Annotated in this window: 63 protein-coding genes and 1 riboswitch (1 of these 64 cut by a window edge); of the genes, 19 read left to right on the forward strand and 44 right to left on the reverse strand. The window is 44.9% G+C overall.

Features of this window, described 5'->3' with window-relative positions:
• Positions 1-221 precede the first annotated feature (221 nt).
• Entirely contained in the window at positions 222-1049 is an 828-nt protein-coding gene (locus NCCP2222_RS12225; protein WP_248512635.1) for an STAS domain-containing protein, read from the forward strand.
• A gap of 55 nt (positions 1050-1104) precedes the next feature.
• On the opposite strand, the gene NCCP2222_RS12230 is transcribed toward NCCP2222_RS12225, so the two are convergent.
• The 7 genes from NCCP2222_RS12230 to NCCP2222_RS12260 form a co-directional block, all read right to left on the reverse strand.
• The gene (locus NCCP2222_RS12230; protein WP_248512636.1) at positions 1105-1476 is read right to left on the reverse strand and encodes a nuclear transport factor 2 family protein; all 372 of its coding nucleotides are present in this window, start codon (positions 1474-1476) and stop codon (positions 1105-1107) included.
• 19 nt (positions 1477-1495) lie between these two features.
• A complete protein-coding gene (locus NCCP2222_RS12235) occupies positions 1496-2017 on the reverse strand; it encodes a nucleoside deaminase (RefSeq protein ID WP_248512637.1) in 522 nt (173 codons plus the stop codon).
• Entirely contained in the window at positions 2010-2516 is a 507-nt protein-coding gene (locus NCCP2222_RS12240; protein WP_248512638.1) for a hypothetical protein, read from the reverse strand. Before NCCP2222_RS12240 ends, NCCP2222_RS12235 begins: the two co-directional genes overlap by 8 nt.
• A gap of 18 nt (positions 2517-2534) precedes the next feature.
• Positions 2535-3317 carry an aspartate dehydrogenase gene (gene nadX, locus NCCP2222_RS12245; RefSeq protein ID WP_248512639.1) on the reverse strand — a complete coding sequence of 261 codons (783 nt, stop codon included), beginning with the start codon at positions 3315-3317 and terminating at the stop codon, positions 2535-2537.
• A gap of 39 nt (positions 3318-3356) precedes the next feature.
• Positions 3357-3551: a hypothetical protein gene (locus tag NCCP2222_RS12250; protein WP_248512640.1), complete on the reverse strand. Its 195-nt coding sequence runs from the start codon at positions 3549-3551 to the stop codon at positions 3357-3359.
• Positions 3552-3633: 82 nt separating this feature from the next.
• A complete protein-coding gene (locus tag NCCP2222_RS12255) occupies positions 3634-3858 on the reverse strand; it encodes a hypothetical protein (protein WP_248512641.1) in 225 nt (74 codons plus the stop codon).
• A gap of 85 nt (positions 3859-3943) precedes the next feature.
• Entirely contained in the window at positions 3944-4318 is a 375-nt protein-coding gene (locus NCCP2222_RS12260; protein WP_248512642.1) for a YhfM domain-containing protein, read from the reverse strand.
• Positions 4319-4482: 164 nt separating this feature from the next.
• Here NCCP2222_RS12260 and NCCP2222_RS12265 point away from each other — a divergent pair, with 164 nt between their 5' ends.
• A complete protein-coding gene (locus NCCP2222_RS12265) occupies positions 4483-5301 on the forward strand; it encodes an MBL fold metallo-hydrolase (RefSeq protein ID WP_248512643.1) in 819 nt (272 codons plus the stop codon).
• A 43-nt stretch (positions 5302-5344) separates the two neighbouring features.
• Here the strand turns inward: NCCP2222_RS12265 and NCCP2222_RS12270 are convergent, their stop codons facing one another.
• Together NCCP2222_RS12270 and NCCP2222_RS12275 are read right to left on the reverse strand one after the other, a co-directional pair.
• The gene (locus NCCP2222_RS12270) at positions 5345-5836 is read right to left on the reverse strand and encodes an antibiotic biosynthesis monooxygenase family protein (RefSeq protein WP_282570702.1); all 492 of its coding nucleotides are present in this window, start codon (positions 5834-5836) and stop codon (positions 5345-5347) included.
• A 71-nt stretch (positions 5837-5907) separates the two neighbouring features.
• Entirely contained in the window at positions 5908-6447 is a 540-nt protein-coding gene (locus NCCP2222_RS12275) for a GNAT family N-acetyltransferase (RefSeq protein ID WP_248512644.1), read from the reverse strand.
• 145 nt (positions 6448-6592) lie between these two features.
• Between NCCP2222_RS12275 and NCCP2222_RS12280 the strand changes: the two genes are divergently transcribed.
• Together NCCP2222_RS12280 and opuFB are read left to right on the forward strand one after the other, a co-directional pair.
• Entirely contained in the window at positions 6593-7543 is a 951-nt protein-coding gene (locus NCCP2222_RS12280; RefSeq protein WP_248512645.1) for an ABC transporter ATP-binding protein, read from the forward strand.
• Positions 7536-9056, forward strand: coding sequence for an ABC transporter permease/substrate-binding protein (gene opuFB / locus NCCP2222_RS12285; RefSeq protein ID WP_248512646.1), 1521 nt, complete (start codon positions 7536-7538; stop codon positions 9054-9056). The genes NCCP2222_RS12280 and opuFB overlap by 8 nt, the downstream gene beginning before the upstream one ends.
• A gap of 58 nt (positions 9057-9114) precedes the next feature.
• On the opposite strand, the gene NCCP2222_RS12290 is transcribed toward opuFB, so the two are convergent.
• A complete protein-coding gene (locus tag NCCP2222_RS12290) occupies positions 9115-9414 on the reverse strand; it encodes a hypothetical protein (protein WP_248512647.1) in 300 nt (99 codons plus the stop codon).
• Between the two features lie 116 nt (positions 9415-9530).
• Positions 9531-10148 carry a nitroreductase family protein gene (locus NCCP2222_RS12295; protein WP_248512648.1) on the reverse strand — a complete coding sequence of 206 codons (618 nt, stop codon included), beginning with the start codon at positions 10146-10148 and terminating at the stop codon, positions 9531-9533.
• 126 nt (positions 10149-10274) lie between these two features.
• On the opposite strand from NCCP2222_RS12295, the gene NCCP2222_RS12300 reads away from it, so the two are divergent.
• The 4 genes from NCCP2222_RS12300 to dapA all read left to right on the forward strand — a co-directional run bounded on the left by NCCP2222_RS12300 (position 10275) and on the right by dapA (position 12889).
• The gene (locus NCCP2222_RS12300) at positions 10275-10628 is read left to right on the forward strand and encodes a winged helix-turn-helix transcriptional regulator (protein WP_248512649.1); all 354 of its coding nucleotides are present in this window, start codon (positions 10275-10277) and stop codon (positions 10626-10628) included.
• A 29-nt stretch (positions 10629-10657) separates the two neighbouring features.
• On the forward strand, positions 10658-10807 hold the full coding sequence (locus NCCP2222_RS12305; RefSeq protein WP_248512650.1) for a hypothetical protein: 150 nt from the start codon (positions 10658-10660) through the stop codon (positions 10805-10807).
• A 154-nt stretch (positions 10808-10961) separates the two neighbouring features.
• Complete coding sequence (gene yiaA, locus NCCP2222_RS12310; protein ID WP_248512651.1) at positions 10962-11432, forward strand: inner membrane protein YiaA; 471 nt, start codon at positions 10962-10964, stop codon at positions 11430-11432.
• A 127-nt stretch (positions 11433-11559) separates the two neighbouring features.
• A riboswitch (Lysine riboswitch) is annotated at positions 11560-11737 on the forward strand.
• 258 nt (positions 11738-11995) lie between these two features.
• The gene (gene dapA / locus NCCP2222_RS12315; RefSeq protein WP_248512652.1) at positions 11996-12889 is read left to right on the forward strand and encodes a 4-hydroxy-tetrahydrodipicolinate synthase; all 894 of its coding nucleotides are present in this window, start codon (positions 11996-11998) and stop codon (positions 12887-12889) included.
• A gap of 63 nt (positions 12890-12952) precedes the next feature.
• Here dapA and NCCP2222_RS12320 read toward each other — a convergent pair whose 3' ends face one another.
• Positions 12953-13564: a Type 1 glutamine amidotransferase-like domain-containing protein gene (locus NCCP2222_RS12320; RefSeq protein ID WP_248512653.1), complete on the reverse strand. Its 612-nt coding sequence runs from the start codon at positions 13562-13564 to the stop codon at positions 12953-12955.
• A gap of 41 nt (positions 13565-13605) precedes the next feature.
• Positions 13606-14580, reverse strand: a complete 975-nt coding sequence (locus NCCP2222_RS12325; RefSeq protein ID WP_309295966.1) for a quinone oxidoreductase family protein — start codon at positions 14578-14580, stop codon at positions 13606-13608.
• A 433-nt stretch (positions 14581-15013) separates the two neighbouring features.
• Between NCCP2222_RS12325 and NCCP2222_RS12330 the strand changes: the two genes are divergently transcribed.
• On the forward strand, positions 15014-16591 hold the full coding sequence (locus NCCP2222_RS12330; RefSeq protein ID WP_248512655.1) for an MFS transporter: 1578 nt from the start codon (positions 15014-15016) through the stop codon (positions 16589-16591).
• 51 nt (positions 16592-16642) lie between these two features.
• Here the strand turns inward: NCCP2222_RS12330 and NCCP2222_RS12335 are convergent, their stop codons facing one another.
• The 10 genes from NCCP2222_RS12335 to NCCP2222_RS12380 all read right to left on the reverse strand — a co-directional run bounded on the left by NCCP2222_RS12335 (position 16643) and on the right by NCCP2222_RS12380 (position 26136).
• Positions 16643-17320: an ABC transporter ATP-binding protein gene (locus NCCP2222_RS12335; RefSeq protein WP_248512656.1), complete on the reverse strand. Its 678-nt coding sequence runs from the start codon at positions 17318-17320 to the stop codon at positions 16643-16645.
• Position 17321: 1 nt separating this feature from the next.
• The gene (locus tag NCCP2222_RS12340) at positions 17322-18353 is read right to left on the reverse strand and encodes an ABC transporter permease (protein WP_248512657.1); all 1032 of its coding nucleotides are present in this window, start codon (positions 18351-18353) and stop codon (positions 17322-17324) included.
• Positions 18354-18473: 120 nt separating this feature from the next.
• Positions 18474-19040 (reverse strand): hypothetical protein, encoded by a 567-nt coding sequence (locus NCCP2222_RS12345; RefSeq protein ID WP_248512658.1) that lies wholly within the window; start codon positions 19038-19040, stop codon positions 18474-18476.
• On the reverse strand, positions 19030-19812 hold the full coding sequence (locus NCCP2222_RS12350; protein WP_375709187.1) for a YqhG family protein: 783 nt from the start codon (positions 19810-19812) through the stop codon (positions 19030-19032). The genes NCCP2222_RS12345 and NCCP2222_RS12350 overlap by 11 nt, the downstream gene beginning before the upstream one ends.
• 14 nt (positions 19813-19826) lie before the next feature.
• A complete protein-coding gene (locus NCCP2222_RS12355; RefSeq protein WP_375709184.1) occupies positions 19827-21365 on the reverse strand; it encodes a DEAD/DEAH box helicase in 1539 nt (512 codons plus the stop codon).
• Positions 21366-21669: 304 nt separating this feature from the next.
• Positions 21670-22575 carry a M23 family metallopeptidase gene (locus NCCP2222_RS12360; protein ID WP_248512661.1) on the reverse strand — a complete coding sequence of 302 codons (906 nt, stop codon included), beginning with the start codon at positions 22573-22575 and terminating at the stop codon, positions 21670-21672.
• A gap of 63 nt (positions 22576-22638) precedes the next feature.
• Entirely contained in the window at positions 22639-23109 is a 471-nt protein-coding gene (locus NCCP2222_RS12365) for a DinB family protein (protein WP_248512662.1), read from the reverse strand.
• Positions 23106-23666: a GNAT family N-acetyltransferase gene (locus NCCP2222_RS12370; protein ID WP_248512663.1), complete on the reverse strand. Its 561-nt coding sequence runs from the start codon at positions 23664-23666 to the stop codon at positions 23106-23108. Before NCCP2222_RS12370 ends, NCCP2222_RS12365 begins: the two co-directional genes overlap by 4 nt.
• A gap of 123 nt (positions 23667-23789) precedes the next feature.
• On the reverse strand, positions 23790-24644 hold the full coding sequence (locus NCCP2222_RS12375) for a pentapeptide repeat-containing protein (RefSeq protein WP_248512664.1): 855 nt from the start codon (positions 24642-24644) through the stop codon (positions 23790-23792).
• A gap of 76 nt (positions 24645-24720) precedes the next feature.
• Complete coding sequence (locus tag NCCP2222_RS12380) at positions 24721-26136, reverse strand: DHA2 family efflux MFS transporter permease subunit (protein ID WP_375709188.1); 1416 nt, start codon at positions 26134-26136, stop codon at positions 24721-24723.
• Between the two features lie 275 nt (positions 26137-26411).
• Here NCCP2222_RS12380 and NCCP2222_RS12385 point away from each other — a divergent pair, with 275 nt between their 5' ends.
• Complete coding sequence (locus tag NCCP2222_RS12385; RefSeq protein ID WP_248512665.1) at positions 26412-28013, forward strand: catalase; 1602 nt, start codon at positions 26412-26414, stop codon at positions 28011-28013.
• A 125-nt stretch (positions 28014-28138) separates the two neighbouring features.
• Here NCCP2222_RS12385 and NCCP2222_RS12390 read toward each other — a convergent pair whose 3' ends face one another.
• From NCCP2222_RS12390 to NCCP2222_RS12400, 3 genes are all read right to left on the reverse strand, one after another.
• Positions 28139-28699: a YdhK family protein gene (locus NCCP2222_RS12390; protein ID WP_248512666.1), complete on the reverse strand. Its 561-nt coding sequence runs from the start codon at positions 28697-28699 to the stop codon at positions 28139-28141.
• 128 nt (positions 28700-28827) lie between these two features.
• Positions 28828-31293, reverse strand: a complete 2466-nt coding sequence (locus NCCP2222_RS12395; protein ID WP_248512667.1) for an FtsX-like permease family protein — start codon at positions 31291-31293, stop codon at positions 28828-28830.
• Positions 31277-32041 (reverse strand): ABC transporter ATP-binding protein, encoded by a 765-nt coding sequence (locus NCCP2222_RS12400; RefSeq protein ID WP_248512668.1) that lies wholly within the window; start codon positions 32039-32041, stop codon positions 31277-31279. Before NCCP2222_RS12400 ends, NCCP2222_RS12395 begins: the two co-directional genes overlap by 17 nt.
• 238 nt (positions 32042-32279) lie before the next feature.
• On the opposite strand from NCCP2222_RS12400, the gene NCCP2222_RS12405 reads away from it, so the two are divergent.
• The gene (locus tag NCCP2222_RS12405; RefSeq protein WP_248512669.1) at positions 32280-33776 is read left to right on the forward strand and encodes an FAD-dependent oxidoreductase; all 1497 of its coding nucleotides are present in this window, start codon (positions 32280-32282) and stop codon (positions 33774-33776) included.
• 99 nt (positions 33777-33875) lie between these two features.
• Here NCCP2222_RS12405 and NCCP2222_RS12410 read toward each other — a convergent pair whose 3' ends face one another.
• From NCCP2222_RS12410 to NCCP2222_RS12430, 5 genes are all read right to left on the reverse strand, one after another.
• A complete protein-coding gene (locus NCCP2222_RS12410; protein ID WP_248512670.1) occupies positions 33876-35048 on the reverse strand; it encodes an oxalate decarboxylase family bicupin in 1173 nt (390 codons plus the stop codon).
• A gap of 44 nt (positions 35049-35092) precedes the next feature.
• Complete coding sequence (gene ggt, locus NCCP2222_RS12415; protein WP_248512671.1) at positions 35093-36724, reverse strand: gamma-glutamyltransferase; 1632 nt, start codon at positions 36722-36724, stop codon at positions 35093-35095.
• A gap of 84 nt (positions 36725-36808) precedes the next feature.
• The gene (locus NCCP2222_RS12420) at positions 36809-38161 is read right to left on the reverse strand and encodes a uracil/xanthine transporter (RefSeq protein WP_248512672.1); all 1353 of its coding nucleotides are present in this window, start codon (positions 38159-38161) and stop codon (positions 36809-36811) included.
• Positions 38162-38323: 162 nt separating this feature from the next.
• Positions 38324-39052 (reverse strand): YqcI/YcgG family protein, encoded by a 729-nt coding sequence (locus tag NCCP2222_RS12425; RefSeq protein WP_248512673.1) that lies wholly within the window; start codon positions 39050-39052, stop codon positions 38324-38326.
• A gap of 197 nt (positions 39053-39249) precedes the next feature.
• Positions 39250-39603 (reverse strand): VOC family protein, encoded by a 354-nt coding sequence (locus NCCP2222_RS12430; protein ID WP_248512674.1) that lies wholly within the window; start codon positions 39601-39603, stop codon positions 39250-39252.
• A 170-nt stretch (positions 39604-39773) separates the two neighbouring features.
• Between NCCP2222_RS12430 and NCCP2222_RS12435 the strand changes: the two genes are divergently transcribed.
• Together NCCP2222_RS12435 and NCCP2222_RS12440 are read left to right on the forward strand one after the other, a co-directional pair.
• Positions 39774-40247, forward strand: coding sequence for an 8-oxo-dGTP diphosphatase (locus NCCP2222_RS12435; RefSeq protein WP_248512675.1), 474 nt, complete (start codon positions 39774-39776; stop codon positions 40245-40247).
• 37 nt (positions 40248-40284) lie between these two features.
• The gene (locus tag NCCP2222_RS12440; protein WP_375709185.1) at positions 40285-40611 is read left to right on the forward strand and encodes a winged helix-turn-helix transcriptional regulator; all 327 of its coding nucleotides are present in this window, start codon (positions 40285-40287) and stop codon (positions 40609-40611) included.
• Positions 40612-40650: 39 nt separating this feature from the next.
• On the opposite strand, the gene NCCP2222_RS12445 is transcribed toward NCCP2222_RS12440, so the two are convergent.
• The 5 genes from NCCP2222_RS12445 to NCCP2222_RS12465 form a co-directional block, all read right to left on the reverse strand.
• Positions 40651-41943, reverse strand: a complete 1293-nt coding sequence (locus NCCP2222_RS12445; RefSeq protein ID WP_282570703.1) for an arsenic transporter — start codon at positions 41941-41943, stop codon at positions 40651-40653.
• The gene (locus NCCP2222_RS12450) at positions 41937-42242 is read right to left on the reverse strand and encodes an ArsR/SmtB family transcription factor (protein WP_248512677.1); all 306 of its coding nucleotides are present in this window, start codon (positions 42240-42242) and stop codon (positions 41937-41939) included. Before NCCP2222_RS12450 ends, NCCP2222_RS12445 begins: the two co-directional genes overlap by 7 nt.
• Positions 42243-42322: 80 nt before the next feature.
• Positions 42323-42796: a DinB family protein gene (locus NCCP2222_RS12455; protein ID WP_248512678.1), complete on the reverse strand. Its 474-nt coding sequence runs from the start codon at positions 42794-42796 to the stop codon at positions 42323-42325.
• Between the two features lie 16 nt (positions 42797-42812).
• Complete coding sequence (locus NCCP2222_RS12460) at positions 42813-43586, reverse strand: Cof-type HAD-IIB family hydrolase (protein ID WP_248512679.1); 774 nt, start codon at positions 43584-43586, stop codon at positions 42813-42815.
• 148 nt (positions 43587-43734) lie between these two features.
• On the reverse strand, positions 43735-43965 hold the full coding sequence (locus NCCP2222_RS12465) for a hypothetical protein (protein WP_248512680.1): 231 nt from the start codon (positions 43963-43965) through the stop codon (positions 43735-43737).
• 187 nt (positions 43966-44152) lie between these two features.
• Between NCCP2222_RS12465 and NCCP2222_RS12470 the strand changes: the two genes are divergently transcribed.
• Positions 44153-44800: an HAD family hydrolase gene (locus NCCP2222_RS12470; RefSeq protein WP_248512681.1), complete on the forward strand. Its 648-nt coding sequence runs from the start codon at positions 44153-44155 to the stop codon at positions 44798-44800.
• Between the two features lie 50 nt (positions 44801-44850).
• On the opposite strand, the gene NCCP2222_RS12475 is transcribed toward NCCP2222_RS12470, so the two are convergent.
• On the reverse strand, positions 44851-45408 hold the full coding sequence (locus tag NCCP2222_RS12475; RefSeq protein ID WP_248512682.1) for an NADPH-dependent FMN reductase: 558 nt from the start codon (positions 45406-45408) through the stop codon (positions 44851-44853).
• A gap of 223 nt (positions 45409-45631) precedes the next feature.
• Here NCCP2222_RS12475 and NCCP2222_RS12480 point away from each other — a divergent pair, with 223 nt between their 5' ends.
• The gene (locus NCCP2222_RS12480) at positions 45632-48667 is read left to right on the forward strand and encodes a hybrid sensor histidine kinase/response regulator (protein WP_248512860.1); all 3036 of its coding nucleotides are present in this window, start codon (positions 45632-45634) and stop codon (positions 48665-48667) included.
• A 58-nt stretch (positions 48668-48725) separates the two neighbouring features.
• Here NCCP2222_RS12480 and NCCP2222_RS12485 read toward each other — a convergent pair whose 3' ends face one another.
• The 6 genes from NCCP2222_RS12485 to NCCP2222_RS12510 form a co-directional block, all read right to left on the reverse strand.
• Positions 48726-49166 (reverse strand): DinB family protein, encoded by a 441-nt coding sequence (locus NCCP2222_RS12485; protein ID WP_248512683.1) that lies wholly within the window; start codon positions 49164-49166, stop codon positions 48726-48728.
• Between the two features lie 4 nt (positions 49167-49170).
• On the reverse strand, positions 49171-49680 hold the full coding sequence (locus NCCP2222_RS12490; RefSeq protein ID WP_248512684.1) for a HugZ family pyridoxamine 5'-phosphate oxidase: 510 nt from the start codon (positions 49678-49680) through the stop codon (positions 49171-49173).
• Positions 49681-49692: 12 nt separating this feature from the next.
• On the reverse strand, positions 49693-50475 hold the full coding sequence (locus NCCP2222_RS12495) for an ABC transporter ATP-binding protein (protein WP_248512685.1): 783 nt from the start codon (positions 50473-50475) through the stop codon (positions 49693-49695).
• A 1-nt stretch (position 50476) separates the two neighbouring features.
• Positions 50477-51466: a FecCD family ABC transporter permease gene (locus NCCP2222_RS12500; RefSeq protein ID WP_248512686.1), complete on the reverse strand. Its 990-nt coding sequence runs from the start codon at positions 51464-51466 to the stop codon at positions 50477-50479.
• A gap of 19 nt (positions 51467-51485) precedes the next feature.
• Positions 51486-52493 (reverse strand): ABC transporter substrate-binding protein, encoded by a 1008-nt coding sequence (locus NCCP2222_RS12505; RefSeq protein WP_248512687.1) that lies wholly within the window; start codon positions 52491-52493, stop codon positions 51486-51488.
• A gap of 243 nt (positions 52494-52736) precedes the next feature.
• A complete protein-coding gene (locus NCCP2222_RS12510; RefSeq protein ID WP_248512688.1) occupies positions 52737-53420 on the reverse strand; it encodes a hypothetical protein in 684 nt (227 codons plus the stop codon).
• A gap of 164 nt (positions 53421-53584) precedes the next feature.
• Here NCCP2222_RS12510 and NCCP2222_RS12515 point away from each other — a divergent pair, with 164 nt between their 5' ends.
• Genes NCCP2222_RS12515 through NCCP2222_RS12530 form a run of 4 tightly spaced genes read left to right on the forward strand, consistent with a single transcriptional unit; the run spans position 53585 to position 55763 of the window.
• A complete protein-coding gene (locus NCCP2222_RS12515; RefSeq protein ID WP_207963805.1) occupies positions 53585-53956 on the forward strand; it encodes a GntR family transcriptional regulator in 372 nt (123 codons plus the stop codon).
• 6 nt (positions 53957-53962) lie between these two features.
• Positions 53963-54838 (forward strand): ABC transporter ATP-binding protein, encoded by an 876-nt coding sequence (locus NCCP2222_RS12520; protein ID WP_248512689.1) that lies wholly within the window; start codon positions 53963-53965, stop codon positions 54836-54838.
• The gene (locus tag NCCP2222_RS12525) at positions 54822-55454 is read left to right on the forward strand and encodes an ABC-2 transporter permease (protein WP_248512690.1); all 633 of its coding nucleotides are present in this window, start codon (positions 54822-54824) and stop codon (positions 55452-55454) included. Before NCCP2222_RS12520 ends, NCCP2222_RS12525 begins: the two co-directional genes overlap by 17 nt.
• Positions 55455-55475: 21 nt before the next feature.
• On the forward strand, positions 55476-55763 hold the full coding sequence (locus NCCP2222_RS12530; RefSeq protein ID WP_248512691.1) for a YfzA family protein: 288 nt from the start codon (positions 55476-55478) through the stop codon (positions 55761-55763).
• Between the two features lie 58 nt (positions 55764-55821).
• On the opposite strand, the gene NCCP2222_RS12535 is transcribed toward NCCP2222_RS12530, so the two are convergent.
• Positions 55822-56546: the 3' portion of a DUF817 domain-containing protein gene (locus NCCP2222_RS12535; protein WP_248512692.1), read on the reverse strand. Its footprint extends 88 nt past the window's final position; only the last 725 of its 813 coding nucleotides appear in the window; its start codon lies beyond the right edge, outside the window; the stop codon is at positions 55822-55824.

The following is a 56546-nucleotide window of genomic DNA, read 5'->3' on the forward strand; positions in this document are numbered from 1 at the left end:
TTCATACAAATGAGCTGCTAGAATCGATAGCCGATGTCCTTCGGGTGCAACAAGCCCAGTACAACCCATAGCCTATATACAAGCCCTTTTGCCTCTTGGCCATAGGCTTCTTTTCTCTCAACCTACCGAACCGTAAATTATTAGCAATAGCCATCCATTTATATTAAAGTAATAGAAAGGTATAGAGATTCAATACGCAATCCACCAGGGGAGGCAAAGCAGTGACAAGATGTGAGGAACTATACGAATTTTTGGTCAACAAAGCAACAGCGTTGACAGAAAGATGGTATGAAGAATCTGACAAGACTTCAGGCGTTTATGCTTCTACAAACCCTGAGGAAATACGTTTTTTGAAAGAACAAAACAAGTTATTTCATCTAAAGTTTTTTCAAGTACTTAAAGAGGATGAGGACATATTCCTTAAAAACCTAGAGGAGTGGATTTTGGCAGTCGCGAAAGATGAAAGCCATCAGGTTACGCCAATCAATTCCATTATGAAAGAGTTTTATCGTGTCCGAAACCATTACTTGGAGCTCGTTCAACAATTCATCGTTGAACAGAATGGCACCGAAGAAGAATCGAATAAGTGGAGTCAAGTCATTATAGATACGATGGACCATGTGACCATTTGGTTCCTCGAAGAGTATGACAGATATTCGATGGAGCGTCTTAATAGTCACCGGGAACTGATCAACGAGCTTAGTGTACCGGTCATATCACTTACATCAAATACCGGACTCTTGCCGCTTATCGGGGATATCGACACATTACGCGCAAAATACATTTTGGATGAGGCATTGGCTCAATGTGCAGGCAAGGGACTGGATCGCCTATTCATCGATTTATCAGGCGTGCTTATTGTCGATACCATGGTTGCTCAGCAACTATTTCAATTACACGAATCGCTGCGTCTGCTAGGCATTGAGACGACCCTTTGCGGCATTCGTCCGGAAATCGCTCAAACTGCTACGCAGCTTGGTCTGTCATTCGAAAATATAACGATTAGTTCTACATTGCAGCGGGCCTTGCAGTCCACTGTCTTGCAATAAAAAAAGTCCTTGGCGAATTTTGCCGAGGACTTTTTTATTTATGGGCAATACCGTGTTAAAACATCCCGTTCTCATTCGGCGAGTCGGCATTCAATGGTTGCCCCACATCCCACATCTCCACGATCTTTCCTTCGTAAAAGCGGAACAGATGCACAACCGCCGCTCCGATATCGCTAGCATTTTGTTGAATATGCGAATAGACCATCACTCTCCCGGCTTCCTCCATAGTCTGCTTCACTGTAATAATTTTTTCCGGGCTCCTGTCCCCATTCTGTTTCATTGCTGTCCGCAATGATTCTGCATCTCCAGGGAAATATGGATTATGGTGAATTAAATCAGGGCTCACATAAGTTTCAAATGCTTTGTCAATCTGTCCGGCAACGATACGTTGAAGAAACGCCACTGCCTTGTCTTTATTCGACTCCATCCAATTACTCCTCCTATGCTCAATCTCGAACTTTACTTTTCGTAGCTTCCCTCAAATGGGCCACATGGTTTGGATTATCCTCCCACGCGCGCATGAGCTTTCGCTGCTTGTCTTTCAAGTCCGCCTCAGGCTCTTCAATAAGTTCCATGCGGTCCATCTTCTCCTGAAAAATGCCCGCTTCTTTCATTTTGCGCAAGCCTCCAAAGCCCTTTTCGTCATTCAACAGCCAAACTACCCTTTTAATTTTGGAAAACAGAATTCCTCCTGTGCACATCGGACAAGGCTCCAATGTGCTGTATAGTGTAAATGTCTTCTGCCGAATTTTGGCATCAAATATAGATTCTCCGGCATTTCTTATGACATCAATTTCCGCGTGTGCCGTAGTATCTTGGGCAGAATGGACACGATTCCGGCCAATGGCAATTACGTTAGACTGCTCGTCCACAAGAACGGCACCGACCGGGTATGTATTTTCTTGTAATGCCAGTTCAGCCTGCTCCAGTGCCAGCTCCAAGTATTTTCGGTCTTGATTACTACTCAATGGACTTTCCCCTCCTAGAGTCATTTACGCACCGAACCGCATAGGTGAACAATCCAGCAAAGATGGTGGCAGCAAGAAACCACAGATACGTGAATCCATTGAAGTACTGGCTGTTGACATGTGGTGAAGCAAGGGAATCTGTAATCGAGCGGATGTAATCCCAGTCTTCCCATCCATGCATTTCTTTGTTCACTTGAAACAAATACTGTCGATATCGTTCCAATGCCTGTTGCTGATAATATATACCGGCCCCTATTACAGCTGCCAGTACTAGCAACATACCCCCTGCAGCCGCTAACTGGAGTTTCATCTTTTTAAAGATAAAATACCAAAGGACAAGTGACAAGATAAAAAGAAGCGGCAACGGCATCATGAACAAGAGAGCAACATTCCCATTCCCTGACACACTGCCTGGGCGCGGGGTTAACTGATTAATAAGCCAAAACAAACCGGCTGATATTACAAGTAAACCGCCGAGAGCCAGGTTCATCTTTTTCATGTGCATCACATCCTCTGTTTATCTGCCGATCCTAACCGCATTCCCTTTGTTCTTGAGTGTCGAAATGATGCTCAAAGCGGCGAGATAACTCGTTTTCGGATTTGAAGGCATCGGCTTATTTTCAATTTCCATCCGCATCTCTCCAAAGTCCCCGGCAGCTTCGATACAGTGTGTATTTCGATCAATGTCAGGATCGGCGATGACACGCACCATCGTTTTCTCGGAACCAAGACCCGCCAAGGATAACAGTAAGGCGACATTCACATTTCTGGGGAATCTTTCGATTGCCGCCCTAGCAGACCCTTCGAAGATTACCGCAGCTTCTTCGATGGATTCCATCCCTAACGAACGAGGTGATTTTTTCGTTGTAATCCGGACTTCGCGCAACCCGCCTATAGCATTTGCCGATTGCAAAAGATCCAGTCCTCCTATGGCTCCGGAAGGGAGATAGATTATTACTCCATTTCTTTTCGCAAGATCTCGTATTTCTTGTAAGAATGCATCGTCTTTAAGTGCACCAATACTGCTGACGATCAAGTCCTTTTTATTCTCTACAATTTGTTTCATATAATGGACAGCAGCCTCCACAGTTGCCGCTTCCACAACGATGTCTATCGATGACTGAAGAAACGCCTGGAAGTCCGTATAAAAAGCAACTCCATATTGTTCTTTTAGTCGCTCTCCTGCTTCGTTATTTCTGCCAAACAGCGAAACGACCTTTCCATCCACTTGCTTATCTATGTTGAATACCTCTAATAAATGCGTTGCAATATTGCCTGTCCCGATAATACCGATCTTCATGCTGTCCCTCCTATCATGATGGATGAGCCCTGCTTTGGCCTACTGCCACGGATAAGCACTCCACATCCAATAGACGGCAAAACCGATAAACAGAACGAAAGTGAAGGCCGTAGAGATTTTTAAGACGGTTGAATTTTTCATATTCCTATTCAGTATCTTATAAATGACGAAATTAACTGCGATAACGGCAATCAGCGTGAGAAAGACCCACAGCCAATATTCTATGCCCATCATCCAGCACCCCCTATTGCTAAATTGTCCCAGTTGTTCATTTCTTTCATGGTACCACATCTGGAACCGTTCATGCGTATTGCTTCTATAACACCTTTAAAAACCAGATGAGATAAAACAATGTTAAGATGGCTAACCCGATCATAGACCTAATTTTTATATACTTTATCCCCTCTTCCGAAAACTCGGGATCCTCGCTATACATCCAGCGTTCTCCCCATAATGTTGTATCTTCCGGATATTTCAGTTGGAGGATTAGAAAGAGATAGATAGGGCTGAGTAAGATAAATGTGATAATGAACGTAAACATACCATTCCCCTTTTCTCCCAGTTTACTTATTTATATATACGTAACTGGACTTCAGGAGTTTCAAAACTACCCATATTCTGCTGAATCAATCCCTAGAGGTCAGCAGAAGATACACCTCTTTTGCATCTTCCATCTGAAAGGTATAAACGGTATGCGTATCTAAGGTGTTCATGACCGCTCCCGACTCTTCGGAAATCCAAAGAAAGTACGTGTCGCCATCTAGTTCAAATTTGTAATTCGGATTCACCATGTCCACAATTCCTGGCAGCCTGTCTGCCCTTTTCACAGCATGCTTCAGTTGCTTTAGGACATCTGCTTCTGTGATTGCTTGCAAGGAGGATTCACTGTATAAGCTCTCACTTTTCTGCAAGGCAAGGGGCGGGGCTTTTTCTTTCGTCTCGGAACAACAGGCAAGGACGGGCAGCAACAGTGAGATAATGCCAGCAACATACCATCTCATTTCATCACTCCTATTCAAGTTGTTAACCTATTGAATAAGACGGTTCTCAATTGTTTTCGTCTCAGCTATTTCGCTAATCTATTATTTATTATCAAAACGTACTGAATAGTCATTCATTTCATGGTAAGCTACTAATAAGAGGGATTAAATTGGGGGTGCAGCCATTGTTCTTGAAAAAGACATGCATTCAAGGAGAATCAAGCGGCGTACGGTACATTAATGGCATTCTTTCCTGGAAAGGGGTGCAGCTTAATGTGCACTGTTTTGAAACAGATGGGGGTTTGATTGATACGGGGGCCCAATCTTTACTAGAGGAGTTCAAGCCTTTCTTTGCCAAAGCGGACATTGATCAAATCATCGTCACACATGCACATGAAGATCATACAGGCGGAGCAGGATTTCTGCAAAATGAGTATGGGCTGCCCATTTATATTCATGACATGTCCATTGAAGAATGTACCGAAAAAGCAAAGTATCCGCTCTATCGGAAATGGTTCTGGGGAAAGAGGCAGCCATTTTTAGCACAGCCGATTGGAGAGTCCTTTACATCACGAAATTGCTCTTGGAGTGTGATTACGACACCCGGCCACTCAAATGATCATTTGGCTTTCCTAAATTCAGATACCGGACAACTCTTCTCAGGTGATTTATTTGTTCATCCAAAGACCAAACTGATCATGCGCGAAGAGAGCATCCCAACCATTATCTCTTCCATCGAAAAAGTATTATTCTTCGAATTTGACGAACTGTTCTGCTGCCACGCGGGCTATGTCAAAGAGGGACGAAAAGCGTTTCAAAGCAAGTTGGATTATCTCTATGAACTGCGAGCGCAAACCCTTGATCTATATGCGAAAGGTTGCCATGCGATAGAGATTCAAACAAGGCTATTTCCAAAAAAATATCCCATCAGCCGCTTTTCAGCCGGCGAATGGGATTCCATCCATATGATCAATTCGATTATTAAAGAAGCGGGGACGCCCTGATTTTTATGGAGTGCCCTCTTCTGGATGGAGTGGTGCTGGCCTCTCACTGATACGTTGTCACAAATGAAGGCCGCGGGAAAATATTCGGCCGCTTGTCGATGCCCTCGCTCGTTCCCCGTTTTGCATGAGCTTTCGAGTAGGCTTGCGATTGCTGCCAGCTAATAAATGACTCCTCGTTTTCCCACATGGTCAAAATGACATACGTATCTGAATCAAGCGGGCGAAGAACACGAATGGCGACAAACCCCGGCTCCTGTTCAATCAGTCCGGCCCGATTCCGAAAACGCTGCTCAAACAGCTCTTTGCCATCCTCACTGACCGGAATATTATTCAGCACAGCAAAACGGCCAGGCTCCAGTTCTCCTGTCCAATCCAAAACCTCGTAAGACTCGGTCCATCCAACCGGCGAAGACTCTTCCTCCAGCAACAGCAAATGCTCTTCATTATTTTTCAAATGAATGTTCATTCCGTTCCCGATTTGTTCTTTTATCTTCATTACTTCCTGCTCGTTTCCTAACCACTTGAAAATTTTCATTGTAAAATCTCCTTTTTACGAAATGGACTTTTTATTAGATCGAATCAGTAGAATACATTTCTCCATCAGTCTTACAGAAAATTGGCCTTATCGTAGTCTTGTTTTAGGATCGCCATGATAATTTCATCAACATATTGTCCATTATATTTTAATGACTGCCGGAGAACTCCTTCTCGCTGAAATCCTGTTTTCTCATATGCTCTAATACCACGAGCATTATGCGCAAAGACCTCTAGCTGCAATCGATTCAAACGGAGATGATTGAAAACATACCGCAGAACGAGTTGAATGGCTTCCGTCCCATACCCCTTGCCAGTTAACTGAACCGAGCGCATTGATATGCGAAAACCCGCTTTAAGATCTTCTTCATCAATATCTAAAATAGAAAGTTCACCTAGTAAGGAGTGATCCTCCTTTGAACAGATGGCAAAGTCTTGACGTGTTTGGTCATTAGCACAATTATCAATGTGCCGTTTAATTTGGTCCAGTGTAAAGACAGCCTTCGTACCAGTCATATATCGTATCTCTTCATCCGTCGTCATTTCCAATAAAGCCGTTGCATCTTGCCCACAAAGCGGTCGTAAGTAAATTCGTTCATTTTCTAGAAACATTCATCAATTACCTCCTGACAATTGTCGGCTTTCCAAGGGATGTTTATGGGTATAGATCACTGGCCGTCTTGCTAAAATTAATTGTATATCATTTCCTTTTAAAACGTAAATATGACACGATGAAGATTGCAAAGGAGTGAAGCGGATGATCCGTTTTGAAAAAGTATCCAAAACATATGATGATCAAACACTGGTCGTTGACTCCATCAACTTGGAAATCGACCGTGGAGAATTTCTTGTGTTAATCGGACCTAGCGGTTGCGGGAAGACGACAACATTAAAAATGATTAATCGCCTTATCCCCCTCACGGACGGTACGATTTGGATCGATAACAAGAAAGTCAGCGAGTATCCGATTCATGAACTGCGCTGGCGTATCGGGTACGTTCTGCAGCAGATTGCCTTGTTCCCTCATATGACGATTGAGGAGAATATTGCGATCGTGCCTGAGCTGAAGAAATGGAAAAAGGAGCGTATTCATGCCCGTGTGACCGAATTGCTCGACATGGTAGGTCTGGACGCAGATACGTACCGGCATAGGAAACCGAGTGAACTATCCGGCGGGCAGCAGCAGCGAATTGGCGTCATTCGGGCATTAGCGGCTGATCCCGACATTATCCTCATGGATGAGCCGTTCAGCGCACTTGATCCGATTAGCCGCGCGAAACTGCAGGATGATTTGATGTATCTGCAAAAGACGATTAAAAAGACGATCGTGTTCGTCACGCATGATATCCAGGAAGCTTTGAAGCTGGCAGACCGGCTTTGCATCATGAAGGATGGGAAGATTGAACAGATCGGCACACCTCAAGAAGTGACATCCCAGCCGGCTACAGCTTTTGTACATGAATTTATAACAAGCGGCATACCGGACCCTTTTAAGATAGCAGACCATTTACAGCCCCTTGAGGAAGGGTTCGATCGCTTTCCAACCGTCTCCATCGACGAAGGCTGGGCGAAACTGCTGAATTCCCTCGTTGCTTCAGAACAAGTGGCGGTTCAAAAAGAAGGTGAAGTGGTTGGCACGATATCGCGGGAAACGGTAATTGCTTATTTGGCCAATGATGCAAGGGAGGGACGTCTAACGAATGAATAATTTTTTGAATGTCTTTCAAGACAGGAAGGCTGAATTAGCCAGTGCACTGTTGACGCATATCCAAATCTCGCTGATCTCCCTCTTTCTGGCAGTGCTCATTTCCATTCCGATTGGCATTTATTTAACGAACCGGAAACGGATGGCTGAAACGATCATAGGTGCGAGTGCAGTGCTCCAGACGATCCCATCGCTTGCCCTTCTCGGCCTGCTCATTCCGCTGTTCGGCATCGGCAAAGTACCTGCTATTATCGCACTTGTCGCTTATGCCCTACTCCCGATTTTACGGAATACATATACAGGCATTAATGAAGTGGATCCATCGTTGAAGGAAGCTGCGACTGCTATGGGGATGAATCGCTGGAAACGGCTGTCGAAAGTCGAGCTCCCGCTGGCCATGCCCGTTATTATGGCAGGAATCCGCACTTCCATGGTCCTCATCATTGGAACCGCAACACTAGCCGCACTCATCGGAGCCGGTGGACTTGGGGATTTGATCCTGTTGGGAATTGATCGAAACGACCCCTATCTCATCGTGCTTGGCGCCATTCCAGCTGCGCTGCTCGCACTTGGATTTGATTTTTTGTTGAGGAAATTCGAAGGGTTGTCCTTTAAGCGCGCTACTATTGCATTAACCGCATGCTTGGTCATTGCGATTCTCGTCATCGTTCTGCCATTCCTCTCGCTGCGCGAAGACGAACAGCAGCTCGTAATCGGAGCCAAGCTTGGAGCGGAGCCGGAAATTCTTATTAATATGTATAAGCTCTTAATTGAAGAAGAGACTGATTTATCTGTTGAACTGAAGCCTGGTCTCGGCAAGACATCTTTTGTCTTCCAAGCTCTGCAATCCGGAAGCATTGACATGTATCCTGAATTCACTGGGACCGCATTGTCCGAGTTTCTGAAAGAAGAGGCTGCCAGCAACAACCGAAACGAAGTGTATGAACAGGCGCGGGATGGCTTGGCTGAGCAATTCGACCTCGCCCTGTTGCCCCCGATGGCATATAACAACACATACACCCTTGCTGTTTCCGAGGCCTTCGAACAACAATATGGCGTGAAAACCATCTCGGATCTCGCCGCAGTTGAAACGGCTGTCAAAGCCGGTTTTACACTTGAGTTCAAAGACCGCGAAGACGGCTACCGAGGCATTCGCAGCCTATATGGTCTGGACTTCCCATCAGTCCAAACGATGGAGCCGAAACTCCGTTACCAGGCAATAAAAACCGGTGATATTAATCTGATGGATGCCTACTCAACAGACAGCGAACTGCAGGAATATAAAATGACAGTCCTCGAAGACGACAAAGAGCTCTTCCCGCCTTATCAAGGAGCGCCTCTCTTGCGGGAGGAGACCCTGGAACAGTATCCGGAACTCGAAAACGTGCTCAATCAACTCGCCGGCAAAGTTACCGACGATGAAATGCGCGACTTGAATTATCGAGTGAATGCAGAAGGAGAAAGCCCGGAAGACGTGGCCCAAGAATTTTTAAAGAATGCGGGTTTATTGAAATAAACAAGATGGCCGAGATCAAGACATCGATCTCGGCCATTCCTTTCTACAGTTAGCCCGCTTAAGACGAATACTCAATCGGTACGACGAGAAGCCCCAGTTCATCCACCTTGTACCGATCGAGCGCTTCTTGGAGGGTACGCACATATGTCACGATGAACGTGCCTGACAAAACCGTGTCATAGTCGTCCCATAATTCAATCTGGCCGCCATCATGGATAACATGTGAATCTGCTTTATCTTCATACACAAAGACGGCTGTCGGGGTGAAATGAAGAATGACAGGATACATTTCCTCCGGCTCACCCGCTATTTCGGCTGGTTGCCCGCTATAAGGGTTTTTGAGTTTATTGAAGAACACCAATCACTCCTTCTTCTTTACTACCCTTCATACGTTTTAACCTGATATAAGATTCATTACATAAAAAAAGCGGGTTCATGTGACCCCAGCCATTGAATACATATTATTATTAGCAATCAGATAAATTTTACTTTATTCTCGATTGGAAGCCGGGTAGTTTGATACCCCGGGGCGCTTTCCTTGCCAATTGTGATGAGGACAATCGGGAAATACTGCTCATCCACTTGGAAACGTTCGGAAAATTTCGCTTTGTCGAAGCCGCCCATTGGCCCTGTCGCATACCCTCGATTTTTGGCAATGAGCATGAACTGCATCGCAACAAGACCCGCATCAAATGTTGCCATATTCTTACGTGCTTCTTCCGGCGCGTACGGATACGTCTTGTTTGTATTGCTGATCAGCACTTCCTTGCTTGCATCGTCAATGAAGCCTGCCTCTGACATACTGTCATAGACTGGGCCTACATTTTTATAAAACTCTTTGTCGCCTAATACCGCGATGACAGCAGAAGCAGTTTCGATCTGTTCCTGATCATATGCGATCGCCCGCAAGTCTTTTCTTTCTTCGGCATCCAGAAAGACAAGGAATTCCCACGGCTGCAAATTGCTTGTTGAAGGCGCTAGGGTCGCTTCTTCCAGCATTTCAAGCAGTTCCTTTTTTTCAATCTTGGCACTTGGATCATATTTTCGGACTGACCGGCGTTCCCGAATCAATGTGGATAGATGTTCTGACATTCCAATTCCTCCCGTTTCGAACTAATCTTTAGTAAGTACAGAACTAGCATACTTTTAGCAAGTTGAAGACGTCAAGTGTTTTGCAATGTGCTATGATAAGAAAAAGTAAAAAACGGGGTTGGAAGTATGAAGAAAGATCTTAAAACGATAGAAACCGGCACGGAGTCCACCTGCCAGAAATACCGAAGCGCTATTGAGTTCATTGGGAAAAGATGGACGGGCATCATTATCTTTAATCTATTCGACGGGCCTAAACGATACCATGAACTGCTGAATGCAATTGAAGGAATCTCAGACAGGCTGCTATCGGAACGCCTCAAAGATCTGGAAGAAGAAGGATTACTGGAGAAACGCATTATTGCGGAAGCACCAAGAAAGGTCGAATACGAATTAACCCCACCGGGCCATGAATTCAAAGATGTTTTCAAAGCGATATTAGGCTGGGTCGAGAAAAAGGATGAGTTTGTGAACCGTAAGTAGAAATAGGGATAGGTCTAGGGGGTGTTCCTATGATTTTTATAACGTTCGGCATACTATTCGTCGTTAACTTTGTCATCTGTTCCATTATCACGATTCTCTTCGGCCTAACTCGGAAACTTGATTGGGCTATAATTGCCGTCATTAGTTTTTTCCTCGCCCTTGTCGTGGTGGCTTTCTAATTTCCAAGTAAATCATGAACTTTACAGAACGCTTCCATAAGGCGAGCGTTCTTTTTCTTGTTTGTAATTTGCAAAGAGATACAATATTTCAAATATCGATTGTCGCCTCTTATTCTTTTAGCTATGATGAAGGTAAGAGGAGGGAGATGATTCAATGACTCAGGAAAAGGAATATGTAATTGAAAAAGAAAAACCCCAGATACCAAAAATAAAAGTGGAAAGAAAAGACGGAGAACCGACAGCGGCTTTCAAAGGAGCATCCATTGCAGCATTGCTGATTGGGGTATCATCCTATTTAATCGGCTTGTTCAATGCAGGCATGGAATTAAATGAAAAAGGCTACTACTTTGTCGTTCTCATTTTCGGTCTTTATGCTTCCGTTTCCTTGCAAAAGGCGGTCAGAGATAAAGAAGAGGGCGTCCCGGTAACAAATATTTATTATGGCATCAGCTGGTTTGCGCTGATCGTTGCGATCGCCCTAATGGCGATTGGCCTATATAACGCCGGTAGTATCGTCTTAAGTGAAAAAGGGTTTTATGCAATGGCGTTCGTGTTAAGTATTTTCGCTGCAATTACAGTGCAGAAAAACGTCAGGGATACACAAAAGGCAAGAGAAGCAGAATAATATTTTTTACGCTGTACATGGACGTTTCAATCGAATTTTTAAAACTTTTTAAGTTTTTTCTTGCATTTACTTCTGAAAAGGGGTAAAGTCGTAGTAATTTAACATTCACTTATTTCGCAAGTTTTGAAGTAAGGATAGAGGCGCAAAGACCATCAGTACACAGTCAGAGGATAATGAGATCCGACGAAGACTGTAGAAAGGGGAATTTGCCGAAGTGGAGAGAAGCTCATTATCTCGAAGCTGGTTCTGCGTTGAATAAGCACAGAATTGTCATATAGGAAACTATATGGAGGGCTATCTTATGCAATGAAATAATTTATTATTTCAACTGCAACAACGAGCCCTCGTTGTTGCTTTTTTGCGTTCAATTCACTTGGATCATGAAGATGCACGGAGGTTATACTCCCGCTTTTCCAAGTTAAGCCTTCGGCAGAGGTCAGGTATTTTGAGAGCTACACTCAGCAGCTCGACAATATCCCGGCTAAAATACTCCGAGGCGTGATTGATCACTTGCCCTTCTCCCTCTATTTTTTAATTAAAAAAATGATAGGATGTGGAGAACAATGAATTTCGGACGAATTGTAACAGCTATGGTGACTCCTTTTGATGAACAGGGTGAAATTGATTTCCAGGCAACACAGAACCTGATTAATTATTTGATTTCCAATGGCACGGAAGCATTGGTTGTCTCGGGAACCACAGGAGAATCCCCGACCTTGACGAACAAAGAAAAAGCCAAGTTATTCAAGTTTACCGTAAACGTTGTAAATGGCAGGGTGCCCGTCATTGCAGGAACTGGCACCAATAATACAAAAGAGTCCATGGAAATGACCCTGCTCGCGGAAAATGCAGGAGTCGACGGCATTATGCTCGTGACTCCGTACTATAACAAACCTTGCCAAGAAGGGCTATATCAACACTTTAAGGCTATTGCAGAGATTACGACTCTGCCGATCATGTTATACAATATTCCGGGACGCAGTGTCGTCAATATGTCCGTTGAAACCGTCATCCGCCTCTCGAAGATTCGCAACATCGTGGCAATCAAAGAGGCGAGCGGGGATTTGGACACCATGGCTGAAATTATTGATCGCACGCCAAAGAGCTTTGCATTATATAGCGGCGACGACGGACTGACACTTCCTGTATTATCGATCGGCGGCGCAGGCGTCGTTTCGGTCGCATCTCACGTAGTCGGGAATGACATGCAAACAATGATCGCACACTTCCAGCGGGGCGATTTTGACCAAGCTGCACGGGAACATCGCAGACTGCTTCCTATCATGCGCGCCCTATTCGCAGCGCCAAATCCGTCTGCTGTCAAAGCGGCACTCAACCTAAAAGGCATTCCAGTCGGCGGGGTCCGGTTGCCGATGATTCCACTAAATAGCGACCAGCTGCGCAGCTTATACCAATCGTTAACGCTCTATGAGGAATTAGCTTTTTCGAGAAATTGATCAACTTGCAAAGTTACATGCCAGGTTCACACTATTGTGGAGCCTGGCATGTCTCATCATGGACTAGTTGCATGGGGTTGTGATCTTTACAAGCAGCTTCTCATTTTGAAAGTGTAAATTCTCGTTGTCTGTTAATGCATAGATGGGGCTGCTCTTCCGACTGCGTGCCCAGGCATCGAATGCAAGACGCCGCGACTCTTCATTATAATGCGGACACAGGCTTCCCTTCATGATCCCAAGCCCTTGAAACTCCTCATATCCTGCCTCACTTTCACTGAAGCACGCCTCAAACCAGCACATTGCACCTGCACTTATCCCAGCAAGAATTACTCCGTTTTGATAGGCATTTTTTAAAACGACATCAAAACCGGTCCGGCGCCAAATTTCAAGCATAGATTGGGTGTTTCCCCCGCCTACATATACAATATCCAACTCATTCACCACTTCTTGAATAGCCGGCAACTCAAAGTCTTTTCTTGTAAAATGACTTGGTTCCTCCGCTCGGAAAGCTTCATAGAACTTATCAATATATCCTTGTGCATCGTTGCTTGCCGTTCCAATAAAAGCGATTTTAATGGGACCTTGTTTCCGGCAGATTTTCAAGAGGTACTCATCAATAAATGGGCTGTCTTCTGAAAACCCGCCGCCTGAAATGGCTAGTATATGTCTTTGCATTCATACTCTCCTCCCTTTCATTCGTCATATTAATAAACGCTTCACTCCACTCTCAATAGAATCTTCCCTTCATATTTACGACTTTCCATTAACCGATGGGCCTCTGAGGCATCTTGTAATGAAAAAACATGAGCGATAGGCAGAGCAATCTGATGTAAAGCAACTAACTCAATTACTTCGGCTGCAATCAATGCCAATCGTGCAGGATCATGCTTTCTCGTAGTGCCTAAACTAAAACCCTTAATACTTCTGCAGCTACTATGGACATCATTTGTTGAAAAGGTTCCCGGCAGACCACTACTATTTCCAAATTGCACAAGTGTACCATACAATGCTAAGCATTCTAAGCTCTTCCCTGTTACCTCACCGGCTACAGAGTCAAAGATTACATTCGCTCCTTGACCAGCCGTATGATACAAGACTTCTTCAACAAACGAATCATAGGTGCAAACAATATCCGCCCCTAAGTCCTTAACATACTTTCCTTTATCCATATGGCCTACCGTACAAATGATTTGATGCGTTCCATATGATTTCGCTAACTGTACAAGCATGGAGCCAACACCGCCAGCGGCACTATGTATAACAATTGTATCTGTTTTTTTAATTTGTCCAATCTCATGTAATAGGATAAATGCTAAGAACGATACAGTCGGCATAGCAGCAGCCTGCTCAAATGAAAGACTTTCGGGAATTTTAAAGACTAAACGTTCATCCGCAATCACGTATTCTGCATACGATCCATATTTAGGGAACGCAACAACCCGATCCCCTTTTGAAAAACCCGAATGAGGATGAGCCTCTTCAATGATCCCAGCCGCGTCCAACCCTAGCAGTAGAGGAAATTGCCCATTCCCTTTATTACCTCTGCGAGTTTTTATATCTGCATAATTCACACTTGTAAATGCAACTTTTAGTAAGCATTCTCCCGTACCCATTTTGGGACGTTCAATTTCTTCAGTCAAAAGAACATCAGGTCCACCGAACTCTTTTTGAATAATCGCTTTCACATTCATCCCCTCCCATTCTCAATGTAGCATGAAATAGAGCTTTCATGAATTTTCAAATTCCTATGCACTTGCATAAGTATTTTGAATCAAGTTTTGTAAGACCAATTCAAAATCAAGGCATGTCTCGTTTTCGGTGATTTTTCAACAAGTCCAAACATTGATAAAGGATCCAGCTTGATGTTCCAATATTAACAACGCGTCTGAATCCCCCCCCATAATAGCAAGCGTAAATAGGAGAACAGTCCCCACCACTCGGTCTTTATGACATGTTGAAGCATAAAAGGTTCTTAGCGATTTAGAATCGATTATGGACACTTTCGGGCATAATTCATTAAATAGAAGAGAAATGTTTAGTGGAGGTCCACTTGTAACATGTAGTTCACCTTCCGTTCATCTTCGATTATTATAATAATCACTCATTATTTATGGAGGTGAGATCATGGCAATGAAGGAAAAAAAGACGACTACCTTAGGTTTTACGATACTATTGATTGGCGTGTTCATGGCAGCTTTGGACAATGGAATTATTAGTGCCGCTTTGACAACGATCAACTCTTCGTTCGATGTATCTGCTACGTCTGGAGCCTGGGGAATTACACTGTATACGCTCGGCCTGGCCGTCGCGACACCGATTGTCGGGAAGCTGGCAGACCGCTATGGACGCAAGAAATTATTCCTCATTGAAGTCGCGATTTTTACGATTGGTTCACTTGGTGTAGCACTCAGTCCAAACTTCACTCTGTTCCTGGCGGCGCGTTTATTCCAGGCGCTTGGCGGCGGTGGTATTTTCATTATCGCCAGCTCCCATGTCCTCAGTACATTTGCTAAAGAGAAACAAGGCAGCAAGCTGGGATTGCTTGGTGCAATGAACGGGATTGCTTCTGTTGTCGGTCCGAATATCGGCAGCTTTCTAATTGATCTGACCGGAAATTGGCATTGGCTCTTCCTAATCAATGTGCCGATCGGTATTCTGTTAGTCATCTTCGGCTGGGTTTCCTTGCAGGAAACAAAAACTTCCGTACTTTCGAAAATCGATTTTCTTGGCATCTCTCTATTATCTTTCTCCATCCTAAGTGTCATGTTTGCCGTTAACAACCTGGGTGAAGGAAACTTGCTGAACAGCCTTCTCGGTTGGAGCACGCTCGGTTTATTGTTGCTCGGCGTTGTCCTTTTCGCCTTGTTGATCTTTGTGGAAAAACGCAATGAAGCAAAGCATGTCGATCCGATTTTACCGTATCATCTACTGCGCAAACCAACGTATTCCATGACGATGGTGATGGGAGCACTTTCCGGGCTTTTCATTGGTGCCGTCATCTTCATCCCTTCTTATGCGGAGCAAATTCTCGGCATACCTGCATCTAAGTCAGGGTATTGGATGACGCCACTCGCCTTAGCATCAGGTATTGGAGCGGCAGGCGGCGGATTCTTCGTCGATAAACAAGGTCCTGTTAAAACACTTGTCCTCTCGGGAATCATTTCGGTCATCGGATTCGGGGGACTTGGTCTATTTGTGGATTCAAAAATGACCTTTATCATTTTCTCCGTCATTGCAGGAATCGGCTTCGGTTTCGTTCTTGGCGCTCCTCTGACAGTGCTGACTTCAAATGCTGCCGGCAGCCAAAAAGGTTCGGCAATTGGTACGTTGTCGGTCGCCCGGCAAATCGGTCTGACGATATCCCCTACAATTTTTGCGGCTTTCATCCAGCAGGGCTTCAGTCAGTTAGGCTCGCTTATTCCCGAAAAGATAAAAGCGCACGGAATAGACCCTGCTGCCATGCCGAGTGATGCAATGGAGTCAGTGAGCGGCGGAGGGTATGCGAATATCCAGGAGAGTATCGATAAGATTCCTGTGGCGGACGTACGAGATGCTTTGAATGAAGCATATCAAAGCGCTGTCCATTCAGCGTACGAGCCGATTTACTTAACGTCTGCAGGCGCCGCTCTCTTCATGATTATTATTGCTTTAGTTTTCAGCAAGAAGTTCGCCAGAGACGCAAAAGACCATCCTGCAGAGTAACGCATGAAAAAAGGGAACAGCATTATCGCTGTTCCCTTTTCCTATGATCTTTTATTCCTCAATATAGCCATCCCGCATGGTGATGATCCGATCGACATACGGCAGCATCTCTTCGTCGTGTGTGACCATCAGTGTGGTCAATTTTAGCGTTTTGGTCAGCTGTCGCAGCAACTCCATTACATCCTTGGAACGTTTCGTATCAAGGCTCGCAGTCGGCTCATCGGCGAACAGGATTTTCGGACGATGGATAATCGCCCGTGCAATCGCGATGCGCTGCCGCTCCCCGCCAGATAGAGAAGCCGGATATGCGTCTTTGCGGTGATCCATTTCAACGAGCTTTAAGATCTTGTCGACTTCTTTTTCCTGCTCTTTCTTGGTGAGCTTGGATTCTGCGACATCCAGCATTAATAATAGCTGCTCTTCCACTGTCAAAAACGGAACGAGATGGGATGATTGAAAGACAAAACCGAATTCGGACGCCCGAACTTGGCGGATCTCCTCCTGCGACATCTTCGTCATGTCTTTTCCTTCAAACAGAATTTCTCCATCAGTCGCCCGCTGCAGGCCAGCTGCGATTGTCAGGATGGTAGATTTCCCTGAGCCGGATGGTCCAATGAGCGCCGTCATCTCCCCTTCCTTCAAGGTAAGATCGACACCTTTCAAAATCTGTTCTTCCACTTCACCATTCGTAAAGGTCTTCGTAACATCTTCTATTAGAAATGTCGCCATCTTACATCTCCCCTTGCTGAATCGCTTGAAGCGGCTCGATTTTTTTAATTTGGAACCCGGAAATAGTAGCACCGACAAAACCGACGATAAGGAATACTGCCGATAGCATCAAGACAGTGTCGAGTGACAAATGGAACGGCATTCCTTCTGGTGCTACGAAATTAAAAAATTGGCTTAAACCAATGCTGAGTGACAATGCGACAAGCGTAATCGCAATCATTTGGAACCAAATCATTTTAAACAGCGCAATCGTCTTCATTCCTATTGCTTTCAAAATGCCATACAATCCAATCTTCTGCACGTTCATCATATAGAAGAAGATCGCGAACAGCATGCCACTGATGACAACTAAAAACCAAATGATCATGTTCAATGACATTTGTTCGGCACTGTAGCTTGGAATGGCATTCAAAAATGTTTTATTGCTGAATGACTCAAGGCCATTGTAAGCAGGTGCATCTTTCCCTGGAATGAAAATCGTTTGCATTTCCATAACACGGTACATCTCTTGATAGTTCGTTATATTAATATAGGCAACCGGCGCGTGGCTGTATTTCTTCTTGTCGACAAAGCCTTTGACGGTGAACTCACCGCTGAACTGGTTGTTTGTCAACACATCGCCTACACGGATGCCATCTTCCTTAAGGGAGCTGTCCAAAAGAATTTCGCCTTCTCTTACATCCTCAAATACATCCGATTCCGTGGAGGTGAGAAACGCAACACTATGCTGCTTGTCCTCTACGTCGTTGACAAACCCCATTTGCACCGAAAAGGCAGTCGCTTGTGGATGTTCCTTCACTATTTCCTCTTGCAAGCCTGTATCTATTTTGGATAAATTATAGGTTTGCTTGGCGTTTTCATTCAAATAAAATTGGCCTTCCGGCAAATCCTTGATTAATGCCGCATTATCTTGCGACAAACCGTTTGCCAGACCTGAAATAATAAACGTCAAAAAGCTGACGAGAAATATAATCGAGCCGAGAATCAAAAACTTCGTTTTGTTCTTCCGCATTTCTTTCCATGCTATCTTCACTGAAATCGCCTCCGTTATTGTTCTTGCTTTTATATTACGGCGGCAATATAAACGGAAGGTGAACAGTTGATTACAATATCAAAGACATCAAAAAAGCCTGCAGGCGCAGGCTTTGCTCACTTATTGCTCGAATGGATACCTAATTGAATTGGCAATTTCCACAAGAACTTGAGGGGTTACAATTTCTGATATCCGCTTATCTACCATCAGCTTGTACTGCCAAACATCCTTTTCAAAGACCAATAAATTGAAGCCTTCCAGCCTAATGTAGTGTGCCTCGCTTTGATCAAGCAATTGGTACGTACCTACAATGCTCTCGTCTTTGAAAATGAGCTTTTCAGCAAGTGGCCGGATGACAATTTTGTAATGGTTCTCGGAATATTGATCACTGATCATTGTTATTTCAAACAAATCGTTCATGTCTCCATCCAAGTTAGAAAATCTCGCGAACTGATGTGTAAATGCAACAGGAGGCACCCGGAGAGGCAAGTTGATTTTATAATCAAAATGCTTTTCCGCTTCACCCAGTGCCACATCTATTTCTTTGTATCCAATCTCTTGATAAATCCGCTCGTATGGCAGCCTTTCAGTTAACTCTGCTTGAATGGTTCTCTCACTAAAGAATAATGAAAAGGTAAGTAGGAGCATGACGATCGATACGTGGCGCGTTTTCCTATCAACGGACATAAAACAAGCCCCCATTAATAATTTCCACCTTAATCTTCGTCTCATATTGCTCTTTTATCGCCTTTTTTTCCATTTCATAGCTTTCAGGACGTTCCTCTGTGTCTTTATAAAAGTACTCCAGCACTTGCAGATCTCTTTTCTGTCTGGCCGCCGCTTCGTCGGCCCATGTGTGGTCGTCTTGCGCAATCAACTCATCGATTAATGTTTCAAGCCGCTCCATAGCACGCATCGGTTTAATGATATAAGGCAAATAGAAAGTGTTTGGAGGAATAGCCGCTTGTAGCCTCAACTCGCTGACCGCTTCGTGGAATCCGTCCATAATGGCGCCTGTCATTAAATTCATTCCGAGCGAATACAGCATTTCTTTCGTCCGGTCGCTGCTATACGTAATTTTATAGTTCACGCCAAGCCATGGGGTCAGTACGGTTTGTACCCCGGTTTGATTGTCCACATTCTCAAATAATTGAACAAAAGCCCCTCTCTCCTTCGCCACTTGAAACAGTTGATTCAATCGCGGAGAACCATAGTGCACAACTTCCCCTGGAATGTTCAAGCCCATTCGGGTTTTGTCGGTAATCAATGTCAGCTTCGCCGGATTCGGCTCGCCTCCTGTACTTTCCACGTAGCTCCAGTAAAAGGGCCGGTTCATGATCCGTTTATCCATCTCGATTGTTAATTGGACTGATAGATGATGGTCGCTTTCCTGCACGATCGGGCAATTCGTCTCCATGAAAAACGTCCTCAAGTATTGCTGGATCTGCTTTGGATACAGACTAATCACCTCCCTTAGATTGACAATCTATATTCTGAAAGGATATCGTCCAGCTCGCCCACCACTTTTTCGAAGACCCCTATTTTCGTATTCAGCAATTCCAACATATAATCCTCAATCGTATGTTTAATGGCCAGATTATAAATATGGACATCATGCTCCTGCCCAAGCCGGTGGACACGCCCGATCCGCTGCTCCACCTTCATCGGGTTCCAAGGCAAATCATAATTGATGACATGATGGCAAAATTGCAAGTTGATCCCTTCGCTGCCCGACTCTGTGGCAATCAACACTTGCGCTTTCTCTTTAAATAGTTGCTTCATCCATTCCCGCTTGCTTTTATTGAATTTGCCGTTGAACGGAACACTCGTAATTCCTTTGGAGAACAGATACGCCTGCAAATACGTTTGGCTTGCCCGGTATTCAGTAAAGATGATGACTTTATCATTTGCCTGCTTAATAATTTCATACGCTTTCTCTGCTTTCGTATTGATCTCGAGTGCCTGAAGTTTCATCAGCAATTCATTGATATACGCCCGCTCTTCCGCACCGTTGCATTTTTCAACGAGCTTCTCGAGCGTCAGCCAAGCAGCCTCTTTACTGCTGCAAAACTCCCTTTTCAATGTCATCACGGTGAATGCATCTGAAAACGCCTTTAAATGTTCCGCAGAATTTGCGATGAGATCATACACTTCTTTTTCCTTCTGGCTGAATTCGATCGGAATAATCTGCACTCGACGGCTCGTCCAATCAAGGCCAATATGCTGCCTGGAATTCCTCACCATCACTTGGTTAATCAATTCCTTCAAAAACTCATCTTCTTCCACGTTGTGCTTGCTCGCGGAAAACACTTGTTGAAACGTCTCAAAATTTCCAAGGTGACCGGGTTTAAGAAGTGAGATGAGATGGAATAATTCAAAGACATCGTTTTGTATGGGAGTCGCCGTCAGCAACAGGCAAAATTTCTTTTTCAGGCTTTGGACAAACTCATAGTTCTTCGTTTTATGATTCTTTAATTTATGAGCTTCATCCACGATGACCAAATCATAGTTCTGATTGTAGATGTTTTCCTTGTGGGGGCTTCGTTTCGCCATGTCGAGGCTCGCCACGACGATATTGCATAAATTCAAGTCGTACTTCTTATTAAAAGGAACAGCGGGGATATGAAATTTTTGATTCAACTCTTCAATCCATTGCGTCGACAAGGAAGCCGGAGTCAAAATCAGCGCTTTTTTCACAAGCCCCCGGATGAGGTACTCCTTCATTATAAGCCCCGCCTCAATCGTTTTGCCAAGACCGACCTCATCCGCCAATATCGCCTTGCCATTCATCCGTTCAATGACTGTCTCCGCCGCCTCCAACTGATGTGGATATGGCTTAAGTGCGGGCAAGAACTTAGGGGACTGAAGACCATAAAAAGTCGGAATCAACTTCCGCTTCTCCACGTCGTAGCTCATTTGATACAATGTCCAATTGTCCCACTCCTGCTCGCCATCCAACCGTTTCTGCAAGCCTTCCATCCAATCAGACGATTTCTCGATTCGCATATACATCCCCTCACCCAACTTTTTCTTTCCGTTAGGCTATCCAATAAAGAAATTACTATGTATAGTGGCGGGAGATGGATTTGAAGAGATGATGAATAAGCGTGGGGGTGAAAACGAGGTGAACTTTGGTAGATATCGATGAATGCCAATATATCTTGGCGAACGCCAGATTATCGAGATGAACGCCAATAAACGATTTTGAACGCCAATAACTCCAGCTGAACGCCAATTAATCGATACGAACGCCAATAACTCCCGCTGAACGCCAGTAAAGGAAACTCCTGTCGTCAGAAGTTTCCCAAAGGCGAGGTCAGTTCCCCGGTTTGATTACATGATTCCTCACTAAAAAACGTCCGTCAAATCGAATGGGCACCCCTTCTCCATCCAGCTCGGCATGAATATGCAAATGCGGTTCCGACGTATTGCCGGAGTTGCCGACCTTTCCGAGATATTGCCCTGTCTTCACGATATCTCCTTCTGCCACTGCGACGCTGCCTTGCTGCATATGGGCCAGGAGCACAGTAGCTGGGTGTTGATCGCAAATTAATAACACATGATTTCCTTCTGGATGATCCGAGTTCATCTCGGGTGGTGTCATATCCACCAGATCATTTTCGGACTTTACCACAGTCCCATCACAGGGGCTTACCAAGCTATCTCCATAGATTGCATATTGATCAAGCTCTGCAGGTAATAAGCCTTTCGCACGTGTTCCTAGACCATTTAGCGCCAAAATATCCAGCGCATACTTTTGAGGCGGATAATCGTGATGGTAATTCATCATGACATGGTTCCCTCCGTGCCCTACATAATAAGTGCCATCTTGAATGGGAAACACCAAGTCGATTCCTTCATCTTTTGTTGTGTAGCTCGTTATCGTCATGACATTGTAATAACCAAATACGAGCATTAGGAATCCATAGATTGCGAGCGAAAACTTCTGTGAACCCGTATACGCCACCTTAATAGGCAGTGCACGTATTTTTCTCCACGACATAATCAAGGCGACTGCCAGCAGGACAATCCAAACATAGCGAACCCATATTCCAATCCAGCTCCAGTTAGCAGTCTGAAAAAGCCAGGCAATCAACAAGATTGTTGACCCCGCATCCATCCCCCACTCCAGCTTGCTTTTGAAAGCCGCCCTCCATAAAACAAAAATGAACACCCCTGGCAAGATGATCATCATGAAGATCGGCAAAGCCGTAAACAACATCCCATCCATTCCTTTCCTTGTTTATAAGACTTTCCGTACCTCGAACAGACGCCATCGTAGCAATCAGACAAGCCCTCTCCCAATAACATTCGCAGAAATCGGTTTCTTCCCCACTTCCCGGGACCATACCGACAGTTGCCCCATATGATGGATTTCATGGGCGATGAGATGTCTCATGATCTCCCCCCATGTATCCTGGCTCACCCTTCCATCCGGCAATGCTTCTACCAAGACGTTGTGCTCCATTTGTTTTTCCCAAGCTTCTACGAATGTTGCGACTTCCGAATGATAATGCGCATCCAATTCACGAATTAATTGGAGACTAGAAAAGTCTTCGAAGTTCTCCGCAGGATCAGGTCTCCCTTGCATTCTACGTATCCAACTCCATTCCACATCAATAATATGGAATAAAGTCTGCAAGATGCCTCCGGCGCCCCCTGTCCTTTGCTGAAGAAGTTCCTCTTCCTTCAATTCCTCACACCACCGATACCATTCCTGTCGCACTTGCCAATTGTATTCAAAAAAGGGTTTCAAACAGCGCTCTCCTTGGATGAAGGGTATTCTGAATCTAATAGTGAAAACACACGGGCATCATGAGAGTGTCCATTTTGGAATAGATAACCGCGCAGAATCCCTTCTTCTTGAAATCCATGTTTTTTCAAAAGACCAATCGAAGCGACATTGTCCAGGAAAGTCACTGCCCCCATCCGATGTAAGTTCAGTTCTTCAAAGGCATAACGTAAAACAGCTTGTAGCGCCTCAGAAGTGATGCCAGTTTGCCAAAACTCCGGATGGATCTCAAATCCGATTTCTGCCCGTCTCATTCCTTTCGATAATTGATTTAACCCGATAGTGCCAACGAAGCGGTTCTCTTTTCGGACTACGATTCCCCATCGGAGTCCTCGCTTCCCCCGTTGCATATCCTCAAACTGGCTGACTAATCTCTCGGCTTGCGCAAGATCGGTCATCACTTCCATCCCATAGTAAGCCACAACTTTGGGATTCGAAAAATTAGCAAATAGTGCTTCCGCATGTTTCATTTCAATTTGAACAAGATCTAGACGATCTGTTGCCATAGACGGAAATTCCATTACGATTGCCCCCTTTATTTGATTTCTAAATAATCCTACTAAGATATCTACGGTCCGATCGATTATATGTTTCAAAATAACGCAAAACAAAAACCAACCTCTTGATTGAGATTGGTTTTGTCTTTACTTCCAGTGATACGGACGGGTCAAGTGATGAGGGAGTCGAGTGTTTACATCACCAGAAGCGGCGTTTACTTGTGCTTGCGTCAGGAAGAGACTGCCGCGGAGGTCAGCTCCGCTAAGATTGGCGGCTCGCAGATCAGCACCGATCATATCAGCCTCGCGCAAATCGGCTTGTCGCAAGTCAGCGCCGAGAAGAAGGGCCCCTCGAAAGTTCATTCCACGTAAATCAGTATTACGGAAATTGACGCCGATCAAGTCAGCACCGGCACCCGGCTTTTTCTTTGGCTCACGCCTTGGATCTCTTTTTGCAGCTACAATTGAACGGATCCGTTCACTAGACTGCAATAGAAACTCATTCACTTTTGCCCGATGGAACGGCACGTCCAACCGCATGATTTGGTCGACGGGCAGTGTGGTAAGCTGTTCCGTTTCTTGATAAACGGCCTGCAGATCAGCATGAAGATCACGCAGGACATCCCTTGACAGCACATCTGCCAAATAATAAAGCATTTCATGGAGCTGCTGTACAATCGGAAAAACAGCATACATCGATGAAGCGGTTTCCGGTGCTGCTCTCCAATCGTTTCCGTTAAAAATAGTTTGAGATACTTTTTGTCCAGCCCCAAAGCACTCGTAGGATACACATCCATTACATCCTTTTTCACGAAGTTCTGTATGAATGCTGCACCGGAAATTAGGTTGAAGGTTCCGGCATGGCGTTCCCCCATCTTTATGAAAAGCGAAATCAGCAGATGCTGCGAAGGGCAAGGCCACGCAGCATAAAGCGAAGCAATTGGCGCAGTCGGACCGCAATTCTTTCGTACGATGTTCCGATATGATTTCTTGCTGAGACATAACTTTACACTTCCTTCAGTCAGGTACTCTCTATATTACACTAGAAAGCTAAAAAGGTTGTACTAGTTATTGGTTCTCAAGATGCAGGACGCTTCATGAACAAGGACAAAATTACATTCATGACTGCAAACAGCAAACCAACTATAAACACCACAGAAGCTGCAGAGGCAGCGGCTGACGAAACATCTGGCACAGTTTCAAGCAGCTGGTTCTGCCGGGCGGTGAACAAGGAAATCATAATGCCGATGCCGAGCGCACCCGCTACCTGTTGTGATGTTTGCGAAATCGCAATACCGTCTGGGTACAATTTGCGCGGCAAGGCATTGAGTGTATTCGTCTGCACAGAGGGAATCACCATGCCGATTCCCACCATCATGATGATATGGGCTAAGATGACAGGCCAAAGTGCAGTATTCGAGCCAAGCGACATGTAAAGAATATAGGCAATAACAACGAGTATCGTTCCCGGTGTGATGAGAGCTCTCGGCCCATATTTATCAAATAACCGACCGACAATTGGCGCGAGGATACAATTGAGCAAACTCCCCGGCAATAGGACCAGACCTGATACGAACGCTGAAATCAGCAAAGCCATCTGCATATACATCGGCAAAACGACAAGCAATGACAGCATATTGAAAAATGTAATGACATTCATGACGAGGCCTAATGTGAATAGAGGATGCTTGAACGCTCGCAAATTCAACATAGGTTCCTGCATCTTCAATTGCCGGATCGAAAATAGAATGAGAGAAAACAACCCGATTCCAATAGAGCCGAGAACTATTATATGGGTCCATCCTAAGCTTCCGCCGGTACTGACACCATAGACAACACCGCCAAAACCGAGTGTTGATAAGATCACTGATAGGTAATCAATTGAAACTTTTCGTATTTCATTAACATTTGGAATGAATACGATCCCCAAGACGAGGGAGAGAAGTAAAAACGGTAAAGTCAGCCAAAAAATCCAATGCCACGAGATAGCATCGAGTATCATCCCTGCCAAAGTCGGACCAAAGGCAGGGCCTGCTAAAATAACCAAGCCCATCATCCCCATGGCACCGCCCCGTTTGTCAGGTGGATAAATAGTAAAAATAACATTTTGCGTTAGCGGCAGCATGATCGCAAGCCCGACAGCCTGGATAATTCGTGCTGCAAGCAAAACTCCAAATGCCGGAGCGAGAGCCGCCACCATCGTTCCGGTAATAGAAAATAATATGGAGGCCAAAAACATTTGGCGCGTGGTGAACTTCTGCATTAAGATTCCTGACACGGGCACTAAGATGCCAAGTGTTAGAAAGTAACCTGTCGCAAGCCATTGGATGGTTGTGGCATCGACATTGAAAATTCCTTTTAATTCATTTAAGGCGATATTTAACGCTGTTTCACTGAAGAGCCCGACGAATCCTGCTATCAGCAGGGCAGCCATAATAGGACCTGTTTTATATTGTTTATTCACAACCCACTTCTCCTTTAACTCATCGGTCATTGCGTCCTTTTTTCGCAACGACTTATTGTCCAAATCCCGGAGCACACCTCCATGATACTAGCCGGTTCGTTTTGAACTATAACAAAAACGGATTCCTCCGTGTAAGTGTTTTTTTACATTATACAAGAACGGGGTTCACAATTCCGACACATTTATCCTACCCGTAAGCATCTTGTCACACGTCAGATAGAAAGGTTAATACACCCATGAACTGGGAAGAGTAAATATATAATCCCCTGCCCTCAAGGGGAAATTCATGGTAGGAGGTACTCTAGATGAAGGATGAAAGACGCGAGGCTACACAACATTCGGCAAATGAAGAGGATTTGACGCTGACAAACCGGCAAGGACATCCCGTGACTAACAATCAAAACTTGCGGACAATTGGGAACCGCGGGCCTGCAACACTTGAGAACTACCATTTCATTGAAAAGCTGAGCCACTTTGACCGGGAACGTATTCCTGAACGGGTCGTGCACGCAAGAGGTGCAGGCGCACACGGTTATTTTGAAGCGTATGGATCGGCCGGTGATGAACCAATATCCAAGTATACAAGAGCGAAGCTGTTTCAAGAAAAAGGGAAACAAACGCCTGTGTTCGTCCGTTTTTCTTCAGTAATCCATGGCGGCCATTCGCCCGAGACACTTCGGGATCCACGCGGCTTTGCGGTTAAGTTCTATACGGAAGATGGCAACTGGGATCTCGTTGGGAATAACCTGAAGATCTTTTTTATCCGTGATGCCATTAAATTCCCGGATATGATTCATGCGTTCAAGCCCGATCCGGTTACGAATATCCAAGACAGTGAGCGCTTTTTTGACTTCTGCGCCAATTCACCCGAATCCTTTCATATGGTCACGTTCATTTATTCTCCTTGGGGCATTCCAGCCAATTACCGGCAGATGCAAGGCTCGGGAGTTAACACATATAAGTGGGTCAACAGTGAAGGAGAAGCAGTCCTCGTAAAATATCACTGGGAGCCAAAACAAGGCATTAAAAATCTAACGCAACAAGAAGCCGAGGAAATCCAAGCGAAAAATTTTAATCACGCGACCCAAGATTTATATGAAGCCATTGAACGCGGCGATTATCCAGAATGGGAATTATTCGTCCAAATCATGAGTGATGAAGAGCATCCGGAACTCGACTTCGATCCGCTTGATGATACCAAGCTATGGCCAAACGACCAATTCCCTTGGATTCCGATCGGCCGGATGGTATTAAATAAAAACCCGGAAGACTATTTCACTGAAGTCGAACAAGTAGCCTTTGGGACAGGTGTGCTAGTTGACGGCCTGGACTTTTCCGACGACAAGATGCTGCAAGGCAGGACATTCTCCTACTCCGATACCCAGCGTTACCGGGTAGGACCAAACTATCTCCAATTGCCGATCAATGCGCCGAAAACACGTGTTGCCACAAACCAAAGAGGCGGCCAAATGCAATACAAAGTGGACTTGGCACCAGGACAGAATCCACATGTCAATTACGAGCCTTCCATTCTAGGCGGATTACAGGAAGCGAAACCGGCAGGTAAAGAATATACCCCTCACTATGATGCGAATCTGGTCCGGGAATCAATCGACCGTAATGACAACACGAAACAAGCCGGCGAAACATACCGTGCTTTTGAGAAATGGGAAAAGGATGAATTGATTCAAAACCTAGTTAACGATCTATCGAAATGCGATCCGCGGCTTCAAGATAAAATGATCGCCTTAGCAGAGGATGCCGACGAGGAATATGGACGCCGTTTGCGCGAGGGGCTCACTAATGCCAGCAAGGCTGGTTCCAGCATGCGTCCTCTTGGAAATGAAGGCGGCGAAAAAGGACCAAAAATGGCAGAGGAAAAAGGCAGAGAGACCGATTCATACTGATTTTACGGTAATGAAAAGGGTTGGAAATCGATTGATTTCCAACCCTTTTATATGCTGTCTGATTTCCTAGCCAGCGCAAGTTAACTTAAACGCATGCACTTAGCCGGTCACCCCAACAAAGTGTCTCACTTTGCCGTGAGCTCTTCTTCCGTCACCCATTTATGGTTCTTCACAGGTTCTCCTCCGGTCGTCGGGGTATAATCGATCATATACACAGTTGTCTTTTCGGAAGAATCGACGACACCTTCTGCTCCTTTCATACCTTTCATATGATCCGCTTCAATTGTTATTTTGGTGCCGTCGGCCAAGGGTTCTTTCCCCGCGTCTTTGATTTCCTCTTGGATGACCCATTTATGGTGCGGGACTTCCGCGCCGCCTCCTGCTGGCGTATATGTCACCTCATAGGCAGTCGTTTCATAAGCACCAGCAATTTTGGCTACGGCGCCTTTCATTCCTTCCATGTGGTCAGCTTGAACGATGGCTTCGCTGCCGACAGGATATGTAGGATTTGCAGCAACTTCGAGTGTATCCGGCACATCACCTGAACCTGTGTGTTCCATCTCGTGGTGGGAAGATTCCTGGTTCGTTTCAACTTTTGTGTTGTCGTCGTTATTGGCTTTTTCTTTATTGCCACAGCCGCCTAGCACCAACATGGCAGCCGACATAAAAAAGATTAATTTTTTCATAAACTTCGTCTCCTTTACATATGATTTTTTCCTACCTTCATCGTTTCCCGCTCCTTCCTCTTTTATAACGTAAACTTTCGAATAAAAAGCTGCCCCGAAGATTTTCCCCTTCTTGGCAGCTCTCATTATCATTTATTATCTTGCAACACTTCCACACTAATTTTTCTGGCGCCAAGCTTATGGCCGATAGGTACAAAAAGCGCTATGCTGATGGTAAGCATGGCCGCTGCGACGGCCCATAACAGTGATGCGTTGACGTGCAGTTCACCAGAATCGATAAGCAGTATGATCCACGCCAATAAAAACCCGCAGACCGTGCCAAAGCAAAGCCCGATGATGACATATAGAGAAACCTGTGTCAAAATGACTTTTCCAATGCCTCGCGGACGCACACCTATTGTCCTTAAAACCGCAAACTCTTTCCGTTTCGCATAAACCGTATTGATCAGTGTATTGCACACGCCCGTCATGACGGATAACACAAGCGCAACGAGCACCATCAGGAAAATCGACCAGCGCTGCAGGAACATGGTATTAGCCTCATCAACGGACTTTTGATGCCCAAACAACTGAAGTTCCGGGTATTGCTGTTTCAACGGTTCCAATGCCTTCATTGTTTCTTCCTCACTTGTAGCATCCAAGTAGAGGGCATGAAACGTCGTGTATTCATTCAGGAAAGTGGCCGCTTTCCAATCCATCATGGCATCTACATCAGGCATGGTGGGAGAAATGGCACCGATGACCATCTGGTCTATCCACTCTACTTGCAACGATGCGTTGGAAAAAACACCAATCTGATATGTGTCACCTACCTGAAGCTCATGCTTCTTAGCAAACTCTTTGGATATTACTATTTCCTTTGTCGGATCTTTCACCTGTTCCTCCAACAGACCCTTAGTAGACAAATCTGTCATGGCGTAGCTGAACTCATGCTGTCCTCCTGCCAATTGAATTTCACCTGGAGCCGCATTACTGACTGTATATACAGCATTCCCCGGAAATTGTTCCTCCACTTTCTTTTGCAGTTCCAATGTCGGAATCGCTGAATCCCATAATCTGCTTTTCAAAACAATCGAAGTTGGAAATTGTTTGTCGATATAAGTTAATCCATTCTGTTGAATGGTGTTCAATAAAACCGAGCCGAAAACTGTAATCGTCATAACGAGGCTGATGGATAAGATGACAAGTGTATTTTTTCGTATTTGCGGCAACATGGTTTGAATCGCAATTGCCGCCTCTTTCCCAAACACGTTTTGCACAGCTGGCAGCATCGCTCGCAATATGGGAGCCATGAACAGTGGCAGCAGCAAAAATAACGCAATGATACATGATAGCCCGCCCCCTAAGAATGCTAGCGCTTTGCCTCCCCCTCCGTCCGGGCTGCCATAGCCAATTAGAATCGCGAGTAAGGAGACCCCCGCTAACAGCAAGCCCCAATTCCGGCGGCGTGAGGAATGGGTAAAATCAATTTTTTCATTTTCCTCGAATAATTGAATCGGCAGTGCTTTAGATGCCTTATAGGCTGGTATGGCTAGAAAAACTTGAATGACAATTGCACATAAGACTGCCACTGTAGCCGCGACGGTCCAGCCAAATGTCGCTGCCTCTGTTTCTATTGAAAATAACCGCCCGAAGATTGGTTGGATCAATCGATTGCCGCCAGCCGCCAAAAGGAGCCCTACTACTGTACCAGTTACATTTATTAACGTACTTTGAATGAAAACAATATTGGCAATCTGTTTTGTCCTTGCTCCCATTGCACGCATGATGGCAAACTGATTCCGATTTTTATATAGCAGCAAGTCGAAATTGGATATGACCATCATGGACGTCACCAGCAATATTAAAACCGCCATGACGCCAATGAATATCGTCAGAGATTCCATATTCTGTTTAACGAAGTCTTCTTGCTCCATGACATCGATTCGCAGCCTGTCATCAAACTTTTGTAGATCGACAGCCATCGCCACGACATCCGTCCCGCGTATCGCTTTAATCATCAAGGCAGTTGTCGTCAGCTCATACTCGTTGCTCGGAAACGATTGGGCTGTCTCTAATGAAAAGATGAGCATATCCGGAACAATGCCCGCTCCTTCAATATTGCCTATTATTTCTACTAGCTTGAATCGGCCATTTTCAATTTCCACTTCATCCCCCACAGCGAGCTCCAAGGAGCGGGCCAGCTGCGCCGACATGGCGACGGATGTTTCGTCCAAATCAACTGTTGTATTGTACCGGCTTCTCACAAGATCATCGTTTCCCATGCCCACGGAATATACACTCCCGCCTAAAGGCTCGACAAATGCTCTTGTCACAAACACTTTCGAAATTTCTTCCGTGCCTGGATGCGCAGCCGCAAAGTCGAATAATGCCTGTTCATCATAAGCCGGCCCTTCGCTGTCATAGACGATCGCCAAATCTTGTTCCCCAAACAACGCCTTCATTTCATCCTGCAACGATTGCTTCGCATTGGACGAAAAGACAGACAAGGTGACAATTAAAGACACAGCGATGGCGATGCTGACAACCGAAGTGAAGACAATAAACGGATTCGCACGAAAAAATCGGAAAGCGAGTTCATTTAACGACTTCATGTGTACGTCCCTCCAAAATCACTTGGAAGATTCGCATGATTTCTTCCATATCACCAGTTCCTTTGCACGTATACGTATTCACCATTTCCCCATCATGGAAAAACAGTACACGATCCGCATATGTCGCTACGTTCGGATCATGTGTCACGACGAGCATACTTTGGTTCAGCTTTGCCTTCAACTCTGTCAGCACCCGTAAAATATCATTGGATGTATTGGTATCCAAATTGCCCGTTAATTCATCCGCTAGTACGATCGGCGGTTCTGTAATTAAAGCTCGGCCAATTGCCACGCGTTGCTGCTGGCCACCCGAAAGCTGGACCGGACGGTGATGCCGCCACTCCCGAAGCCCCATCAGCTCCACCATGGCATCAGTCTTTTGCCGAATTTGCTCCTTCGTCTCATTTTTTATCAAAAGGGGTAGCCCAATATTCTCTTCTACCGTTAAATCTTTGAGCAAATGAAAGGATTGAAAGATGAAACCAATATGGTCCCTGCGAAAATCCGTCGCGTACGGTTCCCGAAACATTTGGTTTGATGTTTGACCGTTCATTACAATCTTGCCTGAGGTCGGTTCATCCAATGCGCCGAGTATATTAAGCAGCGTGCTCTTTCCCGAACCACTCGTACCCATGACGGCAATCAGCTCGCCTTTCTTTAATGTGAATGAAATGCTTTTCAGCGCTTGTACAGAGCCTCCTGCAGCTTCATAGGTTTTAGACAGTTTCTCTACTGACAAGACATCCATATGAATCCTCCCGCTTTCTTTAGCTGATATTCCAAGCATACGGTGGAAGTACAGGGGCATCCATCGAAGTAGCGAACAAAAGACAGGCCGCAACTTACATTTTTGTCATTTGTCTTAACTAATCCACTTCCTTAAATTCAATCTTTCCCTCCTCTCTTTTCTATTCTTTAATTACGTGTTTAGTTTCATAGGAGAAAGGTAGAAAAGGAGTAAGGACATCGTAAGGAGGAATCTCATTTTGGAAAAATTGCAGGGAGAAAACCGATCCTTTTGGAAAATGACAGAACATGGGGTCAGTTATCCCAAACTGGCTCAGGACATTGAAGTGGACACAGCGGTAATCGGTGGTGGCATTTCAGGCATTTTGACTGCTTACTTTTTAGCAAAACGCGGAAAGTCTGTAGCATTGCTAGAGGCCCGTGAACTCGTAGGCGGTACAACAGGCGGCACGACAGCCAAATTATCCTCTCAGCATGAGCTGATATATGACAAAATGATAGAATTGGGCGGAGTTGAGCTGGCAAAACAATATTATGAAGCTAATCAAACAGGGCTTCGACTAATTGAAGAATTGATAACGGAGCATGCCATTCATTGCGGCTTTGAGGAAATGGACTCTTACGTGTTCTCTCAACACGGAACGAATACACAGAACTTAGAGAAGGAAGCCGCCGCATATGAAATGATTGGAATTGAAGGCGGCATGACCGATTCTGTTCCGCTGGACTTCAATGTCGCTTCTGCTCTTGTCATGAAAGACCAGGCGCAAATTCATCCGGTCAAGTTCTTGCATGGTGTTTTGCGGGAAATTGATCAAATGGGCGGGCGTATTTATCAGCATACCAAGTATATGGGAACAGAGAGGAATGGCGAACAGCTCACTTTGCAGACAGATACGCAATTTACTGTGTCATGCAGGCAAGTCGTCCTTGCTACGCTGTTCCCTGCGGAAGATCCGCATTCCTTTTATTCTAATACAATGAAGCCTGTCACTTCCCACTTAACGGCATTTGCGAGTCCTCAAACGTTTGTAAAAGGCGTTTATATTAGTGATGACGCACCGAAACGTACTTTCCGCGGCGCACAGGACGGAGACAGGCATGTGCTGATTGTCGGGGGTGAGACGCATCCGACTGGAGATGCGAAGTCGACAATTGAACGGTATGAAGCAATTCGCCAATTTGCAAAAGAAGAGTTCGGATTGACCGATATGATTGGCTATTGGTCTGAGCACGAACTGACCACTCCCGATATGAGACCATACATCGGTCCCATCGAGGAAGGGGACGATCAGATGTATGTCATGACCGGCTATAATAAATGGGGAATGACTGCTGCCGCGGCAGGCGCTCAATTGATCGCCGACTTGATTACAGGGAAGCCAAATCGTTTCGAAGAGTTGTTCAACCCGCAACGAAGCCTTCCTGAAAAAAATAAGGAGGATTCCGGACAATCTAATGATGCCTTTAAAAGTCTTCTTCAAAGAGCGGAACGCTTAGAAAAAGGACAAGCTGATCAGTTTAAGCAAAACGGAAAGCCGATTGGCATTTATAAAGACCTCAATTCGAACGTCCACTATTTAGATTTACACTGCACCCATCTCGGCTGCGGAGTTCGCTGGAATGATGGCGATCAAACATGGGATTGTCCATGCCATGGCTCCATCTTTGATGGAACAGGAGAGGTGCTTGCAGGGCCAGCTAAACAGCCATTAAAAAAAGTAAATCCCTATTAAAACTACTGGCAAGCGCCAAGCGGGTGTACTACTCGCTTGGCGCTTGTCTTTCGCGCATATGAAAACCCTGCCTGATGTCGCAGGCAGGGCAATCTCGTCTTAATTATATTTTACATTCGGCCGCTTATCCGCGTGCAATGCATTTTTAATGAACTCATCGCTCAGTGGCAAATGCTCTTTGAGTAGTTCAGGTGGTGTTTGCGACATCCATTGGTTCAATGAAACATCAGCAAAGTGATCGCTGCGGAACATTTCTAGAAAGACAAGGGGAGTATCACCGGTATTTTGAACATAGTGACCCATCGCAAACGGGACATAACCGACATCTCCCGCACGGTAATCATACGTTCTCGCTTTACCACCCGAAGCGAAAACCGTCATTCGTCCTTGTCCTTCCAGGTAATATTGCCATTCATCTTCATTCGGATGCCAGTGCAGCTCCCGAATGCCACCTGGTTCAACTTCCACCAGGGCGGCAGCGATCGTCTTCGAAATTGGGAAGTTTGTGGAGTCCGCAATCCACGCTTTCCCTCCGCTCGTTTCTACCGGCTTGACGTCCTTCAGCTTGAAGCTAAATGATTCCTCGACAAATTCATTCGCATCTTCCGGCAGTCCTTGGGCAATCGGGCCAGGCACTTCACCTTGATACATATAGACCTCACCATCGGGAATGCCGTCAAATTCCTCTTCTGATACACCGAAGTTGGCAGCAAGTATATCTTTCGGTGTGTGAGCAAACCAGTCAGTAATGGAGAATGTACTATTTTCAGAAAATCCCCCATCATCAAAAGCTAAGACAAACTCCGCGCCCTCACTTAGGCCCTTGATAGAATGTGGCACACCAGATGGGAAATACCACAGGTCACCTGCTTCGACATCATCGACAAACTCCCGGCCAGATGGGGAAATCGCGGTGATCCGTGCTTTTCCTTTAATCATATAGGACCATTCCGCTTCCTTATGCCAATGAAGTTCACGAACGCCTCCAGGCTCCAAATGCATGTTGACGCCTGCAATTGTCTTCGCTGCTGGCATCTCACGGACTGTCACTTCACGGGACCAGCCTCCGTATTCTACACGCATATGTGACTGCGCATATGGGAATTTAAGATTCGGCATCGTGCCATGATCCGTATCCGGCGGCACTAGGATATCCGGGTTCTGCCGGTCAATCTCAGGATTCTTCGCTCCTAGAATAGGGCCACCACGCTCCCCTTTTATTGGTTGTGGGTCTGTTTGGTTTGTCGTTTCATTTGTATACTCTTTTCTCAATTTGACATTCTCCTCTCGTTTTTTCTTATTTACTATCAAATTTTTTAATTGCCGATTGCCAGTCCTCCTGCCCGTGGATCGGCGCCTGCTTCCAAGCGGTCTGGCCAAATGCGGATAGCTTGGGCATGTCCCATCAAATCACTGAAGTTCTCAATCATTTCAACGTTGATATGTCCTAAATCTTCTAGTTTCTTTACAATGCCCTTGTCATAACGGCCCTCCAGTCGGAGTCCTCTCACATGGTCTCCCCACGTTCTGCCAAGCAGCCAGCGAGGTGCATCGATCGCTTCCTGCACGGAATACCCCTGATTTAGAACGCGCATGATGATGAGCGCCTGTGTTTGCGGTTCGCCGTCTCCCCCCATAGCGCCAAGCACCATTTCGGGTTTGCCGTCCTTGAATACCATCGAGCAAGTTAAAGTATGGGCAGGACGCTTATTCGGCTCCAGCCGGTTATGTGATTTCGGATCAAGCGAAAAATAGGAGCCCCTATTTTGCAGCATCATTCCTGTGCCCTCCGCAACCACGCCGGAGCCCCATTCCCAGTACAGGCTTTGAATAACACCTACCGCATTGCCTTCTTCATCGACGGCGCAGCTGAATGTAGTGTCGCCTTTATTGGCATAGCCGTTTTCTGGAGGGCCGAGCGCAGGATCGTGCATTTTATTCACTCGCTCTTTGAAATACTCTTTACTGAGTAGAATATCTGTAGGAACTTTATTGAAGTCTGGATCATCAAGATATTGATCGCGATCCATGAAGGAGAAAGCGGTGGCGCGAGTGAAGTAATCGATGAATTTTTCTTCGTGGCCTTTTAAGCTCGTGATATCCAGATGATCCATCATTCCAAGAATCTGGAGAGTGACCATTCCGGCTGAGTTTGGCGGCGGCGCAATCACTTCCCGGTCGCCATATTCTACTTGGACCGGTTCAGACCAGTCGGCTTCATGCTTCTCGAAGTCCTCCTTCGTGAGCAGCCCTCCATGCTCTTGCAGGAAACGGGTCACCATGTCAGCAATTTCACCTTTATAAAAAGCGTCCTTTCCATGTTTCGCAATCAATTCGAGCGTACGACCCAAATCGGGATTCTTCATCGTATCCCCGACCATGTATGGAGCGACTCCTTCTTTGAGGTAGACTTTAGCAGTCGATGGGTACGTACGGAGTAAGGTTAAGGAAACTTCCAAAAACTTAGCTAACGAATGGCTAACGGGAAAACCATCGTACGCATACCCAATTGCAGGCTGGAGACATTCTTTTAAGGGCAGTTTGCCAAACCTCTCATGCGCGGCAATCCAGCCGCTGACTGCTCCCGGCACCGTCGTGACCGCCTTTGGCCCCCTAATATCCATTCCTTTCGCTCGGTCGAACTTATCGAGGGTCACCTCTTTCCCCGACCGGCCCGTCGCATTCAAGGAATAGCGTTTTCCTGATTTGGCATCATAGATCAGCCAAAATGAATCACCGCCCGCACCTGTCATATGCGGGAACACGACACCCAGTACCGCATTCGCTGTTACCATCGCATCAATGGCGTTTCCTCCCTTGTTCAGGATGCGGTTCGCTGCCATGGACGCCAATTCGTTCGGTGTGGCGACGGCGTTTTTCTTCGCCATGAACGAACTTCCGTACCGGGGGTCGATATCTTGCCCTATCCTTCTAGAATCATAGTTCATAGTCTCACCTTCCTACTTCTGTTCTTATTTGTTCTTATGAAACTGGGCCTATTATTGTGCATACCCATTAGAAATTCTATAAAACTATGAATTTTCAACTCTCGTCTTCATTCGATTCCATTTCACCGTATTCTCCAGAATCAGAGCGAGCAGAATTCCCATCAACAAGCCATTTCCAAGGATTGGCTGGAGAAATTTCGGCAATGAAGAAAAATAAGTGTGCGGCATGACCATTATGACCACAGCGATAAATAAGGGCAGAGCAGAACGATAGATATTCCTTTTGTTCAGCTCAATCTTCTTGAAGAAATCAAGAGATGAATGCAGCAGCTGCATATACGCTACAAATAAAACTGTACTGCCGACTGCGAGCGGAATGTTAGAAAAGAAACGGGCGACAGGAGGGACAAGACCCATTAGGAGAAAAATGACACTGCCGATAATAAACGGGAGCCGTTTCGTGATTCCCGTCTGCTCCAAAAAACCGATGGAGGAGACAAACGGTGCGTACGGAATTAGACCGAAAAGTCCACTGATTCCTGAAAAAAGCCCAGAGATCTTTAAACTACGGTTATACTGTTTGGTACTCGTTTCTTCCCCATACAGTTCATCCGTTTCCGTTCCTTTCAAAGCAGCGAACGTATTGGCAAGATTCATGAGACCCGTGATGATAGCCATAACGATAATGCCGATATTCCATGCCGGTTTTCCTAAATGAAAAAGCTCAAATTTAAAGGATGCATCCGATTTGACAGTATGTTCGGGTCCAAAAATTAGAACATACGCAATCCACCCAATCACAATACCTCCAAGCAACGTATACTTGCTGATTCGATTTGGGGCTGCTACATTTACGACAATCATAACCAATGCCAGACTAATGGTCAGAGCCGCAACGGATAGTTTGATCGATGCATCATCAGGCGGATTCCCCATCGGAATGCCGACCATGCCTTCCAGAAAGATTTTGACAAGCTGGAAACCGAACAGCAGCATGAAAACAGCCATAACCCCCGGTTTAAACAATTTAGACAAGGCGGGTCCCCAGCCGAATAGTCCAATCACAAACGTCATAAGTGCAGTGATTAGAATGCCGACAGTCAAACTGCCGCCAAGCTCGCCAAGCGAAATGCCTTGAGCTAAGGCTAAACTAACAACGGATAGGACCATTCCCCACCACAGCCCCGATTGTCCTTCCAAGATAGCCCGCCTGTGACCAAGAAAGGCTTGCGCGAGACAGGCCAGGCCGGTCAAGGCAAACGACAGCTGCAAGGTAGTAATAATACTGTCCTGGTGCAATTTGAATGCCTTGCCAATAGTGAGAGGAATAATTACGATATTGGCGAAAATAAAAAAGAACCATTCCAGACCGGCAACCCATTGGGATGTGTTCTTCAAGCCTGCCGCTTCCTGTCTCAGTTCTTTTTTCATATTCATGTCAGGACCTCCATTCTTAAAAACTTCTATATCTTCCCAGTTCCCTACTTACACCAGACTAAACAATAAATTCGTAATAGATGTAAGAAAGCCTAGAATGTGTAAAGAATAAAACGACAAAAAACGGATTGGCAGAGTCGCCAATCCGTTGCTTTGCTGACATTATATCGTCTTCATTTCTTTATGTGAAAAAGGGCATTTGGCCACAATCGGCTCCGCATCATCTCCGATGAAAAATTGCTTCCATTCGTTGTGCTGTGGATCGCCGTAATGGCTAATATCCGGATGCTTCGGCAGCTGATCCCATACTTCCACGCGCTGACGCACTTTCTCCCTCGACATGATACCGCCTTTTTCTGTTCCCTTCAACCCTTGGAAAATGCGTCTTGGCTGGAAACCGAGCACCATGGATTGGCCCAAATCCCTCGTTTTGCGTTGCTTGTATGCAGGGGCATTGCCAAAAACGAAGATCGGTTCACCGCCAAAATGGAAATCCCATAAGTAATGATCGGGATCCTTCGGGCTGTCAACAGGCCATTCGACTTTATCATTCTCGTGCAGATACTGAAGAATGTCCCAGAATTGTTTTCTGTATGCCTCCAAGTCCCCTTCCTTCTCAAATGGTTCCACGAAGGCGAACAACCCATGCCGTTTATGTTTTGGATCATCGAAGAGCTTTAAAAACTCGCAAAGCGCGTCAGGAAGATTTGACCAATCCTTCTGAGTTATGTATGCATACCTCAGTTCCCCCTTCATTTCTCCGCCCATTCCGAAATAACACGGAAACGTCTTATCTGTCACGGTCTCGTGAAATGTCTTGTAACTGTCATGCAGCCAATCAGGCAAATCCTTTCTTTCCACAAAGTCTTCCTTCGTCAACAAAGCCTTCATTGTCCTCACCTCATTAATGGATTCTAATCATAGATTTCCCTTTAAGAAGTTTTCAAAACGAAAGATTGCTCAGTACCACGTCAATCTATTCATTTGAAGGAGAACTTATTACGAATCTCTCAGGCTGGCTGAGCAATCAATAATAAAAGCCAGCTGCACAGTTCTCCCTTCGAACCATACGCCTGGCCAACTTGCATTTACTTCTTTTTATTTTCAATCAGTCCAATGCCTAGACCCGTCGGATCCACCAGATACGCCAAGTAAAACTCGTCAAACTCCATCTTCTCACGCACAACGAGTGCGCCCATATCTGTCGCCTTCCCGATCGTTTCATCAATCGAGTCCACTTCAATTTGGATGCGGATGCCGTGTGGATAATCACTTGGCCCCTTGCAAATGCCCCCATTGATGCCGCCAGTATTATCCGATGCTGTCACTGGCCAATACTCCCAATTCGGCGGTGCTATGCTCCATCCAAACACTTCGCCGTAAAACTCGATAGCCTTCTCAGGATGTTGGCTGTTCAACTCAAACCCTACCACTTTTCCCATGCTATTCCCCTCTTCCCCTTCACTGATTACCCATCAAAGGGCTGAATATTGCAAATAAATTATACAATAAATATAAGAAAGATTGCACCGGAAAAAGCAACAGCATGTTCATCCGGCCTGCCTTGCGCTAAAATAGAAAGTGGCAGGACAATAATTGAGGTGGTCAAATTATGAATAAACCAATCAATATAAAATTCTGGACTCTCTGTATGGTACAGAACGGTGATTACGTTCTCCTGCTAGACCGGAAGCATGATCATTTCAAAGGTTATATTCCGCCTGGCGGGAAGGTCGAGTTCCCGGAATCCTTTACGGACGCGGCGATTCGCGAAGTGAAAGAAGAAACGGGTTTGGATGTCAGCCGCTTGGTTTATAAAGGTCTATATGAATACGTTAACCCAGTCAAAAAAGACAGATATATGATTTTCAATTATTGGACGGACTCCTTTACGGGAACCCTATCGGAAGAAACACGGGAAGGGAAACCGATGTGGGTACACAAAGAGGAAGCCATCCACCTGCCGATGCAGCCCTCCGTCAGAAGGAGATTCCCCTTTTTTTTCGAGGAAGGAACATTTGAAATACAAGTGGAATGGGACGAAAAGAACAACAAAGAAGGTCCAGTCCGAATACGACGAACGTAATCTGACGTAAGAATAATAATTAATGGAGTCGATTAATATGGAAGCAGAACAATGTAAGGTCGAAGAAGCACTCGGAATCTTAGTTGGGAAATGGAAGCCGATCATCTTATTAAACCTTTTTAATGAAGGTACGTTGCGCTTCAGTGAATTGAAACGTCTCATGCCGGGTATCACGCAAAAGATGCTGACAAAGCAGCTGCGGGAATTGGAAGAGGAAGACATCGTCGACCGCATCGTCTATCCTGAAGTCCCGCCCCGCGTGGAGTATTCCATCTCAGAATACGGAAGAAGCCTGCAGACCGTATTGAACACCATGCATGAATGGGGTACGGCACACGCCATTCGAAAAGGAAAATTAACATGATAATAGGCTGTCCGGCGACATTTTGCCGGACAGCTTTTTTTATGGTTTGATTAATAATGTCAAATACAGCCCAACTAGCGTAATGAATAAGATAGGAAGCGTCAAAACAATTCCTGTCTTGAAATAAGTTCCCCATGATATTTTAATTCCTTTTTGACTCAGAACATGCAGCCAGACCAGTGTTGCCAAAGAACCAATTGGTGTAATTTTCGGCCCTAGATCGGAACCAATCACATTCGCATAAATCATGGCTTCCCTTAATATCCCGGTAGTATCCGTTTCCGCAATAGCAAGGGCATTTACCATGACTGTCGGCAAATTATTCATGACAGAAGACAAGAATGCCGCAAGGAACCCCATCGCAACAGTACCGACAAACAGTCCTTGTTCCGCCGCTACTTCTATCACAGTAGCGAGAGCGTTTGTCAGTCCTGCATTCCCCAGCCCGTACACCACAACATACATTCCGACCGAGAAGAAGACGATATTCCAAGGGGCCCCTTTTACAACGGCAGCCGTATTCACGGCTGCACTCTTGCGCGCCAGAACTAAAAACAGAAGCGCAATGCTCCCCACGATGAACGACACCGGAATCCCAGTCCATTCGCTAGAAAAATAGCCAATTACCAAGACGGCAAGCACACCCCATGAAAGACGGAATAAGCGCAAGTCTTTAATTGCCTGTTCCGGCTCTTTCAATTTGTCCAGCTGATACGTACGCGGAATGGATTTTCTAAAATAAAGAAGAAGCACGACAATCGTGGCCAGCAATGAAAATAGATTCGGAATGACCATATGTATTGCATATTCAACAAAGCCAATACCAAAAAAGTCGACAGATACTATGTTCACAAGATTGCTCACGATGAATGGCAAGCTTGTCGTATCGGCAATAAACCCACTCGCCATAATAAATGGGAAAATCATTTTTTCTTCAAAGTTTAAATTTCGCACCATCGCTAGAACAATTGGAGTTAAAATAAGCGCTGCTCCATCATTTGCAAATAAAGCCGAAACCACCGCTCCAAGAAGGCTCACATAGACGAACATCCTAATGCCGTGTCCTCTTGCGATACGCGCCATATGAAGCGCCGCCCATTCAAACAAACCGATTTCATCCAAAATAAGCGAAATGATAATGATGGCAATAAAGCTCAAAGTTGCATTCCAAGTGATTTCCACCACTTCCAGTACATCTCCGGCATTCACTACACCCACAAGTAACGCAAGCACAGCTCCTATACAAGCAGACCATCCGATATTCAAGCCTTTCGGCTGCCAAATGACAAAAACCAACGTTGCAATGAAAATAAGGCTGGCTATTATCAGCATCGCATATCACCCCCGTCTGGGCATACGGGAATCGCATCGAGCCCATCAATAACAGCCTCTACAAAAGGTGAGAGTCCTTCTGCCAAACGGACGTGCTTCCAATTACCAGCTTTACGCTCGGTAATAATGCCCGCCTCTCGCAACTTGCGTAAATGCTGGCTTACAGCAGGCTGCGAAATCGGCAAAACGCCAACAAACTGACATACGCATACTTCTCCATTTTTCATGCAGGCCAGCAAGGTTAAACGATTTATATCTGCCAAGGCTTTTAACTGCTTTTCAATTACATGAATATCCATAATTCCTCCTATATAAGTAAACACTTATACAGGATACAGGCAAGCTCATCTGTTGTAAACATTCAATTGAAGGCTCCTCGTCAAAACTCGCGAATCAATAGATCCGAGTTGACTGGCGCAAGCCCCATCTGACGGGCCCAAATCGACAGTTGCCCGATATGATGGACTTCATGCGTGACGATGTGTGACAACACCTTCTCAAAGGAAAAAGTTACAATGTCTCCATTCCGTTTTTGAATTTCGAGTATCCTGTGTTCTCCTCGAGCACTCTCCAGCTCAAGCAAAAAGAGTTTTGTCCTTTGCCGGGTAAGCATGTCGTACGATTTGACTTCATCCAATTGAGTGATAGCCTTGAGGTCTGTAAGTATGACTGGTTGATTCCACATTTGATGAATCCAGAGTTGCTCACAATCAATAACATGATAAAGCGTGTGCAGAAAACTCCCCATCCCGCCGATTCTCTTTCTAATTAGTTCATCGTAGGGAATTTCTTCACACCACTTCATCCATTCCTCACGCACTTGCCAATTATATCGAAATAACTTCTCAAGCATGTCCTTCCCCCATTTACTAGATAAGTTTCAATGTTTTTAGCGCATATTCAATTCCTTCATCTGCACAATTTTTTGTAACAAAATCTGCAACCCGCTTGAGATTCTCATGTCCATTGCCCATCGCTACACTTAAACCAACCAAACGGAATAAATCAATATCATTTTCACCATCCCCAAACGCAATTGCTTCGTACGGCTGCAACTGAAAATACTCCAAAACATGTTTGGCTGCAATCGACTTCGATACCTCGTTCTGCAACACATTGGCGATTTTGGGATGCCATTGTTGAAAACGCAAAGCGGGAAATTCTTTTTCGTATAGCTGAATCGTATCCTGGTTTCCATATAAGCACATCAAATAGATTTCTTTATGTATGGCCAGATCATCCTGCTCAGGAAATGTGTCCAATGACAATGTCTCTCGTAAAGCAGTAAGTGTATTTTCATTTCGGATGCCATTCATCGTCAATGTCTCTGTAAAATAAGTAAGCGAATGTCCGCTACGTTCTGCAAATTGGTGGATACTAGTCACGGTTTCCTGACTCAACACAGACTTGAATATCACTTCATCCCTATACTTCACATAAGCTCCGTTCGCTGTAATGAATGCATCAATCCCTAGCGTCTCAAGGTCAAGACACATGGATAACGGCCGCCCAGTCGCAGCCACTAGTACATAATTATTTTTCTTCAATTGGCAGATTGCACTTTGAGTAGCAACCGACACCTCTCCCGTTTGATAGTCGATCAATGTCCCATCTACGTCAAAGAAGATAATTTTATAAGTCAATGCAAATCCCCCCTCTTATTAATCAATTGTTCGCCATATATTACTTATCTCTTTTAAGCATAGTAAGAAAATCCTTCATCAAGGGAGATGTAAAAGAGCTGTCCGACGGCTGTTTTCCCCTGACAGCATACAAAGTTGCGGTATCTCCTTAGCTTCTTTCATTACCCCTTTTGAAATTCCCAGTTATCTTTGCCATTATTAATTGTTCTTCCGTTGTATCTTCAGCTGCATGAATTCTCTTTAGAAACTTCTCTGCTTCTTTTCCTTTTAAGATTTTCACCTGTTTGCCGTAATAATCTAAAAAGACCGTATTGTCTTTCGACACGCGGTACTTGAAAGGTTCTTCACCTAACCGATTTCTTTTATCAATAATGTTCAAGATGCCCACTCCTTACATTCCACATTCCTTTTTCCCCTTCGACTATCAATGCCTCCTACTGCAAAGTTTTTCATTTACCCAAGTCAATTTGGCTATCCGTTCCATCCCATGGTTCGCCATAAACCAGTCAAAATCCTTTCTTTCCTAATTATGCTACACTAACTTTAAGGGGAAAGGAGAAAGAAATATGAAACAAGCAGCGATTTTTGATATGGACGGCACTCTGTTTCAAACCGATTTAATTTTGGAACTGTCGCTCGACGACACGTTCGCTTATTTGCGCAAATTGGGCGCTTGGGAAGGCGAGACGCCGATTGATACATACCGCAATATTATGGGAGTGCCTTTGCCAGAAGTGTGGGCGGCTTTGTTGCCGAATCATTCGGAGAAGATGAAGGAGCTGACGGACTCTTATTTTCTGAAGAGATTAATCGAGAATATTGAAAGAGGTAAAGGGGCTCTCTATCCTGACGTCAAGAAAGTTTTCGGCTACCTGAAAGAGAATGGGTTTGTCATTTTTATTGCCAGCAACGGATTGCCTGACTATTTGGAGGCTATTATACGTTATTATGGCCTGGATGAATGGGTGACGGAAACGTGCAGTATACAGCATGTTGATTCATTGAATAAAAGTGACTTAGTAAAAAACATACTGGAAAAATATAAAATTAAAAATGGTGCTGTGATTGGAGACCGGCTGTCCGATATCTATGCAGCAAAAGACAACGGATTACTTTCTATCGGATGCCGGTTTGATTTTGCCAAAGAGGAAGAACTGGTCCATGCGGATCGGGTCATTAACAAGCTAACGGAACTTCAATTGATATTGCCATAAAAAAAGCCATCCTGTCTTTTCTAAGACGGGATGGCTCTTCCTATTTCAACTCAGTTCAAAGCACTCATTTTATTGTAGAATGCAATGAAGTTCTGAACGACACTGTCCAAGAAATCGATCGTCGCAGTATCTGTCAATTCGCCTTCTTCATTCATCTTTTGATGAACAGAACCGATATACACTTCGTTATTCGGCAGGATAGCCGGAGAAAGCATCGGATTAGAAAGGATTTCACGCAAGTGGATTTGCGCACGCACGCTTCCAAGAACCCCCATAGACGAACCGATGATGAACGCCGGCTTGTCTTTAATCGCAAAATTACTGCGGGACAACCAGTCCACGGCATTCTTTAATGCACCTGGAATAGAAAAATTGTATTCTGGCACTGCAAACAGAACAGCATCCGAATCACGGACATCTTCCATGAATGCTTTTACTGATTCAGATGGATTGCTTTCCTTTGCCACTGAGAACATGTCGACATCATTGATGAATACAGGTGTGATGTCCAATTGGCCCGCATATTTTTTGCGGAGATACTCAACTAATTTCAAGTTGTATGAGGTCGGGCTTGTACTTCCGATAATTGCTTTTACTTTGATTGTCATGCTGCTGGACTCCTTTGTTTATAACTTTGACTCTTGATAGCATTTCCCTGCCATCTATCGCCTATACATAGTATGCCGGAATGTAGCTTAAAAAGGAAGTACGCACTTAAAAGTGGCATAGTATACTAAAAGATACTATCATCACGTCACATTGTGAAAATGCAAGTATTTTGAGACAATGGTTCCAGTTAGGAAATATGTGGACTAAGGGTGACTAGCTTTGATGATGACAAGCCGCATGAAAACTCGGAATATCGTGCTCACAATTAGCAGTTTTGTATTTTGCCTTATCGCGTTACGGATAGGTTGGTTTTTGTACTTCAATTCACCCGAACAACAAACGGCGGTTAAAGGGGTTGCAGATCTTCGAACAGTGACCTTGCAAGACAATAAAACAGTCTCTTTGAATGGAGAGTGGTTTTTTCACCCCTCGGCATTCATTACGAAAAGTACATTACAAGATGAGAAACCGAAGTATATTCAAGTGCCGAAGAATTGGAGCACGATTTTGAATTCTTCAGGGGATACGGAAATCGAATACGGCACCTATCAATTGACCATTCTTCTTCCGGAACAGGAGGAAATAATTTATGGCATTCAATTGAAGGGATTTGAAACATTCGCCAGTATCTATGTCAATGGAAAATTAATTAATAAAGAGAATACAGCGACAGCAAAAACCATCCATAAAATAAAAAAGCAAGGTCCGATAACGGCTATGTTTACAACGGATGAGAAAAAAATAGATCTTGTGATTCAAGTGTCTAATTTCGATAATCCAGAGTCTGGCGGTTTGAATGATTCCATTCGTTTTGGTCTTCAGTCAGCTATTATGAAAGAGGCGTCCTTCTCGCAGGGAATCCAAATGCTCGTGAGCATGATATTTTTCCTGCACAGCATTTATGCATTGGCTATTTTCCTGATTGGAAAAGGATACTACGAAAAAGAACTACTCTACTTTAGTCTCTTGTTAGCGTTAAACGGCTTTATTCTCTTAATAGATGATCACGTACTACTTCAGCTGCCTATTGCCAACCATCTATACATAAAAGTGCTCTTTGTGCTGCTTATCAGCCTTTTGGTTGTCACGTTGAAATTCATTAATGTACTGTTTCACATTAAGTCAAGAATCTCTAATTTTCTATATCTATTATTCATCCCCATTGCCATACTTTTGCTGACAACGTCACTTTTACATACTGCCTCGATGCAATGGTTTTTGATGATCTATAGTATTTTGATTGCCGTACTACTAATCATTCCGACCATTTCCTCGATTCGCAAGGGAAATGTCGATGGGATTTTCATTTTATTCTATATCTTTTGTTTCATATCAAATGCAGCTTGGGGTACCGCCATTAAAACGGCTGTCGTCAATATTCCATATTACCCGTTTGATTATCTCATCTCGATCATGGTGATTGCATTATTGTTATTTCGAAGACATATGATGGTCGTTCGCTTGCACAATGAGCAAAATATCAAATTAGCAAAAGCGGATATCCAAAAAGACATCTTCCTTGCCAATACATCACATGAACTTCGCAATCCTTTGCACGGAATTCTCAACATCACGCATTCTTTACTGGAAGATAATTCATCAAATCTTTCCCAGCGTGAAAAACAAAATCTCGGACTCCTTCTGCAAATCGGGAATCGGATGTCTTATACATTGAATGACTTGCTTGAATTGGATAAGTTGGAGGATGGGCGAATTAAGTTACATAAGAAGCCGCTGGATATTCAGGATCTAACTTCGGGCGTTATTGACATGATTCATTTTATTAAAAACACGAGCAAATTGACGATTGCTTCCGACATTCCGTCAAATTTCCCTTCTGTTTATGCGGATGAAAGCCGGCTCGTCCAAATCCTATTTAACCTGCTCCATAATGCTGTGAAGTTCACAGATGAAGGAAGGATCACCATTCGTTCCAGCCATACTCAAAAAGAGGCCGCCATTTCAATTGAAGATACGGGAATGGGCATGACGACAGACGTAATGGACCGCATTTTCGATCGATACGTACAAGCCACGGACACGGGGCAAGAAGGGATCGGTCTTGGCTTGGCGATTTCCCGACAATTAGTGGAACTGCATGGTGGAAAGATTACTGTTGAATCCGATTTTGGGAAAGGGACTACATTCACTTTCACGATCCCTTTATCGGAAGGAGAACAACAAGAAACGATTCTGCCTGCAAAAGTCCATCCATATAAGGTATCTTTCCAAGCAGCCGAGGAAAAGACTGCAGAACAAGACGTTCCATCGAGAGGTTCTATCCTTATTGTGGATGACGATCCCGTCAACTTGAAAGTCATCAGCAGTATTCTCGAAGGGCAGTATACCGTGACAACTGCTGAAAGCGGTTCGGAAGCCCTCCGTTTACTTAAGATTGAAATGTACGATCTGATCATTTCTGACGTCATGATGCCGGAAATGTCCGGTTATGAATTGTGCAAGGAAATCCGAAAGCATTTCACAATCGCAGAACTCCCGATCCTGTTACTGACTGCACGCAACCAGGCAATGGATATTTACACCGGTTTTCAGGCAGGAGCAAACGATTATGTAGCGAAGCCGGCGAATGCGATTGAATTAAAAACCCGTGTTCATGCGCTCTTAACGCAAAATATGGCCATAAAGGAACAGCTCAGACTGGAAGCCGCATACTTACAAGCGCAGATCAAACCGCATTTCCTATATAACACGTTGAACACGATTGCGTCGCTCGGTGAGTTGGATCCATCCCGCATGGTCGAACTGTTGCATGAGTTCGGAAACTATTTGAACCGGAGTTTCCATGTAGACAATACACAAAGCCTAATTCCCCTGAAAGATGAAATCGACTTGGTCCGTTCGTACCTATTTATCGAAAGAGAACGGTTCGGAGACCGGCTGCACATCATATGGGATATGGAGGATATACACGGGGTTCATGTCCCTCCCCTCTCCATCCAAACCATCGTGGAAAATGCGGTCAATCATGGAGTGCTCAAAAAGACAGAAGGGGGGACCGTCAACATTTCGGTCACCCATGACGAGCAATTCACTACGATCACGATCCAAGACGATGGTGTCGGGATGCCAGCAAGCAAAGTAACAGAACTCTTAATAGAACCGAACCACCACCAGCACGGCATCGGGATTGCGAATACAAACCGACGCCTGACCCAGCTGTTCGGCAAAGGATTGGTTATGGAAAGCCATGTGAATAAAGGAACGACTATATCCTTTCATGTGCCGAAACAGCTGTAGAAGACGACATGTAATACAAAAGGAAGCCATCGATGTGGCTTCCTTTTGCATTGATGTATCATGCTCCTATATTATGCTGTTTTTTTATTAATGCTATCTGCCCGGCATGAATACCAGCATGATACATAAGCCTGCCAATTGCCTCAAGCGGCGTGGATGCGCCAATTCGCGATTCAACTGGATCTGTCCACTTTTCCTCCGGCAAGGCATGGATCGCATCCTTCACATGCTGATCAGAAGCCCGAAGCAATGCAAGCAACTCGGTCCGTGTGCTGAAAGGCGGGAGTTGTGCCGGTTGCTTCTTTCCTAAAAACCATTCCGCGAATAGGAACTCGACTTCCGCCGTATGGTGAAGCAAAAAACGAATAGATGTGTCGCCAAGGGCCCAATCCAGTTGTTCTTCCGTCAGCCCTTCCGCCATTTGGGCAAAACGTTGTCGCAGTGCATTCCACATCGCAAGAACCGACGCCTGATTTTCTGTTTGTACCTGTTCCGTCATTTGCTCACGCCCCCGGTTTATTTGACTTGTCAACAACGACATGCTTGAATATCGTACCATCAAGAGTAACGTCGAAAGCCATGCCAAATCCGACGACATAACGGCCTTCTGTAGGCGTCAATTCGAACAGGGAAAAATCAAGGCCCCTCAGCACATTCAACATCTTGGCATCAAACTTCTCGTTGAATAAAGCAAAGAGTTCCTCATGCCCTTCGTTCCCAATATTGTGGGGGATACATCTCCATCTGGCACGTTCCGTCGCAAATGTGTTCGGAACAGCAGACTCATCTGCCACAAGGAACACATCCACGATATCGTTTTTCTCCATATAACGATAATGCTCTGCTACTTGGCTGATATAAATGTATAGCTTGCCATCTTTTTGAATGAATGGTGCACAGCTTGTAAACGGAAGTCCTTCTTCATCCAACGTAGCCAAAGTGAGATTCTTCCTGCCCTTTACAAACTTCAAGTACTTTTCTTTGTTTTTTTCCAAATCAATTGTCTTTACCATGTCATTTCCTCCTTATGATCGAGCCGTATGCAGCAAATGGATGCGTGGCTTTTTTTCCTTGCAATCGCACTGAATTTCACAATTCATCTGGTACACGTCACGCACCATGTCTGTCGTCATCACTTGGGAAGGACTGCCGCACATTTGCTTCCTCCCCTCCCTGACAACAACGATGCGATCACTATAATGGGAAGCCTGATTCAAATCATGCAATACCATGATGACCGTCATCCCCATTTCTTGATTCAACTCATGCACCAGCTCCAACACCTCATGCTGATGGGAAATGTCCAAATAGGTTGTCGGTTCGTCGAGAAGCAGGATCTTCGGCCGTTGCGCCAGTGCCATGGCAATCCATGCACGCTGAGCTTCCCCGCCTGACAAGGAGGCCACTCGCCGATCTTTGTAGTATGATAGATGAGTCCGGTCGAGCGCCCAACCTATAATTTCATCATCCTCTTTCCCCAGCTTTTCAAACCATTTCTTATGGGGATATCTTCCGTAGGCCACCAAGTCAGCAACGGTCATATCGTCAGGCGCCACGTTCCGCTGGCTCAACATACATAATTTGCGCGCAGTCTGCTTCGGATGCATCGACTTGACATCGATACCTTCCAATTCAATTTTCCCCTCGCTAACTGATGTCTGCCGGGCAATCGCTTTCAATAAGGTCGATTTTCCCGAACCGTTTGGGCCGATAATCGAGACGATTTCCCCTTCGTTCACGGAGAAGGAAAAATCCTGAATAATCGTCTTCCGTTCGTAGCGGATGGAAATGGAGTCGACTCGCAACATATTAGAAAACACTCCTTCTCATCAAATACAAAAAATAAGGACCTCCGATGACAGCCATCACAATTCCCGCGGGAATTTCAAGCGGCGCAAACAATGTACGCCCTCCTGTGTCCGCCACTAACAAAACAAGTGCTCCGAGTGCCATGCTCATCGGCAATAAATACTTATAATCCGACCCAACGATAAATCGTGCCATATGCGGCACAATCAAGCCGACAAAACCAATCATTCCAATGGCGGCCACAGAGATGGCGGCTAAAAATACAGCCAGTACCGATAGCCAAATACGGATCCGATTGACATTCTCACCGAGATTCATGGCAACTTGATCCCCAAGCCGGATGACATTGGCCTTTCGGATGGCAACTAAGGAAAGAATCCAGCCGACGATGGAGTAAGGGAGCACCATCCAGACGACGTTATTGCCTTTTGCAGCTAAACTTCCGTTCATCCACTGCACAGCTGACGGCAATCTGTCGCTATACATAATGGACAGATATCCCACAACGCCTCCACATAATGCATTCACGGCCACTCCTGCCAAAATAATCGTAATCGGAGATATCCCTCGTCTACGCCATGCCAATCCGTAAACAACGGTCGCAGCCAAAATCCCGCCGAGAAATGCCGCAATCGGGACGAACCCGAGATATTCGGGAAAGGCCAGCATAATGACGAGCACAGCCACCGCTGCTCCACTTGTTACCCCTGTCAGTCCTGGATCTGCGAGTGGATTGCCCATCACCGCTTGCAAGATCGCACCGGAGATCGCAATGTTCGCTCCGATGATCATCGCCAATAGGACGCGCGGCAACCGGATGTTGAAGATGATCGTGTCATTCACTGCATCTGCAGCCGTCTTGAAGAGCGTTTGCAAGATGTCAGGCACAGGGACTGTCACGCTCCCAACACCGATTGCAAGAATTGCAGCCACGGCAACCAGTGCGAATGTAACACTAACTGTCATCCCGTTTCGAGCCTTTGTCATCATTCCTTACAGCCCTCTCTCTTTATTCATAGAAGTACGTGGCAATATCCGTCAAAGCACGTTCGGCATTTTGAATGGAAGTTACGCCAAACACTTCATAGTCCAAAATATGAATGTTGTCGTTCTGATAAGCCGAAAGCCTTTTCCATGTTTCGTTTTTCTCCACTTCTTTTTTGAACATGTCCTCGGATGCACCGTGATCGCCTGAGGCCAATACTAAAATGAGATCCGGATCCGCTGCCACTACATCTTCCAAGTTCAAGGCCGAATAGGTATCCTTCGCTTGCAGGATGGTGGTCGCAATATTTTCAGCGCCCAATTTATCTATTAGGCTGCCAATATAAGACTTTTCATTCATGACCATGAAGGAGTCAGCAGTGCCAATCATCAGCATGACACTTGGCAGTTCCTTGCCTGCACCTTTCTCTTTCAGTTCCTTGCCTGCACCTTTCTCTTTCAGTTCCTCTTCTTTTTTTTGCAGTTTATCCAATACCGCATTCATTTCTTGCTCTTTATTAAAATAGGTGCCTAATGCGGAAAAGCTCGTTTTCAAGTCATCGAACGAATCTGTAGGCAAGTAAGCAGTTTGCAAATTCATCCCTTTCAGGCTTTCATCCAAGGAGCTCTGGAGTGACTTTGCCCCAAGCAGCAAATCAGGCTGCAGGCTTGTAATCACTTCTAAGTCAGGCGCCATTGGGGAGCCGATCTGATCAATTGATTCAAATTCCTTCGGCAAAGGATTTGTTGAAGTCGGTACACCAACCGGTGTAATATCCAGCAGATTCAACATTTCCGCTAGCGGAACTGATGTCGTGATAATCCTGTCCGCTTCTGTCTCTGGGAATTGTGTCATCAATTCATCGAGTTTTTTCTCATCTACTCCGTATGTATTTTCATTTGATGTCTCTTGTTGCTCATCTTCCGCCTGTGCGGACACCTGATCAGCCTTTTCAGGCTCCTCTTTATCAGACGTACAAGCCGTTAATGCCAGTGAAGCTCCTACTAATAAAACACCGAATACCTTCTTCAATCTCGTTCTCCTCCAATTGATAATGATTTTCAATTTCATTAAACAAATGATAACCGTTCTCATTCTCAATTGTCAACTTAATTTCTCAATAAGAAATGAAGGCACGGACAATTCGCTTGTTTCCTTCATCAAAAAAGCCATTCGCCCACTATTTTAGTGGTGAATGGCATTCCTCTTTGTACTTTTTTACTTTCTATTCTAAACAAACTTGAACCCCATGCTACTCCCGAATACAACAGCTCTTTAATTTCCCGCCGCCTTCAACTCTTCCTCAAAAATCTCGACGATTCTAGGAGATGCCTTGCCTCCATAATCCAGATAGCCCGTTTCTGGCAAGTAAAGCGAGCGAGTCATCGAACCATCCTTTAATTCGATAGCAAAAAATATTCGTTCGCCTTCCCTTCTTCCTGAATCAGGGGCATAAGGAATGGCAAGCAATTGCTCTATAAACTCCTCGGTATGCTTCTGTGAAAACTCATGGATAAATGACAAATCTTCACTGCTCTGCAAAACAACTCTCTTAACTTCTCCATCGATATCCAAAAAATCACCAAGCACGCGAGATTTACCCGGCCGTGCTACTTCGTAGAGGTCCCCATTTGCTACAATTCTGAAAGCCGGGTCATAACCTTCCATCTCATACAATTTGGTCCCAATCGGCAAGTATGCTGCATCTCCATTTTTGATTTTATATTGTGTTCCTGCGTGGCCATCCAGCATGAAAGTAACTTCGCCCAACTCCTTACCAATCGGCCATTCGTTATCCAATTCAGCTGTTGCATAATTACGGATATACTCCGTATCTTCCCACTGCACGAATTCAATCCAATCAATGGTCGAACTACCTGTATCCGTTTCTGGCTTCGTGGCAGCTGTTGAACAGCCTGCAAGCATACTTCCCACCACTGCAATTAAGGTCCATCTCAAAGGATCGTACCTCCTCTTTCACTAGTAGACGAGAGGTTTAAACGGAAAGTTACATACATCTTTATGGTCAACACACAATATGCCCATTGACAATGTGTATATATTGTATATAATGTGTATATACATAGATTAATTGGAATTCCAATTGTAAAAGGAGGTTCACCATGCAGCTTTTAATTTCCAACAGCTCCAAAGAGCCGATTTACAATCAAATTAAAGATCAGATTAAGCAAAAAGTGTTGTCGGGTGAATTGCAGGAAGGCGATGCCCTGCCCTCTATGCGGCAGCTGGCTAAGGATTTGCATATTAGTGTTATCACAACAAAGCGGGCCTATGAAGAACTTGAAAAAGAGGGATATATTTATTCAATTATCGGCAAGGGTTCCTTCATTGCAGAGCAAAATGTCGACATGATCAAAGAGAAGAAGTTGACTGCCATGGAAGAGAAGTTGCAGGAGGTCATTGCGAACAGCAAAGAAATCGGGCTGTCTTTGAAAGAGTTGAAAGAATGGATAACGATACTATATGAGGAGTAGATCATAATGGAACATGTAATAGAGTTGAAAAATGTAAACAAATCGTACAATCACTTCCGCGTTTCTGACGTGTCACTAGAAGTAAAAAAAGGCTTTGTCACAGGCATTATCGGCTCAAATGGCGCAGGAAAGTCGACAATTATGAGAATGATCTTAAACTTGGTAAAGCCGGATTCTGGCGAGGTCCATGTGTTCGGAATGGACTATGCCAAGCATGAAAAAAACATCAAAGACCGCATCGGTTTCATCTTCAGCGAGGATGTCCTATACGATGAATTGACTTTGCATGATCAAAAAAAACTGATTGCCCCCTGTTATTCAAAATGGGATGACGCTTTGTTCCACCAGTATTGTGACACTTTCGAGCTGCCGCTCAAACAAAAATTGAAATCCTTTTCGAAGGGAATGAAAGTGAAAGCAACACTCGCAATCGCGCTTTCCCACAAAGCCGATCTATTAGTCATGGATGAGCCGACTGCCGGACTCGACCCTGTCTTTCGAAGGGAATTTCTTGATATCATGCAGGACATCATGCTCGACGGAAATAAGTCGATCGTGCTGTCCACCCATATTATGAGCGACTTATCGACAATAGCGGATTATATTACGTATGTCCAAAAAGGCCAGATTGCTTTTTCGAAGGACATTCACGAGCTTCAGGAAAACTATGCAGTCGTCCGAGGCGGCATCGAACTTCTGGACCGTGATACAGAACAATGCTTCCTCGCCATAAAAAAAACCAAAACAGGATTTGAAGGGTTATCCGCCGATCAAAATATAGCAGAATCCCTTTTCGGAAACGAAGCGGTCATCGAAAAGGCAAGCTTAGAAGATATCATGTACTACATGCAAGGAGGTAAGAACGTTGCTGTTGTTAATTAAAAAAGACTTGGTGATTCATAAATTATCGTGGCTGCTCTATTTTGCCATGCTGTTGTTTTTTATCGTTTTAAATAAAGACGTCATGTTTGTCGTGGCGATCATAACAGCCATTATCACCATGAATACTTTTCATTATGACGAACTTGCTCATGGAAATAAGCTCTGGAATTCCCTGCCCTTCACTCGTAAAGAAATAGTAAGCGCACGTTACTCCACTTTGTTAGTTGTATTATTGATGGTTACGGCAATTGTTATGACAGTTGCCAGAATTACAAACGGCGAATGGAGTTCCGCTTTCTCAAGTCTCTCTATTTGGGAAGAGATTATTGGCAGTTTCATCGTCATGATGGTATCCGCTAGCATATTCTTTCCTGTGGTATATAAGTTTGCTCAGAAAAAGACTATTTTTACATTCGTTATTCTGTTTATCGGCACAGCAATTGCAGGAGTTTATTTTATTTATTATCTCTATAAATATTTGATTGAATCCACATCCATTATCCAATCCATGGGCATTGGCTTGTATTGGGCCTTGCTGGCAATCGGTTCGCTCGTTTGTTATGTCCTCTCTTGGGGATTGTCTTTGAAGATTTACAAAGCGAAAGAATTCCTGTAACAAAAAGAAGGAGGTAAATGTGTGAAACCTGTTAAACGAAGCCCCTTGAATAAATGGCTGCTGATTGTTGGTGGTTTCATTGCAGCCCAGCTTGTTTTTATAGCTACGGATGGAACGTTTTTAGAACCCAATTTAAATAATGCAGGTACTTTCGCAAAGAAGATCGCAGACAATCTCTTCTTTTTAGACTGGATTACGCTCTATCAGAATTTTATTTATCGATTATTGACTGTCCTGGCTGGTCTGCAAATCGCATTCATGGCAATAAAGGATATCGCCAAACTTACAAGAACGAGAAGCAGAGTATAAATAGATGTTCATCTCTCATAAAACACCCTCTCAAGTAGATTACTTGAGAGGGTGTTTGCTATCTTGAGATCTTTGCTTTCGTCTGTTTCAACGTCGCAACGATAAGAAAACTGACAATGACCAATAACAGCCATGAACTCACTTTCCCTAAGTGAACAAGGCTCCATGCTTCGGTTTGGTTTGGATATTGCCAAGCTCCGAAAAAAGTGGCGATGTTTTCAGCAACCCAGATGAAGAAACCGATCAGTATAAATGACAAGGCAATTGGCATCCGGTATTGCACCCTATTCACTTCATACGTCACCCACGACCGCCAGAAGACGACAATAACCAACGCAGCTAGCCACCAACGGATGTCCACCCAAAAATGATGCGTGAAAAAGTTCAAATAAATCGCCGCGCCTAATGGGATGACTAGAAAGGATGGCGGCCATTTCACCAGCTTCACGTCCAATCGCCGCCATGCCTGGCACAAGTAACTAGCCACACTGGCATACATGAATCCGCTATATAAAGGTACGCCTAGTATTTTGAAGTAACCTTCTTCCGGATATGACCAAGACCCCATATTCACCTTGAATATTTCTAAGGCTAGTCCAATCAAGTGGAAGAGCGTTATGACCTTCAACTCATCCTTTGTTTCCAGACCCGATCTCACCATCCACCACTGCATGAGAAGGAAGATGAGGAGCAGCCAATCATATCTCGGCAAAAAAGGAAGAGGAATGACTTGCGTAGCAGCAAGAGACCCAAAAATAACAACTGGGAACAAGCAGGACATCG

The sequence above is a fragment of the Sporosarcina sp. NCCP-2222 genome (assembly GCF_023168145.1).
Taxonomy (GTDB): Bacteria; Bacillota; Bacilli; order Bacillales_A; family Planococcaceae; genus Sporosarcina.

Coding starts and splice junctions, on each gene's coding strand:
- NCCP2222_RS12325 (WP_309295966.1), bottom strand. CDS start 14,580: ATGAATGTGAAAGCGATTATTCAAAAAGAGTTCGGTGGACCTGATGTT.
- ggt (WP_248512671.1), bottom strand. CDS start 36,724: ATGAACTATGATTCTAGAAGGATAGGGCAAGATATCGACCCCCGGTAC.
- NCCP2222_RS12240 (WP_248512638.1), bottom strand. CDS start 2,516: ATGAAAAAGATGAACCTGGCTCTCGGCGGTTTACTTGTAATATCAGCC.
- opuFB (WP_248512646.1), top strand. CDS start 7,536: ATGAATAATTTTTTGAATGTCTTTCAAGACAGGAAGGCTGAATTAGCC.
- NCCP2222_RS12275 (WP_248512644.1), bottom strand. CDS start 6,447: ATGTTTCTAGAAAATGAACGAATTTACTTACGACCGCTTTGTGGGCAA.
- NCCP2222_RS12375 (WP_248512664.1), bottom strand. CDS start 24,644: ATGTCTCAGCAAGAAATCATATCGGAACATCGTACGAAAGAATTGCGG.
- NCCP2222_RS12390 (WP_248512666.1), bottom strand. CDS start 28,699: ATGAAAAAATTAATCTTTTTTATGTCGGCTGCCATGTTGGTGCTAGGC.
- NCCP2222_RS12320 (WP_248512653.1), bottom strand. CDS start 13,564: ATGCAAAGACATATACTAGCCATTTCAGGCGGCGGGTTTTCAGAAGAC.
- NCCP2222_RS12495 (WP_248512685.1), bottom strand. CDS start 50,475: ATGTTGCGAGTCGACTCCATTTCCATCCGCTACGAACGGAAGACGATT.
- NCCP2222_RS12480 (WP_248512860.1), top strand. CDS start 45,632: ATGATGACAAGCCGCATGAAAACTCGGAATATCGTGCTCACAATTAGC.
- NCCP2222_RS12380 (WP_375709188.1), bottom strand. CDS start 26,136: ATGACCGATGAGTTAAAGGAGAAGTGGGTTGTGAATAAACAATATAAA.
- NCCP2222_RS12280 (WP_248512645.1), top strand. CDS start 6,593: ATGATCCGTTTTGAAAAAGTATCCAAAACATATGATGATCAAACACTG.
- NCCP2222_RS12485 (WP_248512683.1), bottom strand. CDS start 49,166: ATGACGGAACAGGTACAAACAGAAAATCAGGCGTCGGTTCTTGCGATG.
- NCCP2222_RS12335 (WP_248512656.1), bottom strand. CDS start 17,320: ATGGCGACATTTCTAATAGAAGATGTTACGAAGACCTTTACGAATGGT.
- NCCP2222_RS12255 (WP_248512641.1), bottom strand. CDS start 3,858: ATGTTTACGTTCATTATCACATTTATCTTACTCAGCCCTATCTATCTC.
- NCCP2222_RS12395 (WP_248512667.1), bottom strand. CDS start 31,293: ATGAAGTCGTTAAATGAACTCGCTTTCCGATTTTTTCGTGCGAATCCG.
- yiaA (WP_248512651.1), top strand. CDS start 10,962: ATGACTCAGGAAAAGGAATATGTAATTGAAAAAGAAAAACCCCAGATA.
- NCCP2222_RS12345 (WP_248512658.1), bottom strand. CDS start 19,040: ATGTCCGTTGATAGGAAAACGCGCCACGTATCGATCGTCATGCTCCTA.
- NCCP2222_RS12500 (WP_248512686.1), bottom strand. CDS start 51,466: ATGATGACAAAGGCTCGAAACGGGATGACAGTTAGTGTTACATTCGCA.
- NCCP2222_RS12295 (WP_248512648.1), bottom strand. CDS start 10,148: ATGTCAGAACATCTATCCACATTGATTCGGGAACGCCGGTCAGTCCGA.
- NCCP2222_RS12370 (WP_248512663.1), bottom strand. CDS start 23,666: ATGGAATTTCCGTCTATGGCAACAGATCGTCTAGATCTTGTTCAAATT.
- NCCP2222_RS12385 (WP_248512665.1), top strand. CDS start 26,412: ATGAAGGATGAAAGACGCGAGGCTACACAACATTCGGCAAATGAAGAG.
- NCCP2222_RS12450 (WP_248512677.1), bottom strand. CDS start 42,242: ATGGATATTCATGTAATTGAAAAGCAGTTAAAAGCCTTGGCAGATATA.
- NCCP2222_RS12300 (WP_248512649.1), top strand. CDS start 10,275: ATGAAGAAAGATCTTAAAACGATAGAAACCGGCACGGAGTCCACCTGC.
- NCCP2222_RS12490 (WP_248512684.1), bottom strand. CDS start 49,680: ATGGTAAAGACAATTGATTTGGAAAAAAACAAAGAAAAGTACTTGAAG.
- NCCP2222_RS12425 (WP_248512673.1), bottom strand. CDS start 39,052: ATGAAGGCTTTGTTGACGAAGGAAGACTTTGTGGAAAGAAAGGATTTG.
- NCCP2222_RS12270 (WP_282570702.1), bottom strand. CDS start 5,836: ATGAAAATTTTCAAGTGGTTAGGAAACGAGCAGGAAGTAATGAAGATA.
- NCCP2222_RS12420 (WP_248512672.1), bottom strand. CDS start 38,161: ATGAATATGAAAAAAGAACTGAGACAGGAAGCGGCAGGCTTGAAGAAC.
- NCCP2222_RS12305 (WP_248512650.1), top strand. CDS start 10,658: ATGATTTTTATAACGTTCGGCATACTATTCGTCGTTAACTTTGTCATC.
- NCCP2222_RS12230 (WP_248512636.1), bottom strand. CDS start 1,476: ATGGAGTCGAATAAAGACAAGGCAGTGGCGTTTCTTCAACGTATCGTT.
- NCCP2222_RS12455 (WP_248512678.1), bottom strand. CDS start 42,796: ATGCTTGAGAAGTTATTTCGATATAATTGGCAAGTGCGTGAGGAATGG.
- NCCP2222_RS12330 (WP_248512655.1), top strand. CDS start 15,014: ATGGCAATGAAGGAAAAAAAGACGACTACCTTAGGTTTTACGATACTA.
- nadX (WP_248512639.1), bottom strand. CDS start 3,317: ATGAAGATCGGTATTATCGGGACAGGCAATATTGCAACGCATTTATTA.
- NCCP2222_RS12360 (WP_248512661.1), bottom strand. CDS start 22,575: ATGTTGTTTACGGCTTTGCCGATCTTCATGATGATCATCTTGCCAGGG.
- NCCP2222_RS12445 (WP_282570703.1), bottom strand. CDS start 41,943: ATGCTGATAATAGCCAGCCTTATTTTCATTGCAACGTTGGTTTTTGTC.
- NCCP2222_RS12250 (WP_248512640.1), bottom strand. CDS start 3,551: ATGATGGGCATAGAATATTGGCTGTGGGTCTTTCTCACGCTGATTGCC.
- NCCP2222_RS12430 (WP_248512674.1), bottom strand. CDS start 39,603: ATGGGAAAAGTGGTAGGGTTTGAGTTGAACAGCCAACATCCTGAGAAG.
- NCCP2222_RS12355 (WP_375709184.1), bottom strand. CDS start 21,365: ATGTATATGCGAATCGAGAAATCGTCTGATTGGATGGAAGGCTTGCAG.
- NCCP2222_RS12435 (WP_248512675.1), top strand. CDS start 39,774: ATGAATAAACCAATCAATATAAAATTCTGGACTCTCTGTATGGTACAG.
- NCCP2222_RS12260 (WP_248512642.1), bottom strand. CDS start 4,318: ATGAGATGGTATGTTGCTGGCATTATCTCACTGTTGCTGCCCGTCCTT.
- NCCP2222_RS12475 (WP_248512682.1), bottom strand. CDS start 45,408: ATGACAATCAAAGTAAAAGCAATTATCGGAAGTACAAGCCCGACCTCA.
- dapA (WP_248512652.1), top strand. CDS start 11,996: ATGAATTTCGGACGAATTGTAACAGCTATGGTGACTCCTTTTGATGAA.
- NCCP2222_RS12440 (WP_375709185.1), top strand. CDS start 40,285: ATGGAAGCAGAACAATGTAAGGTCGAAGAAGCACTCGGAATCTTAGTT.
- NCCP2222_RS12520 (WP_248512689.1), top strand. CDS start 53,963: ATGGAACATGTAATAGAGTTGAAAAATGTAAACAAATCGTACAATCAC.
- NCCP2222_RS12515 (WP_207963805.1), top strand. CDS start 53,585: ATGCAGCTTTTAATTTCCAACAGCTCCAAAGAGCCGATTTACAATCAA.
- NCCP2222_RS12470 (WP_248512681.1), top strand. CDS start 44,153: ATGAAACAAGCAGCGATTTTTGATATGGACGGCACTCTGTTTCAAACC.
- NCCP2222_RS12400 (WP_248512668.1), bottom strand. CDS start 32,041: ATGGATGTCTTGTCAGTAGAGAAACTGTCTAAAACCTATGAAGCTGCA.